Consider the following 57,478-nt stretch of genomic DNA (forward strand, 5'->3'; position numbering starts at 1 on the left):
TTGGGGAAGAACGGCCGCAGCCGCTCCATCTGATCGTCCGTCAGCCAAAAAAGGTCGCTCATCACCAGTCTCCTCGTGGAGCCTGAATCAGATCGTGACGCTCACATCAATGGGTCCTGACCCTAGCGTGCGAATCCACGCGCACCTGCAATGCGGTTTGGGGGAGGTGTGGACTGCTACGTAAATATGCTACGTAGGGCACCGACTCGATCATCAAAAAAGGGCAGAAAACTGCGCTTTTTTGGATATGGTCGGGGAGACAGGATTCGAACCTGCGACATCCTGCTCCCAAAGCAGGCGCGCTACCAGACTGCGCCACTCCCCGACAGGGGTTGGCCCTTAGGGGAAGCGGGGGTGGCGGTGCAAGGGGTATTTCTGGGCCTGTTGCGGGCGAGGGTTACAGGTTGGCCTGTTCCTCCTTGGGCAGGTCGGCATCGGGCGGATAATAAAGGCCTGCGCATTCCTCGCGCAGGCAGCCGCCCTCGATCACGATGTCGTTGCGATAGGCATCGGCGATGAAGCCCAGCGTGTCGACATGCCGTGCCTCGAAATACATCGGGTGGACGTCATCGCGCCCTGCGCCATAGACGACCCGCCCGACCTTGGACCAGATCGACGCCATGGTGCACATGCCGCAGGGTTGTAGCGTCGAGTAGAGCGTCGCACCGCGCAGTTCCAGTTCGCCCTCCCCTTCGCAGGCGCGGCGGATCGCCATCATCTCGGCATGGGCGGTGGCGTCGGGCAGTTCCTCGGTCTGGTTGCGCTCGGCGGAAAGGACTCGCCCGTCCAGCACGATCACCGAGCCGAGCGGCGAGGTCGAGGGGTCGGAACCCTTCGACCGCGCCACCTCGATCGCCATGCGCATCCATTTTTCGTCGTCCTGGGTCATGGCGGGCTTAACGCCTCCACCCCGCTTTCGGGCTCAAGCGTTTGGAATTCGGCCTATCGCTGCCCCGCCTTCGTACCGTAATAAGTGCTCAGCACCCCGAAGGCCTCCTTGCGCTGCCCGGTTTCGGAGATCAGGCCCTTGCGGTTCCAGCCCTGCTGGAAATCGGGGTTCTGGCGGCGGGGCGAGCGGAAGTCCTTCAGGATCCAGGGCGACATGCCGCGCAAGGTCGGCACATGGTCGGCCATGCCCAACGTGGCGCGGTAGTAATCGGCTTGAAAGTCTTCGGAAAACTTCTGCTTGTTCGCCGGATCGTGGAAGCCCGCCCGCGCATCGGCACCGAATTCGGAGAAGATCAGCGGCTTGTCGGCGGGCACGCGCCATTCGCTGCGCGCCAGATCGGTCAGGCGATCCTGGGTGTACCAGCCATTATAGGTGTTGATCGCCATGACATCGAGCGCATCGGCCAGCGGATCGGCGAGCGTCATCACGGGATGATCGCCCCCCTCCCCCCGCTCGACCAGCAGCGCGGCGCTGACCAGCCGCGTGTCGTCCAGACGACGGACATCGCCGACCAGCGTGCGGAGGAAGACGTTGCGCGCGTCGGTCACGGGCGTCTCGTTGGCGACGCTCCAGATCGCGATCGAGGCGCGGTTGCGATCGCGCAGGATATTGTCGGCCAGCATCGTCCGCGCACGGTTCAGCGTGTCCGGGTTGGACCAGGCGACGCGCCAATAGACCGGCACCTCGCTCCAGACGATCAGGCCCAGTTCGTCGGCCAGCCGCACCGTCACGTCCGAATGCGGGTAATGGGCCAGCCGGACGAAATTGCCGTGCAGCCCGTCCTTGATCTCACTGAGCAGCGCGCGCGAAGCGGCCGGAGTCATGGCGCGGGTGGGATCGACGCCCAGTTCCTCCTCGTGCATCGAAATGCCGCGCAGGAAGATGGGCTTGCCGTTGAGCAGGATATCGGCTCCGCGCCGCTCGATGGTGCGGAAACCGATCCGGTCGCGCCACTGATCCTCGCCCGCCGTAACCGCCACGTCATAGAGCCGGGGCCGCTCGGGCGACCAGCGGACCAGCGCACGGGGAGCGGCCATGGTCGCGCGCCAGTCGCCATTGGCGTCGGTCGTGCCCGCGCGGTCCAGCCCCAGCTCGGCGATGCGCAGCCGCACCGGCCGGTTCGCCGCCTGCGGCCCGTCGAGATGCACGTCCACCGCCATGCGACCATCGCGGGTCAGGCGGACCCAGGCGTCGTCGACATAGGTGTCGGGTGTCTGGATCAGCCGGACCGGACGGGTGATGCCGCCATAATTCTCCCAGTCGGTGACGGGCGGCGGCACCGTCGCCTCGGTCGCCTGGCTGTCGACGCCGACCGTGACCTGGTTCAGGCCGTCGCGCATCAGCCCGGTGATGTCGAAGGCAAAGGGGGTGAAGCCGCCCTCATGCTTTCCGACCGGCTTGCCGTTCAGATAGACGATGGTGGCATAATTGGCCGCGCCGAAGCGGAGGAAATAGCGCCCCTTGCGGACGGCAGGTGCGGCGAAGGTCCGCTGATACCACATCAGCCCGTCATAATGGCGAAGCTCTGGCGCCTGGGTCAGCCAGGACGACGGCAGCGAGGTCAGCGGCGAATGGGGGAGATCGAACTCGTAGAGGACCCGGCTGTCCTTCGCCATTTCGGCGCGAACGTCGACATCCTTCCAGCGCTGCTGCCCACTATCGGGCATGCCGCCGTGGAAGCCCGAAATCCCCGAACGGAACGGATCGATCGAATAATGCCAGGGGCCGGACAGGTCGGTCCCGTCGCGCAGATCGGCCGACGCGAGAACGGGGCCGAGCCGGGGCGCGGCATCCTGTGCGAAGAGCGACGTACCCGTGGCCAGCATCATGCCCGCCACGGCATATTTCCAAATGGTCCTGCCCATCACGTCGCTCTCCCGTCATTCGGCCGATCCTGACCGCCGGCCTTCATCGTCAGTCTAGACCGCACCCCCGCTCATCGCCAGCCGGGGGCGGAGCGATATTCGAAGCTCATGCCGACCGCGCGGCCGGGCTGGAACCCCTTCCACACGGTCGAGGCGGGCGGGCCCGGACTGTACTGCGCCACCCGACCGACCGGCGCGCCCGGCCAGCGGCCCGTATCCGACTGCACCGTCAGGCCGTTGAGATAGGCGTCTCTGCCCGTCTCGCCCTTCACATAGCGGTCCAGAAAGGCGGTGATGAAATGAGTCTGGATGGGAAGCAGCCGGTCCTTGCGCCACACCGCATCCTCGAACCAGTCCATGTCCCAGAAGCGCTGCCGCATCGCGGGAGGCGCGGGGGTCAGCGCGATGCTGTGCCCGGCCTGGGCGAAGGTCAGCAGGTAGCGCGGCGCGGGCGCGGGTGCGTTGAACAGCGCACGCACCGCCTCATGCCCGACGACCCGGTCATGATCGCCGACGACGATCAGCGTCGGCACGGACACCGCGCCCACCCCCTGCCCCGTCCAGATCGGCACCGCGCCGAAGCGGGCGGCGGGGGCGAGCGCGACGATGGCCTTGAGGTTTTTCGCTCGCAGTTCGCTAGCCCGATCGGCGGCAAAGGGCGTGAGGATATCCCGGCTGAGCTTGCCCATAGCCGGGTTCAGCGGCGCGCCACCGACCGTCAGCACGCCGTAACCGCCCATCGAATAGCCGATCAGCGCGGTCCGTGTCGGATCGGCGGCGGCGAATATACCCTTATGCTGGTCGGCGCGGGCTTGCGCTTCGGCGGTGACGAAGGCGATGTCGAGCGGTCGCCGGGCGATCGGCCCGGCGCGGGCGGCATCGGTGCGGATGCCGATCGGCGGATCGCGAAAGGCCGGGGCAACCACGACATAGCCCTTGCTCGCCAGGTTTTCGCCCAGCCAGGACAGGACTTCGGGTGTGTTACCATAACCATGCGCCAGGATCACCAGCGGGAAACGACCCGCCGCGACCGGACGGTCGGGCGAGGCCAGTCCGGGCAGGTCGAAGGCCACGTCCCGGCCATCCTCGCCGGACAAGGCCGTCTTGTAGGTGATCCCCCGCCCCGCCGAGGCCGCCGGATACCAAATCAGCAGCGGCAGCTCGCGATCGACGATGGCGGGCCGGTCCCTGCCCTGAAGCGGATCGGCCTGCCCCGGCTGGACGAACCGGCTGCGCTGTACGCCGACCGGATAGCGTCCCAGCCGGGCAAGTTCGGGGGCATCGACCGGCGGCCGGGCCGGGGCATCGCCCTGCCCCGCCCCCGGCCGCTGCGCCGTGGCGGCGACGGCGAGCGCCGCCGCCGCCAGCCCCAGCCCCAGGCCGACCCGGCGCATCAGAAGTTCAAGCCGAGGCGCATGCCCGCATAGCGGCGGAAGTCACGCGGCAGCACCGCCTGGGTCGCGATATTGTTGCCGAAATTGCCCGCCGTGTTCACCAGCGACCCATAATATTGCTTGTCGAACAGGTTGTTGACGAAGGCGACCAGTTCCCAGCGGCGATCCTCCTCGCGCACGCCCAGACCGACATTGACGATGCTGAAGGCGGGCTGGAAGGTCTGCGGATCGCGTGCCTGGAAATACAGGCTGCTCTGATATTGCCAGTTCACCTGCGCCACACCGCGCGTCGTCGCGGTCAGGCGCGGCGAGTAATCGAGATTGGCGTTGAACTTCCACTTGGGCGCCTGGATCGCGGTGGTGTCGGTCAGGTTCTGGCTGGCGGGCGAGCCGGTGCAGCCCTGGGCCGCCGTCTGCAACGGGTAGCATTGCGCGCGGGCGAACTCGGTATATTTCGCGTCGAGATAGGTGACGGCGCCGCCGAGGTTGAAGCTGTCGCTGAACCGCATCGATCCTTCGAACTCGACGCCCTTGGTGTTGAGCTTGCCGACATTGGTCAGGCGATAGTTGGACGTGCCGTCGGCCAGCGTCTCGATCGTCTGGGCCTGAAGGTCGCGGTAATTGGTGTCGAACAGCGTGACGTTGGCGGTCAGGCGACGGTCGAGGAACTGGCTGCGGATGCCCAGTTCCTTGTCGCGCGACCGTTCGGGTCGGATCGGCCCGGCCAGCGCGCGGTTGCGGTTGAAGCCGGTCGTCAGGTCGTAGGTCTGGCCCTTATAGCCCGTGGCATAGGTCACGAAGCCGTTGATCGTCGGGCTGAAATCATAGCGCAGCGTGCCGCGATAGGTGCCCGCCGTGTCGCTGGCATGGCCCGCAAAGGCGGTGCCCGCCAGATTGTCGCGGAAGGTATAGCTGACCCGCTCGTTCTGAACGCGCCCGCCGCCGGTGAAGGTCAGGTCGGGCACGATCGTCCAGTCGACCTGTGCGAAGGCCGCGACCTGACGCGACTGCGAGGTGGCGTACCAATTGGCGAGCGAGAAATACGGCCCGCGCTGGAACGGGCGGTTGAACTTCACATTCGCGCCGTACAGCCCGACCGTATAGCGGAACGGCTTGTCGGCATCGGATTGCAGCCGGACCTCCTCGGTCACCTGCTCGGAATTGAAGACGCCGATCTGGGTGTTGTTGCCCAGATTGCCGGGTGCCGACGTGTCGTCATGGTCGAGATAGTCGTTCAGGTGGAAACGGTCATAGGAGCTGATCGTGACGAGGTTCAGCGATCCGATGCCGAACTCCCCACGGATATAGCCGCCGCCGCCCTCGTACCGGGTGCGCGAGTCGTAATTGTTGCTGATCGTCTGGTTGTCCGGCCCGACGACCACGCCGGGCAGCACGACCGACGGGGTCAGCCCGGCCGTGCCGCGCAGCCGGGCATTTGGCCCGAACGCCAGGAAGGGGCGGCCGACCGTGGTGTTGCCGTTGACGTAATTGCCCGAGATGACGAGCGCGGCCGTATCGGTCGGCTCCCAGCGCAGCTTGCCACGCAGGTTCAGCGTCTCGCGGCCATTGACCCGCTTGCCGTTGAACAGGTTGCGGATATTGCCGTCCCAATTGTTATAGGCGGCCGACATGACATAGCCGAGCTGCTCGTTGATCGGGCCGGACACGCTGAAATTGACGCCCTGCTCGCGATCGGTCGTCGCCACCGCATTGGCGCGGATACGCAGTTCCGAGGTCGGGTTGCGGGTGATCAGGTTGACCAGGCCGGCCGAGGCCGACTTGCCGTACAGCGTGCTCTGGGGGCCGCGCAGCACCTCGATCCGCTCGACATCGGGCAGGTCGGTGAAGGCGCGCGCCTGGAAGGCCAGCGGCACTTCGTCGACCAGCACCGCGACGCTCGACTCCACGCCGATGCCGAAGGCGAAGGTGCCGACGCCGCGCAGCGAGATGTTGGAATTCTGCGGCTGTTCGGCCGGGCGGACAACCAGCGAGGACGAGACTTTGCCGATATCGGTGAAGTTGCGGACACCCGCCGCCGCCAGTTGGGCCGGGGCGACGACCGACACGGCGAGCGGCACGCGCTGGACATTCTCGGCGCGCTTGTTGGCGGTGACGATGATGTCGCCTGCGCTGACCGGTTCGGGTGCGACGTTGGAGGTGGGGCCGCCGGGCTGTCCCTGCGCCTCCTGGGTCAGTTGCGCTTCGTCGGTTGGCGACGGTGCGGCCTGCTGGGCCGAAACCTGACTTGCCGCGGAAAGCGATACGATCATCGCCGTCAGGGCCACGGTGGAACGCAGCATCTTCATCCTTCCCTCCCATTGCCGCCGGTCTTGGCCGGTCTTGCCTTGTCAACCAAACATACCGAATGGCCTTACCAATGCAATGCTGTTGTTAGACCTGCGTTGGATTTGTCGGCACGGGAGCGCAAGCGATGGGAAGAATTGCAAACGTGTACGACATTTGCGCACCACTGGCCAGCGCCAGATACGCAAAAGCGTCCGGCCCTGGCCGGACGCCTCTCGAACAGATTGAGATAGTTTTCTTCCCTCTCCCCTCAAAGAGGGGCGAGGGAGTGGAAGGCGCAATGCCCATGGATCCGCATCAAATGGTCAGGTGAAGGCCGCGCCGTCCGTCCTGTTCGACCGGCATAGCATCCGCGCCCTCGACGATCAGGATCCGACCGTCGCCCGGCGGCAGCAGCAGGGTCGTGCCGCCCTCCCCTTCCCCGTCGCGCGACAGGGTGACGACGACCCGCTCCGCATCGGCCTGGCCGGTCAGATGCCAGCGCGTGACCGGGCCATGGCCGTCGCCGCTATCGTCCATGCCGGTCCAGCGGATGGCCCCGGTCGAGGGCGGGAAGAGCCACAGCCCACGACGATAGGGCTCGGGCCGCCAGCCGCCCTGGGCGAGATCGACCAGCATCGCCGACCCGCCCCGCGCGAACAGCGGCGGCGGGCCATCGAGCGGTGCCGCGACATCGGCCGTCGCGCCACCGGCAAAACGCTCGCCGGTCCAGACATGGACCCATTCCGCCCCGCTCGGCAGTTGGACGAAGCGGCGCTCCGCCCCTTCGTCCATCACCGGCGCGGCAAGGACGTCGGATCCCAGCATATGCTCGTCGCGTTCGCCCCAGCTTGCCGGGTCCTTCGGGAAATCCGCCCAGAGCGGTCGGACCATAGGCTCGTAATCGGCGTGATAGCGATGCAGCAGGTCGTAGAAGAACGGGATCAGCGTCTGCCTCAGCGCCATCAGTCGGTGCATCGCAGGCAGCACCTCCGGGTACATCCACGGCTCGTTGACCGTGCGGTCGTCGTTCCAGCTATGGATGCTGAAGCGGGGCATCAGCACCCCCGCCTGTACCCAGCGGATCAGCAGCTCGGGCGACGGCGCAGGGCCGGAAAAGCCGCCCACGTCATGCCCGCTGTTTGACACGCCCGACAGCGCGAGGCCGATCGACTGGCGCGCATTGTAGCGGATCGTCTTCCACGCGGTCCGGTTATCCCCCGACCAAGTCTGCGCATAGCGATGCAGCCCCGCCATGCCCGAGCGGGTGACGACATAGGGCCGAGTATCGGGCCGTGCGGCGACCTGCGCCTGACGCGAGGCGCGGGTCATCAGGATCGGCTGGACCGGGCGCATCTCCGATGCCGGGCGGGGCTGGCCGAAGCCGTCGACCATCGCGCGGGCGTCCCACAGCTCATATTCGTTATTGTCGTTCCACGTCGCCTCCATGCCATGATCGAGCAGCGCCGACGTCACCTGATCGCGCCACCACGCCGCCGCCTGAGGCTTGGTCATGTCGATATAGCTGCCGACTTCATCCCAGAATTGCGCTTCCACCGGCTGACCGTCCGCGTCCGCGACGAAGAGGCCGGCGGCCGCCACCTCGTCATAACGCGGGTGGCTGCGCAGCAGGGCGGGCTTGATATTGGGGACCAGCCGGACACCCGCCTCGGCATAGGAGGCGATGAAGGCGGCGGGATCGGGAAACTTGTCGCGGTTCCAGTGAAAGACATACCGCTTGTCGCCGATCGAGGTGTAGCCCGACGACAGGTGGAAGGAGGTGCAGCCCAGATCGTGCCGCTCGCACAGCGCCAGAAAACCCGCCATCTGCGCCGCCGCATCGGGCGCATCGGTATAGGTCATGGTCGAGCCGGAATAACCCAATGACCAGCGCGGCATCAGCGCCGGACGGCCGGTCAGCCAGGTAAAGCGCCGCGTCACCGCCAGCGGGTCCGGCCCGGCGATAATCCAGCGATCGACGTCGCCTGCGTCCGTCACAACATGACGGTACAGGCCGTGATAATTGTCGAGTTCCTGCCCCAGGTCGAAGGTGACATCGGCGACGGTGTCGTAAAATTCGCCGTGGCACCGCCCCTCGGCATCGGCGATCAGCAGATAGGGAATCGACTTGTAGAGCGGGTCGCTCGTCTCGGCATCGAAGCCCATCGGGTCGACATTGGTCAGGCGAAAGCGCCGTCCGGCCCGGTCGGTGTCGCCGGTGCGGTCGCCCAGTCCAAAAAAGCGCTCGCCCGGCGTCCGCGCGGCATAATGATGCGCGCGGCCGTCCCACCAGCCAAAGTCATAGGCCTGGGTCGGCCGGTCCTGCGTAATGACGTGCCAGCCCTCGCCCGCCCGCTGCTCCCAGCGCCCGTGCAGACCTTCGAGCGTCAGGGTGACGCGAAGCCGCTCGGTCGCGACGATCAGGGTGCCGTCCGCTTCCTCGCATGTGAAGTCGGGGCAGGCGAAGCCGGACACGTCCATCCGGTCGCGTCCCGGCTCGGCGATATCCTCGGCCCCCGGCGCGATGGCCCAGCTCGGCGGGCTGGTCACGCGTCCCTCCGCCAGCAGCAGGAGGCGCATCATCTCCTCCTCCAGCACGAAGAGATGCGCGACCGCGCCGGTATCGGCGGTCAGTGTCAGAAATCCGCGCGAACGTCCGGTGACGGCAAAGCGGGGCGGCTGGGAAAGGGTGGCGCGCCTCATTGGCCGGGCTCCTGGGTCACGGGGTTGGTGGCGAACGGCGTCAGCCGCCGGATGAAGATGATGAGCACCGCCGCCCCGATCAGGTCGAACACCGCGAGCACGGCAAAGAGCGGGGCATAGCCGACCGTATCGGCCAGTTGCCCGATCAGCAGCGAGAAGAGCAGCCCGCCGATCCAGCCCGCCTGGCCGATAAAGCCATTGGCGGTGCCGACTTCTGCGGGCGCGAACACGTCGGCGGACAGGGTGTTGATCAGGCCGGAGATCATCTGATGCGCAAAGCCGCCGATGCAGAACAGGGCGATCGCGGTATAGGGGCTGGCGGCCAGCCCGATGCACCCGGGCGCCATCATCAACACCGCGCCCAGCGCCACGCCCGCCACGCGCGACGGGATCAGCGTGACGCCGCGCTTCATCAACCAGGGCGACAGATAGCCGCCCAGGATGCCGCCGACATCCGCCGCCAGGAAGGGCAGCCAGGCGAACAGCGCGATCTGCTTCAGGTCCATGCCGCGCTCGCTGGCGAGGTAGAGCGGAATCCAGAAGCTGAAGGTCTGCCAGGCCGGTTCGGCCAGGAAGCGCGGCACCGCAATCACCCAGAAGCGAGACGTGCGCAGGATATCCTTCGCCTTGGCGCGCTGGACCGGCCCCTTGGGCTTTTCGACCGCGATCATCGCCTTTTCCTCCGGCGTGATCGCGGGATGATCGTCGGGCGAGCGATAGAAGACGTACCAGGCGGCGGCCCAGAAGATGCCGACGCCGCCGGTGACGAGGAACGCGGTGCGCCAGTCGGCCCAGAGCGCCACCGCCACCACCACCGGCGGCGCGATCAGCGCGCCGAGCGAGGTGCCGGCGTTGAACCAGCCGACCGCCACCGAGCGTTCTCGCGCCGGGAACCACTCGGCCACCGCCTTGATGCCCGAAGGAATGGCGGCGGACTCGAACAGGCCCAATATGCCGCGATAGATGGCCAGGCTGACCCAGCCAATCGCCAGGGCATGCATCATGTTCGCCGCCGACCAGGCCAGGCCGAACAGTGCGAACCCGGCGCGCAGGCCGAAGCGGTCGATGAACGCCCCCGCCACCGGCTGCATGATCGTATAGGCGAGCTGGAACGCGCCGACGACATAGCTGTACTGCTGCGTCGACATGTGCAGCGCGGACTTCAGCTCGGGCGCGAGCACACCCAGGCTGTTGCGCGCCAGATAATTGGCGATCGTCCCCGCGCAGATCAGCGCAACGATCCACCAGCGCAGATTGCGTACCCGCAAGCCCGTCACTCCCCTAGCCTCTCCGTACGCATCGCGGCGCCGGTGTCTGGGGCAAGCTTAACCGCTGGAAAGCGGCCTGTCCATATTGGTCTGGCCAATCATTCCAGCGATCCGATCAATCATCGCCAAGCCGCTCGACATAATGGAAATATCGGAAGTCGGCGGGGTGGCCCGAACCGCTCATGTCCTGACACGCCATGCCGACAAAGGCGCCGGTAAAATTGGGCAGACCCGCCAGCGTCGCCTCGTCGGAGAGGATGGAGGCGTCGAAATCCTGGGGCAGCCAGGTCCATTCCGCCGCCCCCGCCGCCCGGAAGGCGAAGCGCAACGCCTCATGATCGACCACCGCCCGCAATTCGAGCGGGCCTGCGGGAGCCGGGACGGCGGGCCCCATCAGGCTTTGCCCCTCGCCGTTCGGCAGGACCGACAAGACCTGGACGAGCTTCTCGCCCGCATCCCCTGCCGTGATCTGGAGGAAATGATATTTGGTGCTGTTGTAATAGGCGACGATCCCGGCCGCCTGCTGGAAATGCTCCGGCTCGTAATCGACGAGCGTTCGCACGTCATAGCGGAAGGCGGTCTGGCGGCGGGCGACCAGCGCCTGTTCGAAATGACTGCCGATCGTCTCGCGCCCGAACAGCCGTAAATGGCCCGGACGTTCGGTCAGGCTGAAGATATATTCCGGTTTGGGCGTCCGCAGCCATTGGAAGGCAGCGGGCAGCGCGGGTCCGTCGAACCCGTCCCGTGCCTCGACCGGTGCAGGGTTCGTGGCCACCGGCGTCGGTTCGGCACAGCGCAGCCAGCCGTCCGCGCCCCACTCCATACGCTGTATCGCCGTCTCGCGTCCCAGCACGCAGCGATTGCTGGCGGGCAACGGGCGGCCGCAAAGATAGGCCATCCACGTCTCACCCTCCGGCGTCTCGACCAGATCGCCATGGCCGGTGCGTTGCAGCGGTGCGTCGGGCGTGTCGCGCGCGGTCAGGACCGGGCCGTCGGGATGCACCTCATAGGGCCCGAACAGATCGCGCGAACGCGCCATCGTCACGGCATGGCCGCGCTCGGTCCCGCCCTCGGCCACCAACAGGTGATACCAGCCGTCGCGCTTGTAGAGATGCGGCCCCTCGGTAAAGCCCAGCGGCGTGCCGTCGAAGATGCGGCGACGCTCGCCGAGCAGGCGACCGGTGTCCATGTCCATCTGCTGGATCACGATCCCGGCGAAGCGCTTACGGTCGGGCCGATGGTCCCACAGCATGTTGAGCAACCAGCTCCGCCCGTCCTCGTCATGGAACAGCGCGGGGTCGAAGCCGCTGCTGTTGAGATAGACGGCATCCGTCCACGCGCCGTCGATCCGGTCGCACGACACCCAGTAATTGTGGAAGTCGCGAAGCGACGCGCCCTTGGCGCCGTCGACAGTGGTGCGGCCATAGCGCTTCACATCGGTGAAGATCAGGTGGAAGCGCCCATTGGCGTAAGTGAGATCGGGTGCCCAGACCCCACAGGAATCCGGATTGCCCCGCATGTCGAGCTGGCTCGCCCGGTTCAGCGGCCGGGCGACCAGCGTCCAGTTCACCAGGTCGCGGCTATGGTGGATCTGGACGCCCGGATACCATTCGAAGGTCGAGGTCGCGATATAGTAATCCTCGCCAACGCGCACGATCGAGGGATCGGGGTTGAAGCCCGGCAGGATGGGATTGTTCGGGGTCATGCGGGTTTGCGCACCAAGGTCCAGAGGAGAGCCGCGCCCGCCAGATCGAGCAGGCCGAGCAGGATGAAGAAGGGCTGATAGCCGACCTGATCGACCAGCGAGCCGAGGGTCAGGGTGAAGATCAGGACGCCCAGATTGGCCGCCGTCCCCGACACGCCGGTCGCGGTCGCCACCTGATCCTGCGGGAACAGGTCGGAGCATAGTGTGATGACGGTGACGGACAGCGTCTGGTGCGCGAAACCGCCCAGGCACAGCAGCGCGACGGCCGCGACGGGGCTGTTGACGCTGCCGACGAACATCATGCCCGTCATCAGCACCGCGCCCAGCGTAAAGGCACCTCGCCGCGCGTCGATCAGGTTGACCCCGCGCCGTTGCAGAAAGGCGACGACGGCCGGACCGAACAGGCACCCCAGATCCGCCGCCAGGAAGGGCAGCCAGGCGAACAGCGCGATCTGGGTCAGGTCGAAATGCCGCGCCTGGACGAGGTAGAGCGGCATCCATAGCGACAACATGCCCCAGACCGGATCGGCCAGGAACCGCGCCGCCGCGATCGCCCAGAGGTTGCGACGGCGCAACAGCTCGCCCAGCGGCGGACGGCGGCGCTGCTTGACGAGCGCGGCTTCCTGTCCCTCGACGATCAACGTCCGCTCGCGCGCGGACAGCGCCCGGTGGCGCGCGGGCGGCGCGTACCAGAACAGCCAGGCCAGTACCCAGACCAGCCCCAGCCCGCCTGCCACGAAGAACGCCGCACGCCAGCTATGGTGGAAGACCGCCCAGGCGACGAGCGGCGGCGCGAAGACCGCACCGAATGACGCCCCGATCTGGTAAATGCCGCCCGCCACCCCGCGTTCGCGCGCCGGAAACCATTCGGCGACGACCTTCATGCCCGCGGGCTGGGCCGATCCCTCGACCAGGCCCAGCGCGCCGCGAAGCCCCGCAAAGCCCAGCCAGCCATTGGCGAAGCCATGGCCGATGGTGATGCACGACCAGACCGCGACGAACAGGGTGAAGCCGATCTTCAGCCCGATCAGGTCGAGCAGATAGCCCGCCACCGGTTGGAACATGATACCGAACTGAAAGGCGCCGGTGATCCAGCTATATTGCTCCGAACTGATATGCTGCTCGGCCATGATCGCGGGCGCGGCGACGCCCAGGATGCTGCGCGTCAGATAGTTGATGACCATCGCGCCCACGAACAGCGCGATGATCGTCCAGCGAATATAGGGAAAACCCTTCACATGCGGTCCTTCGGCCTGTTCGGCATATGTCGTTCCCATTGACCTGATGCGGCCTGCCGGGGCACGGCAGTGGCTGAGCATCGGCATAGCGTGAAGCCCGATGACGGGACAGGATGACCTTGACCAAGACCCGAAAGCGCCCGCGCGGCGTGACCATCATCGACGTGGCCAAGGAGGCTGGCGTCTCGCCCATGACCGTCTCGCGCGTCATCAATGGCGATGCGGGCGTGCGCGACGAGGTGCGCGTCCATGTCCGCGAGGTCATCAAGCGGCTGAACTACACGCCCAATCTGATGGCGCGCAGCCTGGTCACGTCGAGCGAGATCCGCATCGGCGTCATCTATTCCAACCCCAGCGCGGCGTTCATGAGCGAGCTGCTGGTCGGGGTGTTCGAGGAAGCCTCGACCCGCGCGGCGCAATTGTTCCTGCTGAAGGGCGAACAGGGCCGCCCGCCCGCGCGCGAGGCGATCGAGGGGCTGATCGAGCAGCGGATCGCGGGCGTCATCCTGGCGCCGCCGCTGGGCGAATCCGACTTCGTGCGCGACATCATCCGCGAGGCGGGGTTGCCCATGGCGGTCATCGGCGGCGTCGCGCCCGATGCCGTGTCCGTGTGGATCGACAATGCCCGCGCCGCCTATGACATGACCCGCCACCTGATCGGCCTGGGCCATCGCCGCATCGGCTTCGTCCATGGCAATCCCGGCCAGTCGGCCAGTATCGAGCGCCTGGCGGGCTTTCGCCGCGCCGTCGAGGAGGAAGGCGATCTGGAAACGCGGGTCGTCCAGGGCGACTATAGCTACGCCTCGGGCCTGACGGCGGGCGAGGCGCTGCTCGGCGGGGAAAGTCCGCCGACCGCGATCTTCGCCAGCAACGACGACATGGCCGCCGCGATCGTCTCGGTCGCGCATCGGCGGCATCTGGACGTGCCGGGCGACCTGACCGTGGTGGGTTTCGACGACAGCACCGCCGCAACGACGCTCTGGCCGCCGCTGACGACGATCCACCAGCCGGTCCGCGCGCTGGCGACCGAAGCGCTGCAAAGACTGATCAAGGAAATTCGCGGCGGGGTTCCGGCACCGAACGGCCAGCCGCGCATTACGGTGCTGGAGCATCAACTGATCGAACGCGACTCCACCGCGCCCCCGCGTTCGTAAAACTGCCGCTCCACCCCTCCCCTTCAGCGGAGGGGCCGGGGGTGGGGCGTATCCCCAGGCGCGGCGTTCGTGGCGAGGCCCCACCCCAACCCCTCCCCTAAAGGAGAGGGGCTCGCATCGATCCAAGGCATCACCCGACCATTCCGAACGCGTGGCGACTGGGCCCCAGCCTTCACCGGGGTGGAGCAAGAGAGGTACGTTCACCCCCCTACCGCGCCGACGCTGTCACACCGGCGTCGGTCTGCACCACCGGCTTCATCGTCCCGTCGGGATTGTAGTAAAGCCGCTCGACCGTCACCGCGCGGCGTCCGATCGCACCGCTCTGGTCGCCGATGGCGAGGGTCGCATTGTGCAGGAACAGATAGGACTTGCCCTTGAACTCGGCGATGCCCGGATGGATGGTGAAGCTGTACTTGCCCGAGCCCGTCAGCAGCCCGCGATAGGTCCACGGCCCTTTCAGCGACGGCGCGGTGGCGTAGGAGATATGCTCGTCCCGCTGCGTCGTCCGATCGAGCGAGGCATAGGTCAGGTAATAGAGCTTGCCCCGCTTGTGCAGCCAGGGGCCCTCCTCGAAATGCGGCGGGGTGATCTCGGTGATCGGGCCGTCGATCTCGATCATGTTGGGCTTCAGCCTGGCGATATAGCATTGCCGGTTGCCCCAGGCGATCCAGGTGGTGCCGTCGTCGTCGGTCAGCACGGTCGGGTCGATATCCTCCCAGCTGTGCGTGCCCTTCGGCGTCATCTCATTGGTGATCAGCGCCGAACCCTTGGCGTCGACGAACGGACCGGTCGGCGTGTCGGCCACGGCGACGGCGATCGCCTTGCCCGGGTGGCTGTTGTCATGCTCGACGGCGGCGTAGAACCAGTATTTGCCGTTCTTGCGGACCACCTGGCTGGCCCAGGCGTCCTTATTGGCCCATTTGAAATCCTTCACGTTCATGATGGGCCCGTGCGGCGTCCAGCTCTTCATGTCGGTGGTGGAGTAGACCAGCCATTCCCTCATGTTGAACATCTCGTCGCGCTGCGCTTCGTCATGCCCGACATAGAGGTACAGCCGATCCCCCACGACCAGCGGCGCGGGGTCCGCCGTGAATCTGTCGCGGATGATCGGGTTGCTCCCCGGCCGGTCGGCCGCCAGCGCAGCCCCCGACGCGGCCAGCAGCAGGAGGGACGCAATCGTCCGCGACATCGTCATCGTCTGGGTTCCCGTCAGAAGTTGAAGCGCACGCCCGCGCGGTACACCCGCCCGAGAACGTCGTAGAGCGCCGGGTTGACGAAATAGGGCGAGCGGGCGGGATCGCGATTGAACACATTGTCGACCTTGAAATAGGCCGTCACCGCCTTGGTCACGTTATAGGTGCCGCCCACGTCGAAATAGAATGCGCCGGGGATGAAGTTGTTGTCGATCGTCGGCCGGTTCGCGGTCGAGGCGGGGCAGCCGGTGGTACATTCGATATATTGATTGCCGAGCTTGCCGTCGCTGAACCAGCGCTCCTGCAGCAGCAGCGACCAGTCATCGGTGGCATAGGTCTGCACCGCCAGCCACTTCCACTTCGGCGTGTTGCCGATGTTCACGCCCGCCGTGTCGTTCGGGATCGTGTTCGGCAGGCCGGTGTCGGTGATGAAGCGGCGGATATTGGTCGCCAGCGCGCGCAGCGTCAGGCTACCCGGCAGGCCCAGCGGATTGCGCCAGCGATAGCTCGCCTCGATATCGAAGCCGTCGGTCAGGATCGACGCCAGGTTGAACGACTGGACGTTGATGAAGTTCGGGCCGTTGGGGTTGTTCAGGTTGAACACGCCGCAGGTCTCCGGCGCGATGTTCAGATAGCACAGGTTGACGATGTCCTGTGCGCCAAGGCTGGAGATGACGTCGGTGATCTTGATCTTATAATAGTCGACCGACAGGCTGAGGCCCGGGATCGCCTGCGAGTTGGAGAAGGCGATGCCCAGCGTGGTGTTGCGCGCGATTTCGGGCGTCAGATTGACGTTGCCGATGGTGTTCTGGAGCGCCAGCACATTGACGTTGCGGAACGGATCGAAAAAGCCCGGCAGCGTCGTGGTGACGGGCGCGGCGAACAGCTCCGACAGGTTGGGTGCGCGGACATCGCGCGAGGTCACGCCACGGATGCGCAGGCCGTCGACCGGCAGGTCCCAGGTGCCGCCGATCTTCCACGCCCAGACCGTGCCCGAGGTGCTGTAATCGGTGACGCGCACCGCGCCGTTGATGTTGGCGCGGCCACCGGCATCCGAATTGATGATCGGCAGGTCGGCTTCGACGAACGCTTCCTTGACGCTATAGGCGCCGCTGCCGTTCTTGTAATTGCCCGCATACCAGTTGTTGCCGTCCGCCAGCAGCGCCGGGTCGGCGGGGTAGTTGGCATTGGCGGGCGTGTTGGCAAAGCCCGCGCCGTACGGATCGGCGCGCACGCGGTAGAATTCGTGGCGGAACTCGCCGCCGAACGCGATCGACACCGGCCCGGCCCAGGACGAGAAGGGCGAGCCCGAGAAGTTCAGGCTGATGACGTCCTGCGTCTGGCGAGTCCGCTGATACGGGCCATATTGCGGCATGATATAGCTGATCGCCGCCGCCGATGGGTTGCCGCCGAAGATGTTGAGCGGCTGGCACCCGTTTGCCCGTGCGGTCGCATCGGCGCAGACGATCGCGCCGTTCAGCGTGGTTGCATTGATCGCCTGGTTGAAGCGGCGGGACAGCATGATGTTGCTGACATCGACATCGGTATAGTTGGTGCCGTGCTCGAAATACATGTCGTAGGACCAGTCGGACCCGGCGACGCTCTCACGCCCCTTGGCGCCTGCGACGAAGCGGAACTGACGACGATCGGTATAGACCTGGGTGTTGCCCAGCGCCGCGTTGCTGGTGCCGTACTGGAAATTGGTGATGCCCGCCGTGGCGCACTGCGCCTTGACCAGCGCGGGGACGTAAGGATTGGCGCACTGGATGGTCAGGTTCGGGCGGTTCTGTCCACCGACCGGCTGGTTGTTGGTCTTCACCTGGCCGATGTTGATCGTGCCGTAAATCTCGCCATTGGGGGCGAAGTCATAGCCGATGCGGCCATAGCTGTTGACGCGCTGGATCTTCGACTGGAGCGAGCGTCCGGCATCGACATTGCCCGACAGGTCGCCGCCCTGGCAGAAGCCGGGCAGACAGCCCCGGACATTGCCCGCCGCGTCGCGCGCGGGCACGCCGTTCGAGCCGTACTGGAACTGGAACGGGTTGCCCGACTGGTCGAAGGCGATGCCCTGAAGCGGCCCGGCGGTGATCAGGCCGTATTTGGTGTAGTTGTAGGACTGGGCATAGTCGCGGAACAGATATTGCGGCGACCCGTCGTTCAGGACGTTGCGGTTGATCAGCGTCGACTGACGGAACCAGTCGCGGCCATTCGCTAGGTTGATGCCGAAGTCGCCGCCGCCGACGCCGTCCTCATGGGCATATTCGGTGCTGGCGATCACGTGCACCGTGTCGTTGAGCAAGCTGGTGCCGCCCGCCAACTGGATCAGCACCTGCTGATCGTCGCCATAGGTGGTGACGCCGCCCTGGATATTGCCCTTGATCCCCTTGAACCGGGTATCGGTGATGAAGTTGACGACACCACCGACCGCGTCCGAGCCATAGGAGGCGGAGGCACCGCCATTGACCACATCGACGCGCTTGATCAGCAACTGCGGGAACAGGCTGATATCGGGAACACCGGTCACGTTCGCGCCTACGACGCGCTGGCCGTCGAGCAGGGTCAGCGTGCGGATCGCGCCGACGCCACGCAGCGAGAAGGAACTGAGCCCCTGCTGGCCGCTCGACGTGCTGAAGGTGTTCGTCGCGGTGCCGGTCGACCCCTGGAGCGAGGGAAGTTGGGCGACCGTGGTGAAGACGTTGGGCTGGGCGTTGGCGGCGATCTGCTCCTCGCCGATCACCGTGGTCGGGGTCGGTGCGGTAAAGCCGCCGGTGGTGATACGCGATCCGGTCACGATGATGTCGCGGGTCGCACCTTCATCGACCTGTTCGGGCGGAGGCGCGGGGGTCTGCACGGTTGCCGGATCGGCGGAAGTATCCTGCGCGGCCTGGTTCGGCGGAACCTGCGCCCAGGCAGGTGCGGCCATCATTCCGCCCGCCAAAACCATCAGGCTGGCCGCGCCCAAGGCGTGACGGCGCAGCCGCCGGGTATGCGTTCCCGTCTTCATCATGATCCTCATCCCTTTTGATTCTGTTTTATCTGGTAACGTTACCAGCACTCATTTCCTGTTTTGGCGCTCGTGTCAATGTTGCAAAATGATACGTGCGTTAGGCAGGGGCGCATGAAGCCGCAGGCGGAGAAGCTTTCCCGCCCGGACAATATTAGAAAGTGGCAACGCGCGAACCGCTGGGAAACTCCTCCCCTGCAAGGGGAGGTGGCAGGGCGAAGCCCTGACGGAGGGGTGTCAGCCTCTCGATAGCGGGACACCCCTCCACCATGCTGCGCATGGTCCCCCTCCCCTCACAGGGGAGGAAAAGAAGGGGTTCAATCCTTCGGACAGTCCGCGCAGCGACCGCGCACTTCGATCACCGGACGCTCAGGGCGGAACCCTGCGCCGACGGCGGCATCGCGGACCGCGCCGGTCAGGCGGTCGTCGTCTATATGCGTGATCTGCCCGCATTTGTCGCAGACCAGGAAGATGCAGTCGTGCAGGCAGTCGGGATGCGCGTTGGCCACATAGGCGTTGGCACTCTCCACCCGCCGGGCCAGGTTCGCGCCGACGAACAGGTCGAGGATGCGATAGACGCTGTTCGCCGCCACGCGCCGCCCCTGCGACTGCGACATCACATCGGCGATGTCATAGGCCGAGGCGGGCTTGTCGAACCCGGCCAGCGCCTCGAACACGCTGGCGCGCATCGCCGTCCACTGCTCCCCGGCGCGCTCCAGGGTAGCCTTGGCCGCGACGGAGAGATCGGCCCCCTGGGGCTCCTGATGGGTGTGAGCATGCGCCATGGAGGGGATTTAGGCGGTGCCGCCCCGGCGGGCAAGGTCCGGGCGGCGGGGCATTCGGTCCACTATCGCGGGCGCGCGCGAAACCCTATCATGGCGTCATGCTGCAACCGAGCCCCGCCTTCATGATTACCGCCCGCCCCCGCAGCCTGGCCCGCTGGCTGTTTGCGGTCGCCGGGCTGATCGTCGCCATGGTCGTGGTCGGCGGCATCACGCGCCTGACCAATAGCGGCCTGTCGATCACCGAGTGGAAACCGATCACCGGGATCGTGCCGCCCCTGACCGACGCGCAGTGGCAGGCCGAATTCGCCAATTACAAGCGCATTCCCGAATATTGGACCTTCAACCGCGACATGACGCTGGCGGGGTTCAAGGCGATCTTCTTCTGGGAGTATCTCCACCGGGTGCTGGGCCGGGTGATCGGCATGGCCTTTGCCCTGCCCCTGATCTGGTTCTGGGCGCGCAAGGCCATCCCGGCGGGCTACAAGCCGCGGCTCGTCGCACTGTTGGCGCTGGGTGGATTGCAGGGGGCGATCGGCTGGTGGATGGTCGCCTCGGGCCTCGTCGAGCGGACCGATGTCAGCCATATCCGGCTGACCGTCCACCTGCTGACCGCCCTGTTCATCCTGGCGGGGATCGTATGGACGGCGCTCGACCTGATGGCGCTGCATCGCAACCGGCTGGCGGCGCCTGCCCGGCTTACACTGCTGGGCGCAGGCGCGGTGCTGACACTGTTCGTCCAGCTGATGTTCGGGGCGCTGACCGCCGGGCTGGATGCAGGTTATGCCTTTTCCAGCTGGCCGCTGATGGGCGACGCGTGGTTCCCGGCGGGTACGCCGATGATGTCGCCCGCCATCGCCAACGTCTTCGACAATCCGGTCGTGGTGCAGTTCATTCATCGCTGGTTCGCCTTCGCCGCGGCGGGACTGCTCGTCTGGATGGCGGTACGGGCGATCCGGCATGGCGAGCTTCGCGCCGGATGGCTGGTGATCGTGCTGGTCGTCGTCCAGATCGGCCTCGGCATCGCGACCCTGCTGTCGGGCGTGCAGATCGACATCGCCGTCGCGCATCAGGCCAATGCCGCGCTCCTGCTGATCGCCGCGACCGCCGCCGCGCATCGCCTGGGCAGCCCCGGCCAAACCCATAAGGTATCATAATACCCGTCAGCAAAGCCCCACTTTGCTTGACATTTTGGGGCCTCTCCAGCATTGGACCCTCGTTCGCGCCGCCCGGGTTCACGGGCGGCGTGTTGCATTTCAAACCGAAAGGTCTCACGCCCATGAAGGCGCTCATGAAGACCACCAAGGCGGCCAAGCCGCACGAGGTGGAGAAGAAGTGGCATATCGTCGACGCCGACGGTCTGGTTGTCGGCCGTGCCGCCACCATCATCGCGAACATCCTGCGCGGCAAGCACAAGACGTCGTTCACCCCGCACGTCGATTGCGGTGACAATGTCATCGTCATCAACGCGGACAAGGTGCGCTTCACCGGCAACAAGCTGGGTCAGAAGGTGTACTACAAGCACACCGGTTATGCCGGTGGTATCAAGGGCATCACCGCCGCCAAGGTCCTGGAAGGCCGCTTCCCCGAGCGCGTCCTGGAAAAGGCCGTCGAGCGCATGATCCCGCGTGGCCCGCTGGGCCGTCAGCAGATGCGCAACCTGCGCATCTTCGCCGGCACCGAGCATCCGCACGCCGCTCAGAACCCCGAAGTCCTCGACATCGCGTCGATGAACCGCAAGAACAAGGTGGGCGCATAATGTCCGATAACCGCCAGTCGCTCGCCGATCTCGGCGCCACCCTGAACCAGCAGGCCGCTGCCGCTCCGGCGCAGACCGCCGCTGCCGGCGAAGCGCCTGCCGCTCCCGCCGAGCGCGTCAGCACCACCCCGCTGCGTCAGCAGGAACTGGACAAGTTCGGCCGCGCCTATGCGACCGGCCGTCGTAAGGACGCCGTCGCTCGCGTCTGGCTGAAGCCGGGTTCGGGCAAGATCACGATCAACGGTCGTGACCAGGAAGTGTATTTCGCACGTCCGACGCTGCGTCTCGTCATCAACCAGGTGTTTGGCATCACCGAGCGCGAAGGTCAGTATGACGTGATCTGCACCGTCAAGGGCGGCGGTCTGTCGGGCCAAGCCGGTGCGGTCAAGCACGGCATCAGCCAGGCGCTGACCAAGTTCGAGCCGGTTCTGCGCGCTCCGGTCAAGGCCGCTGGCTTCCTGACCCGCGACAGCCGTACCGTCGAGCGTAAGAAGTATGGCCGCGCCAAGGCGCGTCGCAGCTTCCAGTTCTCGAAGCGCTAAAATGCGGGCCGCCTTGGATGGCCGAAGCCATCCAAGGACAGGCCACGGCGGGCGGCAGGAACGGCAAAGCCGTTCATGTCCGACGGCGTGGCAGCACGAAGCACGAAGGAGCGGTCCGGCAACGGGCCGCTCTTTTCGTTTGGGGCGGACTTCATGCGCCCGACAGGACGAACGCACCCATGACGAACCCCTTGTGGATCCCCGCCACCATCGCCGCTGCAACCTTTCAGGTCGGTCGCAATGCCCTGCAACGCGGGGTCATGGCGTCCTCTGGTCCTTGGGGCGCGACGCTGGTGCGGTTCCTGTTCGGCCTGCCCTTCTCGATCCTGTTCGTCACGCTCGCCCATTTCGTCATGCCGGGGGCCGATCTTCACTGGAGCGGGGCCTTCTGGCTGTCGGCCATCGTGGGTGCCGCGTCGCAGGTTCTGGCGACGGCCGCCCTGCTCGACGCGATGCAGCGGTCCGGCTTTGCGGTCGGCACCGCGCTTCAACAAAGCTCGCTGCCGCTGGCCGCGCTGCTCGGCCTGATCGTCTATCATGACCGGATCAGCGGCGTGGCCTGGATCGGCGTCGCCATCACCACCGCCGGACTCGTCGCCCTGTCCTGGCCGCCGCCCGAGCAACGCCGCGCCTCGCTGATCGGGGCAGCGATGGGACTGGCCTCGGGGCTGTTCTTCGGCTTTTCGCTCAATGCGTTTCGCCACGCCGCGCTGGCGCTCGACCCCGTCCACCCGGTCTTCGCCGCGCTGGTCTGCGTCGCGGTCGTTCAGGCGATGCAGACGGTCGCGCTGGGCCTGATCCTCGCCTGGCGCGATCCGGCGACGCTGGTCGAGGTGGCGCGCCGCTGGCGGCCTTCGCTGGGCGCGGGGCTGTGCGGCGCCTGTGCTTCGGCGGGATGGTTCGTAGCACTCGCTTTGTCCCCCGCCGCGCCGGTTCGCGCGCTGGGCATCATCGAGGCGCCCATCGCCGCGATGGCCGGGCACCGGCTGTTCCGCGAGCGACTGGGCGCGCGGCAAATTCTGTCGGGAGTCGCGATCATCGGCGGGGTCTTGCTGACGACGCTGTTCTGACCCGTGCGTTCCGGCAGCGATGTCATGGCGGCTTCATAAAACAGCCATTTGCGCCACCGCATGTTGGTTCGATCAGGCTCGTGGAGGAAGGGACATGCAGGTTCGTCTCGCAACCCGTCATTGGCTGCTGGTCTTGGCGAGCTTCGCGCTACCGGCCGCAGCCTCTCCGCCGTCCCCCGTCGGCCTTTCCGGTTTCGCCCCCGGCTGGCGGCTTGTGGCGACCCAGGGCGCGGATGAAGAAGACCCCGGCGGCAATACCGCACCGGGCAAGCTCCACCTCTGCATCACGCGCGACGGCGGCAAGACCTGTCGCCCTGCGCTCGACGACCTGCTGACCAGACCCGGCCAGCCGAGCGCGTTCGACGAGGCGCATTATCTGGAAGCGGCCCGGATCGTCCGCCGTCGTGCCGACCGGGCCTTGCTCTGGGTGCAGGTGGCCAGTGTCCATGGCGGCAATGGCGACCAATGGGTCGGCCGCATGGCACTGTCCTATGACCGGGCGACGGACCGCTTCGTGCCGGTGTTCGCCAGCAGACGGGGCGCAACAACAATCAGGAGGTGCGGTTCATCGTGCAAGGCCCGCTGCGCGGCGCGATCGTCTCTGCCGTGCCGACCTCCGACGCGCCGTTTGGTTACTGGATCACCGTGAACCGCATGAATGCGGGCGGTCGCTATGCCCAAGTCCTGCACTATCGCAGCGGGACGCGTTATGGCGACGGCAATCAGTTGGCGGCCATCGACTCGGAGATGCCCGAGACCCTGCGCCGGTTGAAGCTGTGGCAGCCGGGCCAACCGCTTCCCCTGCCCGATCGCGCCTGCCCCAAACCCCGGCTGATCGCGCAAGTCCTGTGGTGCATCGATCCGCCCGCTTCGGCACCGCGCTAGAGCCGGACGATGGCGGTGGCGATCCGTTCGGCTTCCTCCGGGTCATGCGTGACCATCAGGATCGGGATGCCGCTCTGGTCGCGCACAGCCTCCAGCGCGTTGAGGATATCCCCCCGCCGCGCCCGGTCGAGCGACGATAGCGGCTCGTCGAGCAGCAGCACGCGCGGATTGCTGAGCAGGGCCCGCCCGATCGCCACGCGTCGCGCTTCGCCGCCGGACAGGCTGCGCGGCCAGCGGTCGAGCAGATGGCCGATGCCCAGCATCGCGATGACGCCGTCCCAGTCGCTGCCGCCCCGGCCCATGCCATAGCGGAGATTGGCCGCGACCCGCCGATGCGGGAACAGGCGCGGTTCCTGAAAGACATAGCCGATACGCCGATGCTCGGGGCGGATATCGATCCGGGTAGCGGCATCGAACAGCGTCTCACCCGCGACCCGGACATGGCCCGTATCCGGCCGGACGAGCCCGGCCACCATTTGCAGGATCGTGGTCTTGCCGACGCCCGACGGCCCGAACAGCACGGTCGCGCCCGGCCCGGTGGCGAAGCAGGCCGCGATCTGCCCTTCGCCACGCCGCACCGTGACGTCGACATCAAAGGACATGCAGCCCCCGCCCCATCCGCCGCGCCAGCCATTCGGAGGCGACCAGCGCAACCAGCGACAGCACGACCGACACGCTGGCCAGTCGCCATACCATCTCCTCGCCGCCCGGCCGCTGAAGGGCGGAATAGATAGCGAGCGGCAGGGTCGCCGTCTCGCCGGGCACGTTGGAGACGAAGGTGATCGTCGCCCCGAACTCCCCGATCGAGCGCGCAAAGCCCAGCACCAGCCCCGCCAGGACACCGGGTGCACAGAGCGGCAGGGTAATGGTCGCGAAGACCCGCATCCGCCCCGCCCCCAATGTCCGGGCGGCTTGCTCCAGCCGGGGGTCGACCGCCTCGATCGACAGGCGAATGGTGCGCACGACCAGCGGCAGCGCCATGACCGCCGCCGCGATCGCCGCGCCGGTCCAGCGGAACAGCACGCTCACCCCGAACCACTCCGCGAGCCAGCGCCCGACCGGCCCCTCCGGCCCGAAGGCGAGCAGCAGCACCCAGCCGGTGACGACTGGCGGCACGACCAGCGGTAGATGGACGATGCCGTCGAGCAGCACCCGCCCCGGAAACCGCCACCGCGCCAGGGCCCAGGCCAGGACGAACGCGATCGGCAGCGTCACGAGCATCGCCGTGCCGCCGACCAGCAGCGACAGGCGAACGATCCCCCATTCCTCGGCCGACAGCATCAGGCCGTCATCGCGTGGTGAAACCGTAGCGGCGGAAGATCGCCTTGCCTTCGCCCGACAGCAGGAAGCGGCGAAAGCCCTCGCCCTCTGGGTTGGTCGAGGCTTTCAGCCGGGCGAGCGGATAGGTGATCGGCGGGTGGCTTGCCGCAGGAAACATGCCCGCCACGCGGACGCGCGACGAGGCCTTGGCGTCGGTGGCGTAGACGATGCCATAGGGGGCCGCGCCCCGTTCGACGAGGGCGAGTGCCGCGCGGACATTCTCGGCGCGCACGACATGCGGTGCGACCATGGTCCAAGCGCCCAGCTTTTCGAGCGCCGCCTTGCCATATTTGCCCGCGGGCACGCTGTCGGTGTCCGCCATGGCCAGCGGCCCGGCGGAAAGGGTCCTGCCGAGCGTGCGCGTCGTCACCTGTCCGCCCTTGCCCGCCGGCGCGATCAGGACCAGTCGATTGCCCAGAAAAGCGCTGCGGGTCTTGTCGGCGAGCAGGCCGCCCTTTTGCAGGACGTCCATCCATTCCTCATCGGCCGAGGCGAACAGATCGGCCTTGCCCCCCGCCTGCACCTGCCGCGCCAGTGCCGAGGAAGCGGCGAACGAGATGACCGGGCGGGGATGGCCCTTCTTCGCCCAAGCATCGGCGGCGGCGGTCATCGATTCCTGAAGGCTGGCGGCGGCGAGAACCAAGGGCGCGCGGTTCTGGGCGAGAACCGGCGCCGACACGCACAAGGCGCCGACCAACGCGGCAAATCGCAATCCCATCATCGGCGTCCCCCTTTTCGCCTAGATGGCGTCGATGGGCTGTAACGCACAAAGAACGATTTTATTCCTTCGTCCTCGGCGCAATTCCTCCCCAAGCTTAGCTTGGGGAGGTGGCAGGGCGAAGCCCTGACGGAGGGGCCTTGGCGTTCGCGCCGCTGCCCCTCCACCACCGCTTCGCGGCGGTCCCCCTCCCCAAGCTCAGCTTGGGGAGGAATGAAGGTTTACGCCTCGTCGCCCATGCGGAGCGCGGCGATGAAGGCTTCCTGCGGGATGCTGACCGAGCCATATTCGCGCATCTTCGCCTTACCCTTTTTCTGCTTTTCCAGCAGCTTGCGCTTACGCGTTGCGTCGCCGCCATAACACTTCGCGGTCACGTCCTTGCGCATCGCGCTGATCGTCTCGCGCGCGATCACCTTGCCGCCGATCGCCGCCTGGATCGGGATCTTGAACAGGTGGCGCGGGATCAGTTCCTTCAGCCGCTCGCACATGCCGCGCCCGCGCGTCTCGGCGGTGCCGCGGTGGACGATCATCGACAGCGCGTCGACCGGCTCTTCATTGACCAGGATCGACATCTTCACGAGGTCGCCCTCGCGATAGCCGATCTGGTGATAGTCGAAGCTGGCATAGCCCTTGGACAGCGACTTCAACCGGTCGTAGAAATCGAACACCACCTCGTTGAGCGGCAGTTCATAGGTCGCCTGCGCGCGGCCGCCGACATAGGTCAGGTTCTTCTGGATACCGCGCCGGTCCTGGCACAGTTTCAGGATCGAACCGAGATATTCGTCAGGGACATAGATGGTCGCCTCGATCCACGGCTCGCTGATCGACGCGATCTTGTTCGGATCGGGCATGTCGGCCGGGTTGTGCAGGTCGATCTGGCCGCCGTCATGGCTCAACTCGATCTGATAGACCACCGAGGGCGCGGTGGTGATCAGGTCGAGGTCGTACTCGCGGGTCAGACGCTCCTGGATGATCTCCAGATGCAGCAGACCCAGGAAGCCGCAACGGAAACCAAAGCCGAGCGCGGCCGAGGTTTCCATCTCGAAGCTGAACGAGGCGTCGTTCAAGCGCAGCTTGCTGATCGACTCGCGCAGCTTTTCGAAGTCGTTGGCGTCGACCGGGAACAGGCCGCAGAACACCACCGGCTGGACTTCCTTGAAGCCAGGCAGCGCCTGCTCGGTCGGCTTCTTGGCGTCGGTCAGCGTGTCGCCGACGCGCGCCTGCGCCACGTCCTTGATCTGCGCGGTGATGAAACCGATCTCGCCCACGCCCAGCTCGGTCAGCTGCTCGATCTTGGGCCGGAAACAGCCGACGCGGTCGATGAGATGGGTGGTGCCCGCCTGCATGAACTTGATCTGCTGCCCCTTTTTCAGGGTGCCTTCCATCACGCGAACGAGGATGACGACGCCCAGATAGGGGTCGTACCAGCTGTCGACCAGCATCGCCTTCAGCGGCGCGGTCGCGTCGCCATTGGGCGCGGGGATGTTCTTGACGATCGCTTCTAGGATATCGCCGATGCCGATGCCCGACTTGGCGCTGGCCAGCACCGCGCCCGAAGCGTCGATGCCGATCACGTCCTCGATCTCGGCGCGAACCTTTTCGGGTTCGGCGGCGGGCAGGTCGATCTTGTTGATGACGGGCACGATCTCATGGTCATGCTCAATCGACTGATAGACATTGGCCAGCGTCTGCGCCTCGACACCCTGCGCGGCGTCGACGACCAGCAACGCGCCTTCGCAGGCCGCCAGCGACCGGCTGACCTCATAGGCGAAGTCGACATGGCCCGGCGTGTCCATCAGGTTCAGCGTATAGGTCTCGCCGTCCTGCGCCTTGTACGCCAGGCGCACGGTCTGCGCCTTGATGGTGATGCCGCGTTCCTTCTCGATCTCCATGTTATCGAGAACCTGTTCGCTCATCTCGCGGTCGGTCAGGCCGCCGGTGAACTGGATCAGGCGATCGGCGAGCGTCGACTTGCCATGGTCGATATGCGCGATGATGGAGAAGTTGCGGATCTTGTCGAGCGGCGTGGACACGGGGGGAATGGTTTCCTGAAAAGCTATTCGATCACGCCACTAGCAAAGATGCGGGCGGATGCCAAAGTGCTCTAGCGCGGCGATGCAATTTGCATAGCGGCTTTCGCCCTGCCCCTCGATCAAGGCGTAGCGAACACCGCGCCGGTCCAGTTCGGCCCGCGACCATTCGAAGAAGCGCTGCCGCTCCGCCAGCGTGCCGAACAGCCGGGTGCCGTCCTCTATCCAGGGCAGATCGGGCGCGAAGAGCAGATAGATGTCGGATAGCCGGTTCCACCGGGCGAACCACGGATCGCGCGTTCCGAACAGCATGTCGGCCCAGACGGCGGTCATCAGCGGATCGGTATCGGTCACGACCGGCCAGGGCCCGTCCGCCATCGCGCGGGCCAGCATCGCGTCATGCCCCTGCCCGATCGCCACCAGATCGGCCATGGTGAAGTTCGTACCATGCGCCTCGGCATAGTCGCGGCCATATTCGGGCAGATACCGGCCGCCCAGAGCCTGGGCTAGGCGTGGCCCGACGGTCGACTTGCCGGTGCTCTCCGGCCCGTGAAGACAGATGCTGGTCACGCCCGCTGCCGCCATTCGCGATAGCCCCACAGGCTCAACCCCAGGAAGATGACGTAGAGGATCGCGGTCAATGTCAGCCCCTTTACCGCGTAAAGCGCGATGGACGAGAGATCGACGACGATCCACAGCAGCCAATTCTCCAGCCTCCGCCGCGCCAGCAAGATCTGCGCCGCGACGCTGGTGACGGCATTGGCCGCATCCCAGAACGGCATCGCCGCATCGGTCCAGTGCGCCATCACGGTGCCCCAGCCGAGCGAGGCGACCGCGATACCCGCGAGCCACCCGCCACGCTCAGGCGCGGACAGCCTGTCGACCGTCACCTCACCCGCCTGCGCGACACTGCGCCGCCAGACGATCCAGCCATAGAGGTTGAGCGCGAAGAAGAAGAGCTGCAGCGCGGCGTCGCTGTACAATCGCTCGCGCCAGAACAGCAGCGCATAGAGCGAAACCATCACCAGCGCGACGGGATAGTTCCACAGGCTGCGCCGCACGACCAGCGTGACGTTCGCGACACCGAGGATGAAGGCGATGGATTCGAGCCAGGTCATGCCACCCGGTCGAGCCGGGGCGCCCTGTCAGGGGCGGTTCGCTATCGATGGACTGGACCGCGTCAGGCGGTGAAATGGTCGGGGAGAGAGGATTCGAACCTCCGGCCCCTGCCTCCCGAAGGCAGTGCTCTACCAGGCTGAGCTACTCCCCGACTAGAGAGTACGGACCGCTTTCGAAGCCTTTCGGGAAGGCCGATCCGTGCTGGAGGCGCGCCAATAGCCAGCGGCTCGGATGGGTGCAAGAGGTTTTTTATCCGTCGCCTGATTTATTACAGATTCCGCCCCAGCCGGCCCGCCAGATCGACGATATATTGCCATGCCACGCGCCCCGAACGGCTGCCACGGCGGGTGGCCCAGTTGACCGCCTCATGCCCGTCGAACGGCAGGTCATGCCGTGCCGCATAGGCGCGCACGATCGCCAGATACCCATCCTGATCGAGGGCGTGGAAACCCAGGCTCAGCCCAAAACGGTCGGCGAGCGCCAGTTGATCGTCGACCACGTCGCGCGGGTTGATCGCGCTGTCCTGCTCGCTCAGGTCGCGGGGCAACAGATGGCGGCGATTGGCGGTGACGAGCAGTCGGACATGCGCGGGCCGCGCCTCCGCCCCGCCATCGAGCAGCGAACGCAGCTTGCGCGCCTCGCCCGCTTCGTCGAAGCCCAGATCGTCGATGAAGACGGCAAAGGCGCGGTCGACACCCTCCAGCATCGCGAACAAATCTGGCAGGCTATCGAGCGTATCGACCGACACCAGGGCAAGCCGCCCCGGACGATCCGCCTGGACGGCGGCGACGCCCGCCTTGACCAGCGCCGACTTGCCGGTGCCGCGCGCGCCCCAAAGCAGCACGTCCTGCGCCGCATGCCCGTCGGCCAGACGGAGCAGATTGGCGAGCAGGGCCTCGCGCTGCTGGTGCAACCCCTGCAACAGATCGAGCGGCACCGGCGCGAAACCGCGCGCGGCCTGCAGCGCCCTGCCGCGCCAGATATAAGCGGGGTGCGCCAGCGGATCGGCGGACGGTGCGGGCGGCGGGGCCAGACGCTCAAGAGCAGCGGCGATACGTTCCAGGACGGGACTGGCTAAGAAGGGGCTGGCGAGATCGGTCATGGCGCCGCTGGTACGGCACCCCTCCCCTCCTGCCAAGCGCGCGGCGTCAGAGCTGGGCGCGGTGCGCCAGGATTCTGGGGTTGCCCGGTGCAAGGGCCAGCGCCTTGTCGAACAGCTGCCGCGCACCCTCGGGCTCGCCCGCCACGGCCAGCGCGCGGCCATAGGCATCGGCCACCCCCGCATTCATCGGCGCCAGCCGATAGGCCGCCACGGCGTAACGCCGCGCGACCACCCCATCCCCCGCCTCGGCATAGGCAATGGCGAGATCGTGGAGCAGCGCCACGTCCCGCACACCAAGCTGGGTGCGTAGCCCCTCCAGCGTCTCGATCGCATCATCCCATCGCCCGGCGGCCATCTGCCACTGGGCGAGCAGGCGGCGTGCGGGCACGCCCTGCGGGTTCTGCGAAAGATACAGGCCCAAGCTGACCGCCGCGTCACGGGCGCGCCCCGTTTGCTGATAGCCGTCGACCAGCCGCAACATGGTCGGCTCGTCGAAGGTCAGGTCCGCCGCCCTGGCATAAGGGCCCAGCGCGGCGGCATGTTGGCCGGCGGTGGCCAGGGCGTCGCCATAAGCCAGCTGCGCGGCCGGAGCACCGGGGCTCGCGCGGACCAGAGACTGGGCGACCCGGATCGCCCCCGCGCGATCGCCCTGACTTGCCAGCCCCCGGATCAGGCCCAGCGCATAGGTCGGATCGGTCGGGGACTCGGCCGCCGCCATCTTCAATTCGCCGACCGCGCGATCGGGCCGGAAGATCGCGGCGTCGCCCCGCTGCCCGGACGCGGCTCGGTCGCACAGCACCGATGCGTTCTCAGGGTCGGCCATCATGCCGAGCCGCAGCGCATATCCATCCGCATCGGCCCGCGTCAGGATCGGGCGCAGCGTCGCCAGTGCGGCGGGTCGGTCCCCCGCGCCAAGTTGCGCCGCCGCCAGCAGTTCGCGTGCCGCCACGTTCATGGGCTGCATCGTCACCAGCCGCGCCCAGGCGCGGGCGGCTCGCTGCGGCCGTCCCTGCGCATAGGCGATGGCGCCCTCCAGCATCGCCGTGCCGGGCCGCATCCGCAGCGCGCCGCCCGTGAGCTGGAGCAGTTGTTGCGCCAGCGCATAACGCCCCGCCCGCGCCGCGATGACCGCCTGGAGATAGAAGGCGTCGGGATTGCCAGGCTGCGACACCAGCGCCGATCGGGTCGCCGCCAGTGCGTCGCTCGCCCGCCCCAGATCGCCGAGCGTCGCCGCATATTGGATCAGGGCCCGTAAGTGATAGGCATCGCGTGCCAACGCCGCCCGGAACCAGGGTAGCCCCGCCGCCAGGCCGTAGCGAGCGCGCAGCACCTCGCCCCGCAGGGTCAGTGCATCGGGATCGGCCGGAGCCAGCGCCGCCGCTCGCGCCGCCGCCTGGGACGCTCCGTCCATATCGCCCGCGCCAAAGCGGCTGCGCCCCAGATCGGTCCAGATGCGCGCATCATCGGGATAGAGGGTGACTAGGCCTTGCAACGCCTGTCGCAGGGGAACGCCGCCATCCTCCTGCGCCGCCACCTGTGCTGCGATTCGCGCCATCGCCGCGTCTCGCTCGGCAGGCATATGGTCGACCGCATCCTGCGCACCCGCCAGATCGCCTTGGAGAAACCGCGCCTCGGCCCGCGCCGCCAGCGTCTGGGCCAGCGGCACGCCGTCCTTCAGCGCGCGGTCGAGTGCGGCCTCCGCCGTCACACCCTCGCCCAGCAACAGGCTTGTCCGCGCCAGCATCATCTGCGCCGCCTGCGATCGGGGAGCCGCTTCGGCCGCCTGCCGGGCCTGGTCATGCGCCGCGTGGTAATTGCCCGCTTCCAGCGCGGCCGTGGCACGCCGCAGCGCCTGCGCCGGATCGACCGGCGGCTTGCCGGTATAGACGAGCACCAGCAACCCGGCCACGGCCAGACCGATGACACTCAGCACGGCCAGGATACGGAGACGCCGCTGGATCGAACGCCGCCACCAGATACGCCGCTTGCGTCGCATCATCGGATAGGGGTGCGATCGCCGCCGGTCACGCCCCCTCGGTATCGCCCTCCTGTCCTCGCTCACGATCAGCGCGCACCCGAGGGCCAGAGGATCACCCGCAACGTCTGAAGCAGGATCAGCGCATCGAGAAAGGGCGAATAATTCTTGGCATAATACAGGTCATATTCCAGCTTGTGCCGCGCATCGTCGATCGAGGCGCCATAGGGATAGTTCAGCTGTGCCCAGCCGGTGATACCCGGCTTCACCATATGACGCTCGGCATAGAAAGGGATTTGCTGTTCGAGCTGCTCGACGAATTGCGGGCGCTCCGGGCGCGGACCTACGAAGCTCATCTCGCCCATCAGTACCGACCAGATCTGCGGCAGCTCATCGATCCGTACCTTGCGGATGAAACGTCCGACACGGGTGATACGCGGATCGTCCTTCTCTGCCCAGACTGCCTGCCCGGCCAGTTCGGCATCCTGCCGCATCGAACGCAGCTTCGGAATGTCGAAGGGCTGGTTGAACAGGCCGACGCGCCGCTGTCGATAGAAAGCGGGCCCGCGCGATTCCAGCCGGATCAGCATGGCCGTGACCAGGATCACCGGCACCGCGAAGACGAGCAGAATCAGGCTGACCGAAATGTCGAAGGCGCGCTTGGCCATGGCCGACCACATGCGGCCCGACGCAAAGCCATCGGAGAAGATCAGCCAGCTGTGGCTGACCGAGGCCAGGTCGATACGGCCCGTCTGCTGCTCCAGAAAAGTCGAAATTTCGGATACATGGACCCCGGTGGTACGAACGCGCAGCAAGTCCTGATAGGGCAGCGCGCCGCGTCGTTCCTGAAGCGCCAGCACCACCTCGCCCGCCTCGCGTTCGAGCACGAAGGCCGACAGGCTCGGGATGGCGGAACGCGGCACGGCGCGCGGGACCGCATCCTCGTCCGGGCGCATCGCGATCGCACCGGCGATCACGAAATTCGATCCCGGCTGTTCCGCCAGCGCGGCGATCTGCGCCGCCCGCGCGCCTGCACCGATCAGGACCACCCGCCGCTTGAACCGGTCGCCGCCCAGATATCGCCCCAATATACCACGGACCACGACCAGCAGCACGGACGCGAAGACCATCGAAAAGAACAGGCTGGACCGCCAATAGCTGACGCTGGGAAAGAAGAAGAAGATCAGTGACAGGAAGATCACGCCCAACGAGATCGCCACCATCAACCGCGCCGCCGCGAACCGCAGCGATAGGAAGGACGCCGCCGTATAAGCCCCCACGGCGAGCAGCGAAATCTGAAGCGGGATCGCGAAGCTGAGCACCTGGGGCAGCCGCTCGATCAAACTGCCGACCGGATAGTCGATCTGATGCGCGCGCAGCACCCAGCCCAGCTCGGCCGCGACCATCAGCAGCAGGAAGTCGACCAGGCCGAGCAGCAGCGCCGCATGGGGGACATAATGTTTGAACAGGCGGATCATCTACCGGACCGACTTCCCCAACGCACCCTAAGCCCCGCTATTGGAGCGACTTTTCATATTTTTGCAGACAATGACAAACGAACCGTGAAGATATGCGTTGTGTCACCGTCATAAGCTACCCGGCCACCATGTCATTCCCGGTTGGTCCGGACAATCAGAAGGGGCATTCATGCATAATCCGATCGTGCCGGTCATCCTTTCCGGTGGCTCCGGCACACGCCTGTGGCCAATGTCGAAACCGGAAATGCCCAAGCAACTGCTGCCGCTGACGTCCGACGAGACGATGCTGCAACTGACGGCCCAGCGCACTAACTCGAACGACTTTGCGGCACCTATCGTCGTCGCCGGAAAGCAGCACGCCGATATGGTCGAAGCGCAGCTGACCGAAGCGGGCACGCCGCCCCAAGCGTTGATCCTGGAACCGGTGGCGCGCAACACCGCTCCCGCTATCGCGCTGGCTGCCCTGGCCGCCAAGCCCGAGGACGTGCTGCTGGTCATGCCGTCGGATCATGTCATCGCCGATCTCGACGCCTTCCACGCCGCCATCCGCTCCGCGTTGCCGATGGTGTCGCAGGGCTGGCTCGCCACCTTCGGCATCGCCGCCGACAAGCCTGAAACCGGCTATGGCTGGATCCAGGTGGGTCGCGAGATCGCACCGGGCGTGCATCAGGTCGCCCGCTTCGTCGAAAAGCCCCGGCTGGAGCGTGCGGAGGCCATGCTGGCGCGCGGCGACTATGCCTGGAACGGCGGCATCTTCCTGTTCCGCGCCGACCGGTTTTTAGAGGAACTGGGGCAGCACGCCCCCGAAATGCTGGTCGCCGCCGAAAAGGCGATGCGCGCCGCCAGCCATGAGGGTAAGCGCATCTGCCCGAACGAAACCGAATTCGCCGCCTGTCCGTCGGACTCTATCGACTATGCCGTGATGGAACGCGCCGACCGTGTGGCGGTCGTGCCCGTCGCCATGGGCTGGAACGATGTCGGCAGCTGGGACGCGCTGCACGCGGTCAGCGAGCTGGACGGGTTCGGCAACGCCCACCGCGGCGAAGTGCTGGCGATCGATACCAAGAACTGCCTGATCCGCACCGATCGCGTCCGGGTGGCGGCGGTCGATGTGCAGGATCTGATCGTCGTGGCGAGCGGGGACGATATCCTGATCCTGCCGCGCGGCCGCAGCCAGGACGTCAAGAAGCTGATCGAAGCGATGAAGCGCTGATCGCGGCGACCGGGCTGCCCCTCACCGGCAGCCCGGTCATCCGGTGACGGCGAGGATCTCGTCGATGGTCGTCGCGGTCACGCCATGTCTGGCCAGCCGCTCGAAGACCCTATCCCACCACCGATCGAACATCGCCCGATCGCGGGAATCGCGGACATAGGGCGTATGCCCCGGCTCGAGCGTCGGCGAGTGGAAGGAAAAGGTCAGCAGCCGCACATCATCGTCCAGCGCCTGGTCGATCCCCGCCAGCGCATCGGTTATGCTCACCCCCTCGGGTGTCAGGGGAATCCGGTTCAGCAGTCCGGCTCGTGCGAGGATACCGTGCCCGCGCGGCCAGCAGCCCGCCCTGCGGTACAGCGCTGCCCCGCCCCGCCGGAGCCATCCGGTATAGACGCTGGTCAAGGGCAGTTCGACCATCCCCTCGCGGCGGAAACCATGCGCGTCGATGGCGCTGAAATCCATGCCGCCGCCTGGCCCGTAATCATGGCGGGCCCGCATCGAGCTGTCGATCCGATAGCCCCGCGATGCCAGCAACGAAAGCGAGGCCGGACCCAAGCCGTAACGACCCGACCGGAAAAAACGCGGCCGCGTACCGAAGGCCTCGGCTAGCGTGTCCGTCAACGTGTCGAGCTTGGCGGCCTCCCATTCGATCGGCAGATTGCCCGCATGGCTGGTGAAGGGATCGACGACCTCATGATAGGGCGGCGTCACCCAGCCATGCAGCTGCGCCCCGATCTCGGACCGGCCATCGCCCAGACATTCCGACAATATGTCCACGGCGACGGGGTCCACCACGACCGGATAGTCCACCATGCAGGCCAGACCGACACCGGCCTCGGCAAAGCGGCGATGGGCCGGACCAAAAGCCCGCATCGCCTTGGTCGAGCGATGGCGCCGGTCGAGCGGCGCGGTCCAGTCGAACTCCTCCTCGACATCGACCGTTACCAGGAACCGCCGCCCAAAGGCTTCAGGCCAGACGATCCGCTCGGCGGCGGAGGCGGCCTCGTGGCGCCGTGGGCGAGCGGCGCTGGGCACGATCAGGCGCTCGACGCCTGCCCTGCGCGCCGATCCTCACCGATGGGCAGGGCCAGTACGACCCGGTGCAGACCGATGGTCAGGCCGCCGCCCATCTCGGCGCCCAACTTGTCGATCAGGCGCAGCGAGAAGCCCGTGCCCAGCAGCGGCGCGCCGTCACGCTGTTCCTCATCCCCCGCCTCGCTGAGCAGCGCGGCATCCGCCTCGACCGTCAGCGCAAGCGGGCGATCGATCCGCAGCGCCGCCATGCCCTGATCGATCGACAGGCTGGCCGAAAGACGCTCGCCGACGACGCAATTGGACAGGAGCACCGAAAACAGACGGGTCAGCAGCCGCTCGCACGCCCGGTCGTCGGCGAGGGCCGAGAGGTTCGCGGAAGACGGATCGAAACGGATTTCGGCACGGCGCAGTTCGGCCAGCGGCCCCAATTCGCCCAGCACCCGCTGGATCAGCGGTGCGAGCGGAACGATGGTCGGCCGCAGCTCCAGCACATGCCCCTCGATCCGTGCGGCGGTGTCGAGATCCTCGACCGAGGCGAGCAGGTCGGCGGCCATCGCGCGGATGGCGCTGGCCCGGTCGCGATAGACGGGCGCCACCGGCCCCAGCAATTCGCTTTCGATCAGCTCGGCAAAGCCCGCGACCGCGTTGGCGGGCGTGCGGAGTTCATGGACCAGCTGGCGCAGCGAATCGGACGAAGACGTTTCGGGCGCCGCCTCGACCACATTGGCCATCTCGTCGCGGCGCGGACGACGGCCGCTACCGCGATAGCCCGCATAGCGGCCCGACGCGGGATCGAAAAAGGGCATGGCCGACACCCGCCACGATCCCGCCGCCGCCGAACTGCCGCCGATCTCCAGCCGCGCGTCCCGGAAACCGGAGCGACGACGAAAGGCCCCCATCGCCACGCCGTCGAACTGCGCCAGCCCCTGCATCGCGGTCTCGGCGATACTCACGCCGACCAGCGGGCCGCGCGTGACGCCCTCGACGCCCAGGATCAGGCCGTTGGCGTCGGTCTCGAAATCGAAATGGGCGGGCCCGGCATCATTCTGCGTTGCGCCCGTCACTTCCTCGCGCCGCTGGTTGAAGGCGTCGATACGCGCGACGAGATCGGCGATCTCATAGCGGGGCGGCGCGGCGGGAGGCGGAGCGTGGCGCATCGCCTCGGCCATGAAGGGCAGGCTGCGCGCGACCTGGCCCAGCGCGACGAAAGGCGTCGCCGCCTGGGTCGGCAGCGGTTCGAGCAGGATCGATACCGGCGCGGCTTCGGGTTCTTTCACGGGCTTCGGAACCGTCACCGGCTCTTCCCGCACGGGCGCGGCACGGACCGGTTCCACCAGGGGTTCGGGCACGGCTTCCAGCGGCACGGCGGCGGCTTGCGGCGCTGGCTCGGCCGCACTGGCGATATGCGGCAGGACGAAATCGACCGGACCGAAACTCTCCAGCCCGCGAATCACCGTATCGGACAGATCGCGACGGTGCCGCAGGACCGAACGGGTTCGCGGGTTCAGCGCGGGGAGGATGGCCAACCAATCCTCATCCGCCAGTTGCACGCTGCGCAACACGGTCGCGGCGACCGGCAACGTATCCTGGGCGAAGAAGGACACCAGCGCGATGGGCGGGCGGCTGGTGCTCAACATGCGCGCGCTGGCGATGCGAACGCCTTCGGCCACCTTGCCACGCAATTCGGCGAGCCGCTCCAGCATCGGCGGATCGGCGGGCACGCGCCCACGGCTCATCAGGTCGATCAGCTGCCGCCAGGCAGTCTGCGCGCCGAAAGGCGTCGCAGTGTCGGCCGATAAAATCGTTGCCAGACTATCGTCGAACCGCACTGAGCTCCCTTCACGCGTGGCCGGTCGGCCTTCCTGCCGCTTCTGTAACGTCCTTATCCTTCCAACTGGTAACCTGCAAATATCCTTATCGGTGCCGTTGCAATGCCCGAGAATTACGGTAGTGCGTAATTTTCTTATAGTACGCCGTCAAAGAGCATAGGGATTCGGCAGTTTATGTGGAGTATCGTGTAATGGCGCTCGATCGCATCGATCGGCAGATCCTGGCGCTGTTGCAGGCCGATGGCCGTATGACCAATGTGGAGCTGGCCGAACGCGTCGGATTGACCGCCCCGCCCTGTCTGCGTCGCGTCCGCGCGCTGGAGGAAGCGGGGGCCATTCGCGGCTATCACGCCGACCTCGACGCCGCACGCCTGGGCTTCCCGATCACCGTCTTCGCGATGGTGTCGCTGCGCAGCCAGGCCGAGCATGATCTGGCCGCCTTCGAGGCGCATGTCGCGGGCATCCCCGAGGTGCGCGAATGCCATATGCTGAACGGCGAGATCGACTTCATCCTGAAGATCGTCGCGTCGGACCTGAAGAGCTTCCAGGAAATCCTGACCGGCCATCTGACGCCCGCGCCGAATGTGGCCAGCGTCAAGACGTCGCTGACCATCCGGACGGCCAAGCAGGTTTCGGGGATACCGATCGAAGCCGATTGATCCGGTTTCGGAGGCGATAAAAAAGGCCGGTTCTCCGTGGGGGGACCGGCCTTTTTAGTTGGGGGACGTCGCGTTGCCCCGCGCTCCGCCAAGAACGGAAAAGGCCCGCGCCCTTTCGAGCGCGGGCCCCATTCCTTACGCCTGGGTCGAGAGCCAGGTGCTCCAGAAGCTCGCCAGATCGGCACGCGGAGCACCCTTGACGGTATCGAAGGCAGCCTTCGCGCCCGCCTTGTCGCCGCTGGCGGCCAGCGCGATGCCGAGGCGGGTATTCACCTCATTGGCGTCGACACCACCCTTTTGCAGCGCCAAGCGATACAGCTCGGCCGCCTTGGCGTTGTTGCCCTGGCCGTAATAGGCCTCGGCGGTCAGCGCGGCGAGCTTGCCGTCGGCGGCCGACTTGGCGCGCGCCTCGGTCGGGGCGAGCGAGCCTTCCTGGCGGTTCTTGGTCTCGGCGGCGGTCAGCATCGCCTTGGCCGTGGCATTGCCAGCCGGGATCTTGCCGGTCGCCATGCCTTCCTTCAGCACGGTCGCGGCTTCGGCAGGCAGGCCCTTGTCCGTCGCGTACTGCGCATATTCCATATAGTCGTTCTGGTCGGCCAGCGACTTGGACGCGCGCATCAGGCGGAACAGGTCGAGCTTCTGGTTCTTGTCCAGCGTCGCCAGCGAACCCTGCTGCAGACCATAGATGACCAGAGCGTTGCGCCAGTTCTGCGGGGTCGGATAGGCCGCGATCCACTTGCGCATCCAGCCAAGCGTCTCGGGAACCATCTTGGCCTTGTTGGCGCGACCGATGGCGAACTTGTAATAGTCCTCCGGCGCCTTCTGGCCCGAGGCGTTCATCTGGTCGATCACCGACGACAGCTCGGCATTGCCGCCCGCCACGTCGCCCATCTCGATCTTCGACTTGACGATCAGCATCGGCAGGTTGGGATCGTTATAGCCCAGCTGCTTGGCCTGCTGGAAATATTGCAGCGCGATCGGATACTGCTTGCCGTTGAAGGCCAGCGCACCGCGACGATAGACATAGCGCGGCTTGTCGGCCGCCGGGGTCGACGGGCTGTTGATCAGCGCGTCGAGCGGCTTCGCCAGCACCGCCTCGTCGACCGGGGCGTTCGGATTGGCCTGCTGGGCCGCGAACAGCTTGCCCGATTCGAGCTCGTAGCGCATCGCCGCGGCGATATACTTGTCGTCTTCGGTCTTGGCGGCAGCCTCGACCGCGGCAACCAGCGGATCGGCGGCGGCATAATTCTTCTGCTGCAGCACCGGCTGCGCGGCCTGGGCCGCCTTCAGCGCCTCGGGGCTCAGCTTCAGGCCACCGGCCGCTTCTTCCTTCTTCTTCTGCGCAGACAGCGGCGCGGTCAGCACGACGCTGCCCATGCCCGTCGCGAGCGCGGCCGCCAGCGCGAGCTTCGGTAGGATTTTCATGCGAATTCTCTCCAAGAATACAGCCGGTCGGTCCGGGATCGTCGATGGCAGGCTTGATAGGGACAGCGCGCGTCCCGTTCAAGCAAAGCGATTGATGGATGTCCCCTCTATCCAACAACCGCTGAACGCGGATTGAACGCGAACGCTCCCGGCGCTAGCCCGCGCGGCATGATCGCCGTCATCTCCCCCGCCAAGACGCTCGACTATCAGAGCCCCCTGCCCGACCTTGCGCCGACCGCGCCCCATTTCGCCGACGAGGCGCAGACCCTGGCCGAGGCGGCCTCCGGACTGGGCGAGGAGAAGCTCGCCTCGCTGATGCGAATCTCGCCCGCGCTGGCGCAGTTGAATGCCGAACGCTTCCGCGATTTCGCCACTGCGCCGGAGCGGCCCGCCATGTTCGCCTTTGCCGGTGATGTGTACACCGGGCTGGAGGCCAAGTCGCTCGACGTGCCCGCTGTCCTCTTCGCGCAGGACCATCTGCGGATGCTGTCGGGCCTGTATGGCCTGCTCCGCCCGCTGGACGCCATGCGCCCCTATCGGTTGGAAATGGGCACGCGCTGGGCGCCCCATAAAGCTGGATCGGGCGGTGGCAAGCTGACCGACTGGTGGGGAGACCGCATCGCCGAGCGACTGACCCAAGAGGTCGAGGCGGAGGGTTCCGGCACCATCCTGAACCTCGCCAGCCAGGAATATTGGCACGCGGTTGAGGGCAAGCTGCCCGCCGCCATCCGGGTCATCGCGGTCGATTTCCGCGAGGGCGACCGTTTCATAAGTTTCCATGCGAAGAAGGCGCGCGGCGCCATGGCCCGCTGGATGATCGAACATCACGTCACCGATACCGATGCGATGCGCGGTTTCGATAGCGACGGTTATGCGTTCGATGCCGAGGCGAGCACGCCGACCCTTTGGAGATTCGTGCGATGAGCGAGTGGAAGCAGGCGATCGTCATCGGTGCCTCGGGCGGGATCGGCCAGGCGATGGCCGATGCGTTGGAGGAAGAGGGTGTCCGCGTCACCCGCCTTGCCCGCTCGATGCCGGGTGACGGCCACATCGATATCGAGGACGAAGCCAGCATCGCCGCCGCCGCCGAACGCATCGCCAAGGGCCCCGCCCCCGATCTGGTGATCGTCGCCACCGGCCTGCTGCATGACGGAGAACGGGGGCCGGAAAAGGCGCTCGACCAGCTTTCGCCCGAATGGCTGGCACGCAATTTCGCGGTAAACGCGATCGGCCCGGCGCTGGTCGCCAAGCGTCTGCTGCCGTTGATGCCGCGCACGGGCAAGACGCTGTTCGCGGTTCTCTCCGCGCGGGTCGGGTCGATCTCCGACAATCGCATGGGAGGCTGGTATGGCTATCGCGCGTCCAAGGCCGCGCTCAATCAGTTCGTCCGGACGCTGGCGATCGAGCACAAGCGTCGCAACGATCGCTCGATCATCGTCGCGCTGCACCCCGGCACGGTCGACACCGCGCTGTCCAGGCCGTTCCAGGGCAATGTCCGCCCCGGTGGCTTGTTCGCACCCGACCGAGCGGCGGTCCAACTGCTCGACGTAATCGACGGGCTGAAGGCCCCCGACAGCGGCAAGCTGTTCGACTGGGAAGGCAAAGAGGTCCAGCCTTAACCATTCCTCCTCTGCAAGGGGAGGAATAGCCTATGCCCCTGATTATCATTCAGATTACAGCATTGTAACATTTGCGACATCCAGCCGAAACCACTGAAATTCCATAAGACCCTTGCTGGCCGCCGTTTACTCCCGTCGGCGGCCAGCGCCTCCAAAGTCCCGCGAACCTGCTGCCGAGGGGGGAGCATATTCCGTCGGGCCTGCCCCCGCCGCCTCGTTCCGCGCAGTCACCGTTCCTCCCAAACGGCTGCTCGCGAATGGTCGCGCGGGGGTGGTCAGGCGGCTCACGCTCGGCTAGTACCTTCGGTTCCCATCTGACCATCAAGCCGGAAAGCAACAGACTTTGGCCGACGAGACGACCCTCGCGGAACCTTCCGATATTTCGACGATCTCCATCGTCGACGAGATGAAGTCGAGCTATCTCGACTATGCGATGAGCGTGATCGTGGCGCGTGCGCTGCCCGATGTCCGTGACGGCCTGAAGCCCGTCCATCGCCGCATCCTCTATTCGGCCGCCGAAAGCGGCTTCGTCGCGGGCAAGCCCTATCGCAAGTCGGCGCGCATCGTCGGCGACGTGATGGGTAAATACCACCCGCACGGCGACAGCGCGATCTATGACGCGCTGGCCCGCATGGCGCAGGACTGGTCGATGCGCGTGCCGCTGATCGACGGTCAGGGCAATTTTGGCTCGATGGACCCCGATCCGCCCGCCGCGATGCGTTATACCGAAGCGCGTCTGGCGAAGGTCGCCAATTCGCTGCTCGACGATCTCGATAAGGACACGGTCGATTTCCAGCCCAATTACGACGGCTCGGAACGCGAACCCTCGGTCCTGCCCGCCCAGTACCCGAACCTGCTGGTCAACGGCGCGGGCGGTATCGCGGTCGGCATGGCGACCAACATCCCGCCGCACAATCTGGGTGAGGTGGTCAATGCCTGTCTCGCCTATATGGAAAACGGCGCGATCACGGTCGAGGAACTGAACGAGATCGTCCCCGCACCCGACTTCCCCACCGGCGCGCTGATCCTGGGCCGCTCGGGCGCGCGCTCGGCGTACCAGACGGGGCGCGGTTCGATCATCGTGCGCTCGCGCCACGAGATCGAGGAGATGCGCGGCGACCGCCGGGCCATCGTCCTCACCGAAATCCCCTATCAGCAAGGCAAGAACGCGCTGGTCGAAAAGATCGCCGAGGCCGCCAAGGAAAAGCGGATCGAGGGGATCAGCGACATTCGCGACGAATCGAACCGCGAAGGCGTTCGCATCGTCATCGACCTGAAGCGTGACGCGACCCCCGAGGTCGTGCTCAACCAGCTGTGGCGGCACACCCCCGCCCAGACCAGCTTCCCGGCCAACATGCTCGCCATTCGCGGCGGTCGGCCCGAGCTGCTGAACCTGCGCGACATCATCCAGGCGTTCGTCCAGTTCCGCGAGCAGGTCATCACCCGCCGCTCGAAGTTCGAACTGGCCAAGGCGCGCGAGCGGGCGCACATCTTGCTGGGCCTCGTTATCGCGGTGACGAACCTGGACGAGGTGGTGCGGATCATCCGTGGCTCGGCCTCGCCAGTCGCCGCGCGCGAGGCTTTGCTCGCCCGCGAATGGCCGATCGCCGAGATCGCGCAATATATCCGCCTGGTCGAAGCAGTCGAGCATGAGGGCTTCGGCGACACCTATCGCCTGTCGGAGACCCAGGTTCGCGCCATCCTCGACCTGCGCCTGCATCGCCTGACGGCGCTCGGCCGCGACGAGATCGGCGACGAGCTGAAGGGTCTGGCGGACTCGATCACCGAATTGCTCGAAATCCTCGCCAACCGCGTGAAGCTCTACGAGGTCATGCGCGGCGAGCTGGTGGCGATCCGCGACCAGTTCGCGACTCCGCGCCGCTCGGAAATCGCGGCCGCCGCCGATGGCATCGACGACGAGGATCTGATCGAGCGCGAGGACATGGTCGTCACCGTGACCATGCAGGGCTATATCAAGCGCACCCCGCTCGATGCCTTCCGTGCGCAGAACCGGGGCGGCAAGGGCCGCTCGGGCATGGCGACCAAGGACGAGGACGTCGTCACCGAGCTGTTCGTGACCAGCACGCACACGCCGGTCCTGTTCTTCTCGAACCATGGTAAGGTCTATCGCTATAAGGTCTGGCGCCTGCCCGAGGGCGGACCCGCCACGCGCGGACGGCCGATGGTCAATTTGTTGCCGCTGGCCCCGGGCGAGGTCGTCTCGACCGTGCTGCCGCTGCCCGAGGACGAGGCGGAGTGGGGCAAGCTCCACGTCATGTTCGCCACCGCCAAGGGCGCGGTGCGCCGCAACTCGATGGATGCGTTCACCAACGTGCCCTCGAACGGCAAGATCGCGATGCGCTTCGAAGAGGGCAGCGAGGACCGGCTGATCGGCGTCGCGCTGCTCGGTGCTGAAGACGATGTGCTGCTCGCCACCCGTTGCGGTCGTGCGATCCGCTTCGCCGCCGACGATGTCCGCGAGTTCCAGAGCCGCACCTCGACCGGCGTTCGTGGCATCGCGCTGAAGGGTGAGGACGAGGTTATCTCGCTCTCGGTTCTGCACCGCGTCGGCACCACCCAGGAGGAGCGCGAGGCTTATCTGCGCTTCGCCCCCTGGAAGGGTGAGAAGGAAGGCGAGCCCGAATTGTCGGTCGAACGCTTCGAGGAGCTGCGCAATTGCGAGCAGTTCATCCTGACCGTCTGCGCCAATGGCTATGGCAAGCTGTCCTCGGCCTATGAATATCGCCGCACGGGTCGCGGTGGTCAGGGCATCACCAATATCGACAATATCGCCCGCAATGGCGATGTCGTCGCCAGCTTCCCGGCGGCCAAGGGGCATCAGCTGATGCTCGTGACCGACCAGGCCAAGCTGATCCGCATGTCGCTGGCGAGCTTGCGCGTCATCGGGCGCGGCTCGGCGGGTCTGCGGCTCTTCAACGTCGCACCGGGCGAGCATGTCGTCTCGGCCGCGCGCATCGAGGAGACCGAGGAGGATGCCGAGATGAACCTGGCCGACGGCACCCCCGAGATCGCGCCCGAGCCGGATGCGGTCGTCGGCGAGAACCTGGCCGCCGGACCGGAGGACGGCGAATGACCCTTCCCGCCACCGCCTATAAGGTGCTGACCGCCGATCAGATGGCGGTGTTGGAGCAGGAGGCCGTCTTTGCGGGCGCCCCGGTGGATCTGGCCGATGGCTATATCCACCTCTCGACCGCCGCCCAGCTGACCGAGACGGTGGACAAGCACTTTGCCGGACAGAGTGACCTGCACATCGCGGCCGTCGATCTGGAGGCGATGGGCGAGGCGGTGAAATGGGAGGAGAGCCGTGGTGGCCAACTCTTCCCGCATCTTTATGCCGATTTGCCGCTGACGGCGGTGATCGCTTATGGCCCGATGAAGCGGGACGAGGACGGCACGGTCCGTCTGCCGGTGGCGGGCTAATCCCCCCACCGGCATCGGCCGATTCCGTTTCGTCATCGAAACGTCACAAAATCATCACATCGCGTTTACGGTCCTGTCGTACGGCGGATCGTGATGAAGCCGCCCGCCTTCTCCTCCTGGTCCGCAACTATGGAAAACCCGGTCATCGCGGCGGATGCATCGCTGATCGACGCCATCGCGCTGTTTCGGCAGAGCCCGGACATGCGGCTGCTGCCGGTCCTGGATGCCGAACGACGGCCGGTCGGGGCGATCGTCGAACGCGATGTGAAGGGGTTGCTTTACAACCCGTTCGGCCATGCGCTGCTTCACAACCCCGATTTCGGCGCCAGCCTGACCGCCTATGTCCGCTCGCATCCCAGTTGTGAGGAGGACGCGCCGCTGGCCGAAAAGCTGGCGCTTCATGCCGATTGGGGCGCTCCCGACGCGCTGATCCTGACCCGCAAGGGCGTGTTCACCGGCCTGCTCGACGCCGCCCGGATCGCCCGACTGGCGGCCGACGCACAGATGGCCCTGGCGCAGGAGCGCATGGTGCGCGCGCGGCGTATCGACGAGGCGGCGAGATCCTTCACCGCCGACATCGCCGCCCTGTCCGCGGAGCTGCTGCGTGCCACCGCCGATATGGGCGGCATGGCCAGCACCCTCGCCCGTTATGCCGGGGAGACGCAGGGCAGCGCGGATCGCATGACCGAGGCGATGGCCGATACCGGCCACGCGCTCAGCGATATCGCCGCGCGCGGCCATGGTCTGGCCGACGCCTTTGCTGCCATCACCCGCGACATGGACCAGTCGCGCACCATTCGCGAGGTCGTCCGCCACCGGATCGCCGCCACCGACCTGCGGGCGGATGCGCTGACCGCAAGCGCGACGACGATCGACACCCTCCTGACACTGATCGAAACCGTCGCGGCGCGCACCAATCTGCTCGCACTGAACGCCGCGATCGAGGCGGCGCGCGCAGGCGATGCCGGGCGGGGCTTCGCCGTCGTCGCGCATGAGGTAAAGGCGCTGGCCGGGCAGACCCGCGAAGCCGCACGCGACGCCGCGCGCAATATCGGCGAGGTCACCGCCAATCTCCACGCGCTGGTCGCCGAACAGGCGCAGCTCAACCGCGCGGTCGACACGATCGGCGCCATCTCGCAATCGATCGACGAGGCGGTGGCGGCACAGGGCTTCGCCACGACCGGCATCGCCGCCAGCGTCGACCAGTCGGTCGCCTCCGCGCACCGCGTCGGCCAGCAGGTCCATCAGTTGCAGCAGGATGCCAACCGGATCGACCAGGACGCCGGATCGTTGCTGACCCTGGCCCAGGCGCTGGAAAGAAATATCGGGATGCTGCGCGACCGCACCGACGCCTTCGTCGCGTCCGTTCTCTGACGGATCAGACGTAGAGATCGACGACGGTCATCCCCTGCCCCACCGCCTCCAGCAACAGCGTCCGGTGGCAGTGGCAGGGGTCCCGCTCGAAGCATAGCAGCGCGCTGGGCTTCTCACCCGCCAGATCGAGCATCCGCGCGGCGGCCGCCTGTGCCTCGGGCAGGGCCAGCTGGTCGTCATAGACCTCGCGCAGGGTGCCGACATCGCCCTTCTTGGCCGCATCGCGGCCGCGCTTGGGGGTGCCCAGATCCTTCAGATGGACATAATCGACCCCGACCTCCTTCAACGCGGCGGCCAGCGGCGACTTGGAAAAGCCCGGACGCCGGGACAGCGGCAACGCGCGAACGTCGATCAGCCGTTCGACCCCGGCCGATTTCAGCGTCGCGAGGAAGCCGTCGACGGTCGCGCCCTCGTAACCGATGGTGAAGATGGTGGTCATGTCACCGACTTGGGGAGCCGGGTCCCACACGCCAAGTCCTTCCAACCGGCGCCGTCCGGGTTTAAGGCGGCCGGATGACCTATGACATTCATGTGATCGGCGGCGGGCTGGCCGGCTCGGAAGCCGCGTGGCAGCTCGCCGAGGCGGGCCTGAAGGTGCGCCTGTCCGAAATGCGCGGGGGCGCGGACACCACCCCTGCCCATCATGGCGGCGACCTGGCGGAGCTGGTCTGCTCCAACTCCTTCCGGTCCGACGATGCGACCTCCAACGCGGTCGGGCTGCTGCATCAGGAAATGCGCGCGCTCGGCTCGATCATCATGGCCAAGGGCGACACCCATGCGGTGCCCGCCGGGTCCGCACTGGCGGTCGACCGTGACGGTTTCTCGGGCGGCGTCACGGCGGCGCTGGCGGCGCATCCCAACATCACCATCGTCCGCGAACGGATCGACACGCTGCCCGACGGCCCTGCGATCGTCGCTACCGGCCCGCTGACCGCGCCGTCGCTGGCGGGCGGCATCGGCGAGGCGACCGGCGCGGAGGCGCTGGCCTTTTTCGATGCGATCGCGCCCATCGTCCACCGCGAGTCGATCGACATGGACGTCGCCTGGTTCCAGAGCCGCTGGAACAAGGGCACGGGCAAAGACTATATTAACTGCCCGATGGACAAGGAGCAATATTACGCCTTCCATCAGGCATTGCTCGACGGTGAAAAGACCGAGTTTCGCGAGTGGGAAAAGGACACGCCCTATTTCGACGGCTGCATGCCGGTCGAGGTGATGGCCGAGCGCGGGGTCGAGACGCTGCGCTTCGGGCCGATGAAGGGCGTCGGCCTCGACGACCCGCGCACCGGGCGTTGGCCCTATGCCGTCGTCCAGCTGCGCCAGGACAATGCGGCGGGCACGCTGTGGAACATCGTCGGTTTTCAGACCAAGCTGAAATATGCCGAGCAGATCCGCATCTTCCGCACCATTCCGGGCCTGGAAAAGGCCGAGTTCGCTCGGCTGGGCGGGCTGCACCGCAACACCTTCATCCGCTCGCCCGAACTGCTCGATGCGACGCTGCGGCTGAAGTCACGGCCGAACCTGCGCTTCGCGGGCCAAATCACGGGGTGCGAGGGCTATATCGAGAGCGCGGCGATCGGCCTGCTCGCCGGACGTTTCGCTGCCGCCGAACTGACCGGCAAGACCATTGCACCGCCCCCGGTCGAGACCGCCTTGGGTGCACTGCTCGGCCATATCACCGGGCTGGCGGAGGCCGAGACCTATCAGCCGATGAACGTCAATTTCGGCCTGTTCCCGCCCATTCCCGGCCGGACGAAAAAGGCCGACCGCAAGCGGATGTACACCGACCGCGCGCGCGAGGCGCTGCCCGGCTGGCTCAATTCTCTTCCGCCTGGCCCGCCTCCGGTGCCTCAGCCGGTGCCGTTCGCGCCGGAGGACAGTCCCGCCGGGCAGCCGGTCGACGCTTGACGGCGGTGGTGGCGAACTCGGCCGCGTTCATCGTGCCAGATTTGTCGCGGTCGGCGGTGGCGAACTTGGTCGTGGCCTTGACCGCCCATTCGTCGAAGGACAGCTTGCCGTCGCCGTCGCGGTCCAGCTTGGCATAGGCCTTGCGACGCGCGGCGAGATATTCCTCGCGTGTGATCGTGCCGTCGCGGTCCTTGTCGTAGCGGTCGAAGCGCTTCTGTTCACGCGTGCGGGCGGAGGCTTCGGGTAAAGGCGCGTCGTCGGCGGCGGTTTGCGGGGAAGCCGCCGTTGCGGCACTTGCGGCGGGGAGCGGGGACGGTGTGTCGGGTCGGCTGCCCCATAGGAACAGCCCTGCGCCCACCAGCACGAGCGTGCCCAACCCACCGGCCAGATAGCGCCACATCGGTTCCGTCTCCCCCCGTTCGACGGGCTTATGGTTAACCGGGGTTAGGCCTGGGCGACAAGGCGATTCCCTTGGCCTTCGACTTCGCTCAGGCTGAACGGGGTTGCTGGCCCTGCCGCACCTCGGGCGTACCCCGGCGAAGGCCGGGGCCCAGTTTCTCTGCCTTATCGACAGCGCAGGCATTTGCTTCTTCGCCTATCCATGCCGCGCTACGAGCCGCATAGTAACTGGACCCCGGCCTCCGCCGGGGTACGGCTCCGTCGCGAGAATAGGGGCGTCAGCGCCCCGTCAGACCGTGCCACGCCAATCGCGCGGCGCGCATCGGGTGGCCCGGCAAGCGATCCGGGTGGCGTAGGCTTTCGCGGGCCAGGATGGCCAATCCACTCAAACCCCGAACCGGCTTGGGTGATTTCGACGCCAGTATGGCGTCCAAATCCAACAAAGCCGCAGCCCCGATTCGCGTGCGGGTCGCTTCATCGGAGACATGCTGCGCCAGATCGGCCTTCGCCCATCCCTCCCCCAGCGGCGCCGTCCCCGATTGCCCCAGCAACCGGCCGACGCTCGCAAACAACACGCCTCCACGCGCCTCGGCATGGCGCGCGATGCGCTCGTCATCCAGCGCCTCGCCATCATCGAGCAGTGCCTCCCACCCCTCGATCATCGGCGCGAGGTCGGCACCTCGGACGCCGCCGGGCAGGACCGAGTCCGCCAGCCGCTGCAACACCGGATGCGCGGGCGCGGGCTCGCGGTCGAGCTTTTCCAGCGCTTCATACCACCAGGTCAGCCGCATCTGGCCGATCATCGGCTCGGTCGTGCTTTGCAGGATCGAGGCAAGCTGGTGGTCGAGATCCAGCAGCGCCGCAAACCCCTCGCGTGCCGACGCGGGTGCATAACCCACCGCCAGCGCCTGTTCGCGCATCACCGCTTCGATGGCGGGCGGGGGCGTAGCGGATGCGGGAGCGTCGGTCATCCCCTGCCCTTCGCACAGGTCGTGCGCATGAAAAAGGCCTCCCGGTTTCCCGGAAGGCCCTCTTCAAATTGCAAGGATACCCCACGGCTTAGCCGCGATAGGTCACCTTCTTGACCGCCGCGACGACCTTGTTCGCGTCGACCAGCGCCAGCTTTTCGAGGTTGGCGGCATAAGGCAGCGGCACGTCCTCGTTGGTCACGCGCAGCACCGGCGCGTCGAGGTCGTCGAAGCCTTCTTCCATCACGACGGCGGTGATTTCCGAAGCGATCGAGCAGGTCGGCCAGCCTTCCTCGACCACGACCAGACGGTTGGTCTTGGCGAGCGACTTCAGCACCGTCTTGGTGTCGAGCGGACGCAGCGTGCGCAGGTCGATGACCTCCGCGTCGATGCCCTCGGCTGCCAGCTTCTCGGCGGCTTCGAGCGCGACGCCCACGCCGATCGAGTAGGAGACGAGCGTCACGTCCTTGCCCTCTCGCATGATCCGCGCCTTGCCGATCGGTAGGACGAAATCGTCGAGCTTGGGCACGTCGAACGAACGACCGTACATCAGCTCGTTCTCGAGGAACACGACCGGATCTTCCGAACGGATCGCCGCCTTCAGCAGGCCCTTGGCATCGGCCGCGTCATAGGGCGCGATCACGATCAGGCCGGGGACCGAGGCATACCACGGGCCGTAATTCTGCGAGTGCTGCGCACCGACGCGGCTGGCGGCACCGTTGGGACCACGGAACACGATCGGGCAGCGCATCTGGCCGCCGGACATATAGTTGGTCTTGGCGGCCGAGTTGATGATGTGGTCGATCGCCTGCATGGCGAAGTTGAACGTCATGAACTCGATGACCGGGCGCAGGCCGCCCATGGCGGCACCCGTGCCGACACCGGCAAAGCCATATTCGGTGATCGGCGTGTCGATGACGCGACGGTCGCCGAACTCGTCCAGCAGCCCCTGCGTGACCTTGTACGCGCCCTGATACTGGGCGACTTCCTCGCCCATCACGAAGACGCGGTCGTCGGCGCGCATTTCCTCGGCCATCGCGTCACGCAGCGCTTCGCGGACGGTGAGCTTCACCATCTCGGTGCCTTCCGGGATTTCCGGCGAGGCGGGCGCTTCCTGCTCGGCCGCGGCGACCAGCTTCTGCGTGCCGCTTTCCTGCTCGGCGGCGGCGGCACCTTCTGGCATCGGCGGCGCGTTGTGGTCGGTCGCCTCGTTCTTCGGCGCGGCATTGGCGGCATCGCCCGAACGCGAACCCGAAGCGGCAGCGGATGCGACGTCCTCGCCCTCTTCGGCCAGCAGCGCGATGGCGGTGCCGACCTTCACATTGTCGGTGCCCTCGGCCACCAGGATCTTGGCGATCACGCCTTCATCCACGGCTTCGAATTCCATCGTCGCCTTGTCGGTCTCGATCTCGGCCATGATGTCGCCGGACTTGACCGTATCGCCTTCCTTCACGAGCCACTTGGCGAGCGTGCCCTCTTCCATGGTCGGGGAAAGGGCCGGCATCTTGATCTCGATCGCCATCTTAGTAACGCTCCACCAGCACTTCAGTGTAGAGTTCAGCCACGTCGGGCTCGGGGGTCTGCTCGGCGAAGTCCGCCGCTTCGTTGACCTGCTTGCGGATGTCCTGCTCCAGGACCTTCAGATCGGCCTCGGTGACGCCCTGCTCTTCGAGCAGACGCTTCACGTGATCGATCGGATCGGACTTGTCGCGCACGCCCTGCACTTCCTCGCGGCTGCGATACTTGGCGGGGTCGGACATGGAGTGACCGCGATAGCGATAGGTCTTCATCTCGAGGATGACCGGGCCCTTGCCCGCGCGGACCCAGGCCAGCGCCTCTTCGGCCGCACCGCGGCAGGCCAGCACGTCCATGCCGTCGACCTGGATGCCGGGGATGCGGAAGCTTTCGCCACGGCGATACAGCTGGTCCTCGGACGAGGCGCGGTTGACCGCGGTGCCCATGGCGTACTGGTTGTTCTCGATCACGAAGATGATCGGGAGCTTCCACAGCTCGGCCATGTTGAAGCTCTCGTACACCTGGCCCTGATTGGCCGCGCCGTCGCCGAAATAGGCGAGGCAGACGCCGCCGTCATTGCTGTACTTGTGCCCGAACGCCAGGCCGGTGCCCAGCGACACCTGCGCGCCCACGATGCCGTGGCCGCCGTAGAACTTATGCTCGGTCGAGAACATGTGCATCGACCCGCCCTTGCCCTTGGAGATGCCGGCGGCACGCCCCGTAAGCTCGGCCATGATGACCTTGGGATCGATGCCATAGGCGAGCATGTGGCCATGGTCGCGATAGCCGGTGATGACCGAATCCTTGTCGCCGTCGAGCGCCGACTGGAGACCCACCGCCACGGCTTCCTGGCCGATATACAGGTGGCAGAAACCGCCGATCAGGCCCAGGCCATAAAGCTGACCCGCCTTTTCTTCGAAGCGGCGGATCAGGAGCATCTGCTTGTAGAAATCCAGCAACTGTTCCTTGGTAGCCTGGAACGGTTGCGGTTCGGCGGGACGCTCCCGATTGGGAATGGGGGGCTCGCTGGTACGGCTTGGAGCTTTTGCCACAGTCGGGAACACCTTTGTTTCCGTTAGGGAAGGATGGACGCCTATTGGCGTGCTTTGTCATGAAACTCAATTCCCCCTCTTAATTCCCATCAGGACAGCGGGAATTTAGCGGGGAATAGCTTTGCCTTGGTTGCCTTGTCGGCGAACCGCAGCCTACAACGCTGGCCGATTATGGATAGACCCGTTCACCCGTTCCGCATCGCCAATTTCCGCAGCTACTGGCTTTCGCGGTTCAGCGGTACCATCGCCGTTTCCGCCATGTCGATCGTCATCGGGTGGCAGGTATACAATCTGGCGCGCGAGACGATGGACGTGCGCCAAGCCGCCTTCATGCTGGGCATGATCGGCTTTGCGCAGTTCGTGCCGCTGTTTCTGTTAACCCCGATCACCGGGCTGGTCGCCGACAGCGTCGACCGGCGCTGGATCGTGCGGGCGACGACGACGCTTCTGGTTCTCACCGCCGCGACGCTCTGGTTGCTCACCTGGTCGGGGCATCTGACGCTGGGCGCACTGTTCACCGCCGCCGTCGCCTTCGGCATCGCGCGTGCCTTTTCGGGACCGGCCTATTCCTCGCTCGCCCCCAATCTGGTGCCGCGCGAAAGCCTGCCGACCGCCATCGCGGTCAGCTCGATCGCGTGGCAGGTCGGCACGATTGCGGGGCCGAGTGTCGGTGGCCTGCTTTACGCGGTGCATCCCGAATTCGCCTACGGCGTCGCGACCCTGTTGTTCGCCGTCGCCCTGTTCTGCATCTTCCTGATCGGCCCGGTGCCGCAGCCCCCGGCGCAGACCGACCGCCGCCCGCTGACCCGAATCGTCGAGGGGTTCAGCTATGTCCGCCGCAACCGGTTGGTGCAGGCGGCGATCACGCTCGATCTGTTCGCGGTGCTGCTGGCGGGCGCGACCTCGCTGTTGCCGGTCTATGCGCGCGACATATTGCATGTCGGGTCGCAGGGCCTGGGCGTGCTGGCGGCGGGGATGGGAATCGGGGCGGCCACCACCGCGATCTGGTTCTCGTTCAAGCCGATGACGCAGAATGTCGGGGTGAAGATGCTGATCGCGGTCGTCGTATTCGGCCTGTCGATCCTGACCTTCGGTATCGCCAGCCATATCACCGGCGCGCTGGGTCTGGACACGGGGACGTTGGCGGTGAACGGCTTCAACATCTTCATCCATCCCGCCTTCCTGCTCAGCCTGATCGCGCTGATCTGCGCGGGTGGCGCCGACATGGTGTCGGTCTATGTCCGCCAGTCGCTGATCCAGCTTCACACGCCCGACGAAATGCGCGGACGGGTGAGCGCGGTGTCGCAGCTGACCATCTCGGCCTCCAACGAACTGGGCGAGTTCGAGAGCGGGGTCATGGCCTCGATCCTCGGCCCGGTCGGCGCGGTGGTGTTCGGCGGGCTGGGCGCGATCGGCGTCACCCTGCTCTGGTCGCGACTGTTCCCGGAACTCCGACGCGCGCGAACCTTTGATCCGCCTGAAATCCTTGCAACCGAACCTAGCCACGGAGAAGCCAAGCCATGAAGGCCAACACCATCCTGGAAACGATCGGCAATACGCCGCACATCAAGCTCCAGCGGCTGTTCCCCGGATCGGAGGTCTGGATCAAGTCGGAACGCTCCAATCCCGGCGGGTCAATCAAGGACCGTATCGCCCTGGCGATGATCGAGGCGGCCGAGGCCAAGGGCGAGTTGAAGCCCGGCGGCACCATCGTCGAGCCGACCAGCGGCAACACCGGCGTCGGCCTGGCGATGGTCGCGGCAGTCAAGGGTTACAAGCTGATCCTGGTCATGCCCGAATCCATGTCGATCGAGCGCCGCCGCCTGATGCTGGCCTATGGTGCGACCTTCGACCTGACGCCGCGTGAAAAGGGCATGAAGGGCGCGATCGAACGCGCGCTGGAGATCGTACGCGAGACCCCCGGCGCCTGGATGCCGCAGCAGTTCGAGAACCCGGCGAATATCGACGTGCATGTGCGCACCACGGCGCAGGAAATCCTGAACGACTTCCGTGATTCGCCGATCGACGTCATTATCACCGGCGTCGGCACCGGCGGCCATATCACCGGCGTCGCCGAGACGCTGAAGAAGGAATGGCCGGGCCTCAAGGTCTATGCGGTCGAACCCGCCGCCTCGCCGGTCATCCAGGGCGGCCAGCCGGGTCCGCACCCGATCCAGGGCATCGGCGCAGGCTTCATCCCCGCCAATCTCCACACCCAGGCGATCGACGGCGTGATCGAGGTCGATGCCAATGTCGCCAAGGACATGGCGCGCCGCTCGGCCACCGAAGAGGGGCTGCTGGTCGGCATCTCGTCGGGCGCGACGCTGGCCGCGATCCTGCAGAAGCTGCCCGACCTGCCCGACGGCACGCGCGTGTTGGGCTTCAACTATGACACGGGCGAGCGTTATCTGTCGGTGCCGGACTTCCTGCCCGAACAGTGAGCGATGTGTCCCGGCCGCGCGGCGGCCTCCGCGCGGCCCTGTTCGCCCCCCTGATCGTGATCGCCGGTACGGCCAGCGTCGTACCGGCTTTGCTCGTGGCGAATGCGCCCGACATGCCCCGGACCCAGCACAGGTCGGCCCAGCGGGCTCGCCCCGCGCCGCGCGTCGTCCCTCCCGCCGAGCTGCCCCCGGTCGAGCCGGTCGCGTTCGTCGACATGAGCCCGGACGAGGCGCGCGCCTATAATGCGGGCGTACCGTTCTCGACCGATCGCAACCCGGCCGCCCGGCCCTTCCTCTATCGCGGATCGGCGGAGGACAAGGCGCGAGCGCTCGACTGTCTGGCGGCGGGTGTGCTGTACGAAGCGGGCGACGACGCCAAGGGCGAACAGGCGGTGGCGCAGGTCGTGCTCAACCGGCTTCGCCATCCCGCCTTCCCCAAGACGGTGTGCGGCGTGGTGTTCGAGGGTCAGGAGCGCAGCACCGGCTGCCAGTTCACCTTTACCTGCGACGGGGCGTTGACCAAGTGGCAGCCGCCCGAAGCCGCCTGGACCCGCGCGCGCCAGGTCGCGGCGATGGCGCTGAACGGCAAGGTCTTCCCGGCGGTCGGCCATTCGACCCATTATCATACCGATTGGGTCGTGCCCTATTGGCAGGCGAGCCTGGACAAGGTGGCGCGGGTCGGCAGCCATTTGTTCTTCCGCTGGTCCGGCTGGTGGGGCACGCCGCCCGCCTTCAACCGGCATATGCTGGCGGGGGAGCCGGTCATCACCCAGCTGGCCCCCTTCTCGCCCGCGCACCGGGCGGGGACCGATGCCAGCGACGATGCCGGAGCTGCGCTGGCCGAAGGGGCCGCCGCGACAGGAACCATGGCACCGCTGGCCAGCGAGCCCGACACCTTCCTGATCACCCTGCCCGCCGGACTCTCGCCGGACGGCTTCCCGGCGCTGGCGACGACCCTGTGCGGGCCGCGCAAGCATTGCACGGTCATGGCGTGGCGCGATGCCGCCGCGACCGCCTTCTCGGTGCCGCTCAATCAGGTCCAGATGGAGACGATGGCGTTCAGCTATTTCCGCGATGCGGGCATCGGGCTGGAGCGGACCTTGTGGAATTGCGGCGTCTATCCGGCGTTCAAGGGCCCGCGCTGCATGAAGCGCATGTCGATGACCATCGTCCCGTTGGCCGCTCCCACGCCGCAGCCCAGCCCGACGCCGACTCCCACCGGCGAGTTATCCGGCGTCCGCCGCGCCAGCACGCCACCGGCCGAGCCAAAAGCAAAGATTCCTCCCCTGTAAGGAGAGGTGGCAGACCGGAGGCCTGACGGAGGGGTGTTATGGCTGGAGCAGGTGGACCATCGCTACCGGCGACACCCCTCCTCCTTCCTTCGGATGGTCCCCCCTCCCCTTACAGGGGAGGAATATCGCCGATTAATCCCGGTGCGATTCGACCAGTGCGACGAATTCGGTCAGCTCGGCGATGGCTGCGTCGATATCCCGCTTCTGCGCCTGGAGCGCCTCGATCTTGGCGGTGCAGCGCTCCAGCGTCACCTCGCGCTGGAGGCGGCGGCCATCGCCCAGATCGTACAGGTCGATCATCTCGCGGATATCGGCCAGGCTGAACCCGACCCGCTTGCCACGCAGGATCCAGGCGAGCCGCGCGCGATCCCGTTGCGAATAGATACGCTGCGTGCCCCGCCGCTGCGGCGAGATCAGCCCCTCATCCTCGTAGAAGCGGAGCGCCCGCGCGGTGACGCCGAACTCGGCGCACAGCTCGGTGATCGAATAATCGTCGCGATCGGCGCTGGGCAGCGGTTCGGCGGAGGCGGCGACCTGGATCATGGCGCCTGAGGCTAAATGCCCTTTACGTGAACGTCAATCAGCACAAAGCGCGGTGCCGTTCGCACTGCGCAAGGCCTGCGCCTCGGCGACCGAAGCGCTGATCCGTTCGACATTCAGTGCCGAGAGTGTCGCCCGGCCCGTGCAGAACGCATTGCAAGTGGAGGGCAATGTCGCGGGGAACTGGATGGCGTCCCCGTCGAACCGCGCGGTGAAGCGACACGCACCCAGCGTCAGCTTCAACGCCGCACCCGATCGCTCCATGGTACCGATGGCAGTGCAGCCCTGCCCCTCGCCATAATCCAGCATCACGCCGACCCGGCGGGCGGGCCCCGTCCCGGCAGGCAGGATGCACATGCGATCCGTGTCCCGCGACCAGATGCCGTCCAGCGGCGCGGCGGCCGGATCGGCGACCAGCCCCACGGCGATGCTCGCCGCCTCCAGCCTTTCGCCCGCCTTGTCCTCCCCGCCCTGACCTGCCTGCCCACAGGCAGCCAGCAGCAACAGGGACGCCAGCGCGATCCCTCGAATCACGCGACCGGCGCCAGCCCGTCGCCCTCGATCCGACGATAGAAGCAACTGCGCGCGCCGGTGTGACAGGCCGGGCCGGCCGGGTCGCAGATCAGCCAGATCGCGTCCTGATCGCAGTCGATCCGCATTTCGACCACGCGCAGCACATTGTTCGAGCTTTCGCCCTTCTTCCAGAGCCGCCCCCGGCTGCGCGACCAGAAATGCGCGTCGCCCGTGGTCCGCGTGGCCTCCAGCGCCTCGGCATTCATATGCGCCACCATCAGCAACTCGCCGGATGCCCGATCGGTCGCGATCGCGGTCAGCAAGCCATGGGCGTCGAATTTGGGGTCGAGCGTCAGCCCGGTGTCGCGTTGGTCGGCCATGAAGCGGGGTTAGAACGGAACCACGGCCAAGTCACCCATTACGGATAGGCTCCCCCGCCCCTCCACCACCGCTTCGCGGCGGTCCCCCTCCCCAAGCAAGCTTGGGGAGGATTGAGAATAGGCGACCAATTCCTCCCCAAGCTTGCTTGGGGAGGGGGGCCATCCGAAGGATGGTGGAGGGGCCGACAACGCCAGCGAGCTTACCCGTGCCCGCGAATCGCCTCGATCAGTTCGCCCTTGCTCATCTTCGACCGCCCTTCGATGCCGATCTTGCGTGCCTCGGCCAGCAGATCGTTCTTGGTCCGATCCTCCAGATGGGTGGCTTTGTGATCCAGGCTG

50 protein-coding genes and 2 tRNA genes (1 of these 52 cut by a window edge) are annotated in these 57,478 nt (G+C 66.5%); 18 read left to right on the forward strand and 34 right to left on the reverse strand.

The window, feature by feature from the left end; all coding sequences use genetic code 11:
• Positions 1-248 precede the first annotated feature (248 nt).
• The 9 genes from GGQ89_RS15225 to GGQ89_RS15265 all read right to left on the reverse strand — a co-directional run bounded on the left by GGQ89_RS15225 (position 249) and on the right by GGQ89_RS15265 (position 13,405).
• Positions 249-325: transfer RNA gene (locus tag GGQ89_RS15225), tRNA-Pro, on the reverse strand.
• A 72-nt stretch (positions 326-397) separates the two neighbouring features.
• On the reverse strand, positions 398-889 hold the full coding sequence (locus GGQ89_RS15230) for a nucleoside deaminase (protein ID WP_076715784.1): 492 nt from the start codon (positions 887-889) through the stop codon (positions 398-400).
• A 53-nt stretch (positions 890-942) separates the two neighbouring features.
• Entirely contained in the window at positions 943-2,814 is a 1,872-nt protein-coding gene (locus GGQ89_RS15235) for a glycoside hydrolase family 2 protein (RefSeq protein WP_240456330.1), read from the reverse strand.
• A 71-nt stretch (positions 2,815-2,885) separates the two neighbouring features.
• Positions 2,886-4,208 carry an alpha/beta hydrolase family protein gene (locus GGQ89_RS15240; protein ID WP_184106287.1) on the reverse strand — a complete coding sequence of 441 codons (1,323 nt, stop codon included), beginning with the start codon at positions 4,206-4,208 and terminating at the stop codon, positions 2,886-2,888.
• Positions 4,208-6,508, reverse strand: coding sequence for a TonB-dependent receptor (locus tag GGQ89_RS15245; protein WP_240456329.1), 2,301 nt, complete (start codon positions 6,506-6,508; stop codon positions 4,208-4,210). The genes GGQ89_RS15240 and GGQ89_RS15245 overlap by 1 nt, the downstream gene beginning before the upstream one ends.
• A gap of 301 nt (positions 6,509-6,809) precedes the next feature.
• Complete coding sequence (locus GGQ89_RS15250; protein ID WP_184106288.1) at positions 6,810-9,194, reverse strand: glycoside hydrolase family 31 protein; 2,385 nt, start codon at positions 9,192-9,194, stop codon at positions 6,810-6,812.
• Positions 9,191-10,462, reverse strand: coding sequence for an MFS transporter (locus GGQ89_RS15255; RefSeq protein WP_184106289.1), 1,272 nt, complete (start codon positions 10,460-10,462; stop codon positions 9,191-9,193). Before GGQ89_RS15255 ends, GGQ89_RS15250 begins: the two co-directional genes overlap by 4 nt.
• A gap of 115 nt (positions 10,463-10,577) precedes the next feature.
• Positions 10,578-12,167 (reverse strand): glycoside hydrolase family 43 protein, encoded by a 1,590-nt coding sequence (locus tag GGQ89_RS15260; RefSeq protein ID WP_184106290.1) that lies wholly within the window; start codon positions 12,165-12,167, stop codon positions 10,578-10,580.
• Complete coding sequence (locus GGQ89_RS15265; RefSeq protein ID WP_338112281.1) at positions 12,164-13,405, reverse strand: MFS transporter; 1,242 nt, start codon at positions 13,403-13,405, stop codon at positions 12,164-12,166. Before GGQ89_RS15265 ends, GGQ89_RS15260 begins: the two co-directional genes overlap by 4 nt.
• A gap of 113 nt (positions 13,406-13,518) precedes the next feature.
• Between GGQ89_RS15265 and GGQ89_RS15270 the strand changes: the two genes are divergently transcribed.
• Complete coding sequence (locus GGQ89_RS15270; protein ID WP_184106292.1) at positions 13,519-14,559, forward strand: LacI family DNA-binding transcriptional regulator; 1,041 nt, start codon at positions 13,519-13,521, stop codon at positions 14,557-14,559.
• A 208-nt stretch (positions 14,560-14,767) separates the two neighbouring features.
• Here the strand turns inward: GGQ89_RS15270 and GGQ89_RS15275 are convergent, their stop codons facing one another.
• From GGQ89_RS15275 to GGQ89_RS15285, 3 genes are all read right to left on the reverse strand, one after another.
• Positions 14,768-15,754 (reverse strand): glycoside hydrolase family 43 protein, encoded by a 987-nt coding sequence (locus tag GGQ89_RS15275; protein ID WP_184106293.1) that lies wholly within the window; start codon positions 15,752-15,754, stop codon positions 14,768-14,770.
• Positions 15,755-15,768: 14 nt separating this feature from the next.
• Positions 15,769-18,759, reverse strand: coding sequence for a TonB-dependent receptor plug domain-containing protein (locus GGQ89_RS15280; RefSeq protein WP_184106294.1), 2,991 nt, complete (start codon positions 18,757-18,759; stop codon positions 15,769-15,771).
• A 314-nt stretch (positions 18,760-19,073) separates the two neighbouring features.
• Positions 19,074-19,541: a Fur family transcriptional regulator gene (locus GGQ89_RS15285; protein ID WP_056432966.1), complete on the reverse strand. Its 468-nt coding sequence runs from the start codon at positions 19,539-19,541 to the stop codon at positions 19,074-19,076.
• Positions 19,542-19,639: 98 nt separating this feature from the next.
• Between GGQ89_RS15285 and GGQ89_RS15290 the strand changes: the two genes are divergently transcribed.
• From GGQ89_RS15290 to GGQ89_RS15315, 6 genes are all read left to right on the forward strand, one after another.
• On the forward strand, positions 19,640-20,695 hold the full coding sequence (locus GGQ89_RS15290; RefSeq protein ID WP_240456328.1) for a COX15/CtaA family protein: 1,056 nt from the start codon (positions 19,640-19,642) through the stop codon (positions 20,693-20,695).
• 122 nt (positions 20,696-20,817) lie between these two features.
• The gene (gene rplM / locus GGQ89_RS15295; protein WP_042488064.1) at positions 20,818-21,297 is read left to right on the forward strand and encodes a 50S ribosomal protein L13; all 480 of its coding nucleotides are present in this window, start codon (positions 20,818-20,820) and stop codon (positions 21,295-21,297) included.
• Positions 21,297-21,839, forward strand: a complete 543-nt coding sequence (gene rpsI / locus GGQ89_RS15300) for a 30S ribosomal protein S9 (protein WP_061778995.1) — start codon at positions 21,297-21,299, stop codon at positions 21,837-21,839. The genes rplM and rpsI overlap by 1 nt, the downstream gene beginning before the upstream one ends.
• A gap of 179 nt (positions 21,840-22,018) precedes the next feature.
• Positions 22,019-22,909, forward strand: coding sequence for a DMT family transporter (locus GGQ89_RS15305; RefSeq protein WP_056432963.1), 891 nt, complete (start codon positions 22,019-22,021; stop codon positions 22,907-22,909).
• A 94-nt stretch (positions 22,910-23,003) separates the two neighbouring features.
• Positions 23,004-23,558: a hypothetical protein gene (locus GGQ89_RS15310; protein WP_184106295.1), complete on the forward strand. Its 555-nt coding sequence runs from the start codon at positions 23,004-23,006 to the stop codon at positions 23,556-23,558.
• Positions 23,555-23,794 (forward strand): hypothetical protein, encoded by a 240-nt coding sequence (locus GGQ89_RS15315; RefSeq protein WP_184106296.1) that lies wholly within the window; start codon positions 23,555-23,557, stop codon positions 23,792-23,794. Before GGQ89_RS15310 ends, GGQ89_RS15315 begins: the two co-directional genes overlap by 4 nt.
• On the opposite strand, the gene GGQ89_RS15320 is transcribed toward GGQ89_RS15315, so the two are convergent.
• The 10 genes from GGQ89_RS15320 to GGQ89_RS15365 form a co-directional block, all read right to left on the reverse strand.
• A complete protein-coding gene (locus tag GGQ89_RS15320) occupies positions 23,791-24,396 on the reverse strand; it encodes an ATP-binding cassette domain-containing protein (protein ID WP_184106297.1) in 606 nt (201 codons plus the stop codon). The two genes, GGQ89_RS15315 and GGQ89_RS15320, sit on opposite strands and share 4 nt — an antisense overlap.
• Positions 24,386-25,075 carry a molybdate ABC transporter permease subunit gene (gene modB / locus GGQ89_RS15325; protein WP_184106298.1) on the reverse strand — a complete coding sequence of 230 codons (690 nt, stop codon included), beginning with the start codon at positions 25,073-25,075 and terminating at the stop codon, positions 24,386-24,388. Before modB ends, GGQ89_RS15320 begins: the two co-directional genes overlap by 11 nt.
• Positions 25,076-25,082: 7 nt before the next feature.
• Entirely contained in the window at positions 25,083-25,835 is a 753-nt protein-coding gene (gene modA / locus GGQ89_RS15330; RefSeq protein WP_184106299.1) for a molybdate ABC transporter substrate-binding protein, read from the reverse strand.
• A 218-nt stretch (positions 25,836-26,053) separates the two neighbouring features.
• The gene (lepA, locus tag GGQ89_RS15335) at positions 26,054-27,865 is read right to left on the reverse strand and encodes a translation elongation factor 4 (RefSeq protein ID WP_184106300.1); all 1,812 of its coding nucleotides are present in this window, start codon (positions 27,863-27,865) and stop codon (positions 26,054-26,056) included.
• 39 nt (positions 27,866-27,904) lie between these two features.
• Entirely contained in the window at positions 27,905-28,432 is a 528-nt protein-coding gene (locus GGQ89_RS15340; protein ID WP_338112280.1) for an AAA family ATPase, read from the reverse strand.
• Positions 28,429-28,980 carry a nicotinamide riboside transporter PnuC gene (gene pnuC, locus GGQ89_RS15345; protein WP_184106302.1) on the reverse strand — a complete coding sequence of 184 codons (552 nt, stop codon included), beginning with the start codon at positions 28,978-28,980 and terminating at the stop codon, positions 28,429-28,431. Before pnuC ends, GGQ89_RS15340 begins: the two co-directional genes overlap by 4 nt.
• 75 nt (positions 28,981-29,055) lie before the next feature.
• Positions 29,056-29,132: transfer RNA gene (locus GGQ89_RS15350), tRNA-Pro, on the reverse strand.
• Between the two features lie 117 nt (positions 29,133-29,249).
• Entirely contained in the window at positions 29,250-30,083 is an 834-nt protein-coding gene (locus tag GGQ89_RS15355) for a DUF815 domain-containing protein (RefSeq protein ID WP_184106303.1), read from the reverse strand.
• A 46-nt stretch (positions 30,084-30,129) separates the two neighbouring features.
• Positions 30,130-32,082 (reverse strand): tetratricopeptide repeat protein, encoded by a 1,953-nt coding sequence (locus GGQ89_RS15360; protein WP_184106304.1) that lies wholly within the window; start codon positions 32,080-32,082, stop codon positions 30,130-30,132.
• 65 nt (positions 32,083-32,147) lie between these two features.
• On the reverse strand, positions 32,148-33,536 hold the full coding sequence (locus GGQ89_RS15365; protein WP_184106305.1) for a TIGR03013 family XrtA/PEP-CTERM system glycosyltransferase: 1,389 nt from the start codon (positions 33,534-33,536) through the stop codon (positions 32,148-32,150).
• Between the two features lie 169 nt (positions 33,537-33,705).
• Between GGQ89_RS15365 and GGQ89_RS15370 the strand changes: the two genes are divergently transcribed.
• Complete coding sequence (locus GGQ89_RS15370) at positions 33,706-34,749, forward strand: mannose-1-phosphate guanylyltransferase/mannose-6-phosphate isomerase (RefSeq protein ID WP_184106306.1); 1,044 nt, start codon at positions 33,706-33,708, stop codon at positions 34,747-34,749.
• A gap of 36 nt (positions 34,750-34,785) precedes the next feature.
• Here GGQ89_RS15370 and GGQ89_RS15375 read toward each other — a convergent pair whose 3' ends face one another.
• Positions 34,786-35,784: a polysaccharide deacetylase family protein gene (locus GGQ89_RS15375; RefSeq protein ID WP_184106307.1), complete on the reverse strand. Its 999-nt coding sequence runs from the start codon at positions 35,782-35,784 to the stop codon at positions 34,786-34,788.
• A 2-nt stretch (positions 35,785-35,786) separates the two neighbouring features.
• The gene (locus GGQ89_RS15380; RefSeq protein ID WP_338112279.1) at positions 35,787-37,613 is read right to left on the reverse strand and encodes a sensor histidine kinase; all 1,827 of its coding nucleotides are present in this window, start codon (positions 37,611-37,613) and stop codon (positions 35,787-35,789) included.
• Positions 37,614-37,804: 191 nt separating this feature from the next.
• Here GGQ89_RS15380 and GGQ89_RS15385 point away from each other — a divergent pair, with 191 nt between their 5' ends.
• On the forward strand, positions 37,805-38,272 hold the full coding sequence (locus GGQ89_RS15385) for an Lrp/AsnC family transcriptional regulator (RefSeq protein ID WP_042487895.1): 468 nt from the start codon (positions 37,805-37,807) through the stop codon (positions 38,270-38,272).
• Positions 38,273-38,407: 135 nt separating this feature from the next.
• On the opposite strand, the gene GGQ89_RS15390 is transcribed toward GGQ89_RS15385, so the two are convergent.
• The gene (locus GGQ89_RS15390; RefSeq protein WP_184106308.1) at positions 38,408-39,697 is read right to left on the reverse strand and encodes a hypothetical protein; all 1,290 of its coding nucleotides are present in this window, start codon (positions 39,695-39,697) and stop codon (positions 38,408-38,410) included.
• 168 nt (positions 39,698-39,865) lie between these two features.
• Between GGQ89_RS15390 and GGQ89_RS15395 the strand changes: the two genes are divergently transcribed.
• The 5 genes from GGQ89_RS15395 (at position 39,866) to GGQ89_RS15415 (ending at position 46,131) form a co-directional block, all read left to right on the forward strand.
• Positions 39,866-40,621 (forward strand): YaaA family protein, encoded by a 756-nt coding sequence (locus GGQ89_RS15395; RefSeq protein ID WP_184106309.1) that lies wholly within the window; start codon positions 39,866-39,868, stop codon positions 40,619-40,621.
• Positions 40,618-41,316, forward strand: coding sequence for an SDR family NAD(P)-dependent oxidoreductase (locus GGQ89_RS15400; protein WP_184106310.1), 699 nt, complete (start codon positions 40,618-40,620; stop codon positions 41,314-41,316). Before GGQ89_RS15395 ends, GGQ89_RS15400 begins: the two co-directional genes overlap by 4 nt.
• Positions 41,317-41,659: 343 nt before the next feature.
• Entirely contained in the window at positions 41,660-44,410 is a 2,751-nt protein-coding gene (gene gyrA, locus GGQ89_RS15405; protein ID WP_184106311.1) for a DNA gyrase subunit A, read from the forward strand.
• Positions 44,407-44,757 (forward strand): DUF952 domain-containing protein, encoded by a 351-nt coding sequence (locus tag GGQ89_RS15410; RefSeq protein ID WP_184106312.1) that lies wholly within the window; start codon positions 44,407-44,409, stop codon positions 44,755-44,757. The genes gyrA and GGQ89_RS15410 overlap by 4 nt, the downstream gene beginning before the upstream one ends.
• A 93-nt stretch (positions 44,758-44,850) precedes the next feature.
• Positions 44,851-46,131: a methyl-accepting chemotaxis protein gene (locus GGQ89_RS15415; RefSeq protein ID WP_206362704.1), complete on the forward strand. Its 1,281-nt coding sequence runs from the start codon at positions 44,851-44,853 to the stop codon at positions 46,129-46,131.
• A gap of 4 nt (positions 46,132-46,135) precedes the next feature.
• Here the strand turns inward: GGQ89_RS15415 and GGQ89_RS15420 are convergent, their stop codons facing one another.
• Positions 46,136-46,570, reverse strand: coding sequence for a DUF488 domain-containing protein (locus GGQ89_RS15420; RefSeq protein ID WP_184106314.1), 435 nt, complete (start codon positions 46,568-46,570; stop codon positions 46,136-46,138).
• A 74-nt stretch (positions 46,571-46,644) separates the two neighbouring features.
• Here GGQ89_RS15420 and trmFO point away from each other — a divergent pair, with 74 nt between their 5' ends.
• Positions 46,645-48,039 carry a methylenetetrahydrofolate--tRNA-(uracil(54)-C(5))-methyltransferase (FADH(2)-oxidizing) TrmFO gene (gene trmFO / locus GGQ89_RS15425; protein WP_184106315.1) on the forward strand — a complete coding sequence of 465 codons (1,395 nt, stop codon included), beginning with the start codon at positions 46,645-46,647 and terminating at the stop codon, positions 48,037-48,039.
• Here the strand turns inward: trmFO and GGQ89_RS15430 are convergent.
• From GGQ89_RS15430 to pdhA, 4 genes are all read right to left on the reverse strand, one after another.
• Positions 47,948-48,439, reverse strand: coding sequence for an EF-hand domain-containing protein (locus GGQ89_RS15430; RefSeq protein ID WP_184106316.1), 492 nt, complete (start codon positions 48,437-48,439; stop codon positions 47,948-47,950). The genes trmFO and GGQ89_RS15430 overlap by 92 nt on opposite strands.
• 277 nt (positions 48,440-48,716) lie before the next feature.
• Positions 48,717-49,409 carry a squalene/phytoene synthase family protein gene (locus GGQ89_RS15435; RefSeq protein WP_184106317.1) on the reverse strand — a complete coding sequence of 231 codons (693 nt, stop codon included), beginning with the start codon at positions 49,407-49,409 and terminating at the stop codon, positions 48,717-48,719.
• An 88-nt stretch (positions 49,410-49,497) separates the two neighbouring features.
• A complete protein-coding gene (locus GGQ89_RS15440) occupies positions 49,498-50,928 on the reverse strand; it encodes a pyruvate dehydrogenase complex E1 component subunit beta (RefSeq protein ID WP_184106318.1) in 1,431 nt (476 codons plus the stop codon).
• Position 50,929: 1 nt separating this feature from the next.
• Positions 50,930-51,973, reverse strand: coding sequence for a pyruvate dehydrogenase (acetyl-transferring) E1 component subunit alpha (gene pdhA / locus GGQ89_RS15445; RefSeq protein ID WP_056432896.1), 1,044 nt, complete (start codon positions 51,971-51,973; stop codon positions 50,930-50,932).
• A gap of 171 nt (positions 51,974-52,144) precedes the next feature.
• Here pdhA and GGQ89_RS15450 point away from each other — a divergent pair, with 171 nt between their 5' ends.
• From GGQ89_RS15450 to GGQ89_RS15460, 3 genes are read left to right on the forward strand one after another with little or no spacing between them, the layout of a single operon-like run.
• Entirely contained in the window at positions 52,145-53,497 is a 1,353-nt protein-coding gene (locus GGQ89_RS15450; protein ID WP_056432894.1) for an MFS transporter, read from the forward strand.
• Positions 53,494-54,414, forward strand: coding sequence for a cysteine synthase A (gene cysK / locus GGQ89_RS15455; protein ID WP_076715744.1), 921 nt, complete (start codon positions 53,494-53,496; stop codon positions 54,412-54,414). Before GGQ89_RS15450 ends, cysK begins: the two co-directional genes overlap by 4 nt.
• A complete protein-coding gene (locus GGQ89_RS15460) occupies positions 54,411-55,706 on the forward strand; it encodes a cell wall hydrolase (protein ID WP_184106319.1) in 1,296 nt (431 codons plus the stop codon). Before cysK ends, GGQ89_RS15460 begins: the two co-directional genes overlap by 4 nt.
• Positions 55,707-55,838: 132 nt before the next feature.
• Here the strand turns inward: GGQ89_RS15460 and GGQ89_RS15465 are convergent, their stop codons facing one another.
• The 4 genes from GGQ89_RS15465 to GGQ89_RS15480 all read right to left on the reverse strand — a co-directional run.
• Entirely contained in the window at positions 55,839-56,249 is a 411-nt protein-coding gene (locus tag GGQ89_RS15465; RefSeq protein WP_076715741.1) for a MerR family transcriptional regulator, read from the reverse strand.
• A gap of 33 nt (positions 56,250-56,282) precedes the next feature.
• A complete protein-coding gene (locus GGQ89_RS15470; RefSeq protein ID WP_338112278.1) occupies positions 56,283-56,780 on the reverse strand; it encodes a hypothetical protein in 498 nt (165 codons plus the stop codon).
• A complete protein-coding gene (gene hisI, locus GGQ89_RS15475; RefSeq protein WP_076715739.1) occupies positions 56,777-57,139 on the reverse strand; it encodes a phosphoribosyl-AMP cyclohydrolase in 363 nt (120 codons plus the stop codon). Before hisI ends, GGQ89_RS15470 begins: the two co-directional genes overlap by 4 nt.
• A 200-nt stretch (positions 57,140-57,339) precedes the next feature.
• Positions 57,340-57,478, reverse strand: partial view of a Rho termination factor N-terminal domain-containing protein gene (locus tag GGQ89_RS15480; RefSeq protein WP_184106320.1) — the 3' portion only. Its footprint extends 113 nt past the window's final position; only the last 139 of its 252 coding nucleotides appear in the window; its start codon lies off the right edge, out of view; its stop codon occupies positions 57,340-57,342.

It is taken from the genome of Sphingomonas yabuuchiae, from assembly GCF_014199595.1.
Lineage (GTDB): Bacteria > Pseudomonadota > Alphaproteobacteria > Sphingomonadales > Sphingomonadaceae > Sphingomonas > Sphingomonas yabuuchiae.

Excerpts from the sequence above, each read along its gene's own strand:
- GGQ89_RS15230 (WP_076715784.1), bottom strand. The coding sequence starts at position 889 with ATGACCCAGGACGACGAAAAATGGATGCGCATGGCGATCGAGGTGGCG.
- GGQ89_RS15235 (WP_240456330.1), bottom strand. The coding sequence starts at position 2,814 with ATGGGCAGGACCATTTGGAAATATGCCGTGGCGGGCATGATGCTGGCC.
- GGQ89_RS15240 (WP_184106287.1), bottom strand. The coding sequence starts at position 4,208 with ATGCGCCGGGTCGGCCTGGGGCTGGGGCTGGCGGCGGCGGCGCTCGCC.
- GGQ89_RS15245 (WP_240456329.1), bottom strand. The coding sequence starts at position 6,508 with ATGCTGCGTTCCACCGTGGCCCTGACGGCGATGATCGTATCGCTTTCC.
- GGQ89_RS15250 (WP_184106288.1), bottom strand. The coding sequence starts at position 9,194 with ATGAGGCGCGCCACCCTTTCCCAGCCGCCCCGCTTTGCCGTCACCGGA.
- GGQ89_RS15260 (WP_184106290.1), bottom strand. The coding sequence starts at position 12,167 with ATGACCCCGAACAATCCCATCCTGCCGGGCTTCAACCCCGATCCCTCG.
- GGQ89_RS15270 (WP_184106292.1), top strand. The coding sequence starts at position 13,519 with ATGACCTTGACCAAGACCCGAAAGCGCCCGCGCGGCGTGACCATCATC.
- GGQ89_RS15275 (WP_184106293.1), bottom strand. The coding sequence starts at position 15,754 with ATGACGATGTCGCGGACGATTGCGTCCCTCCTGCTGCTGGCCGCGTCG.
- GGQ89_RS15280 (WP_184106294.1), bottom strand. The coding sequence starts at position 18,759 with ATGATGAAGACGGGAACGCATACCCGGCGGCTGCGCCGTCACGCCTTG.
- GGQ89_RS15285 (WP_056432966.1), bottom strand. The coding sequence starts at position 19,541 with ATGGCGCATGCTCACACCCATCAGGAGCCCCAGGGGGCCGATCTCTCC.
- GGQ89_RS15290 (WP_240456328.1), top strand. The coding sequence starts at position 19,640 with ATGCTGCAACCGAGCCCCGCCTTCATGATTACCGCCCGCCCCCGCAGC.
- rplM (WP_042488064.1), top strand. The coding sequence starts at position 20,818 with ATGAAGGCGCTCATGAAGACCACCAAGGCGGCCAAGCCGCACGAGGTG.
- rpsI (WP_061778995.1), top strand. The coding sequence starts at position 21,297 with ATGTCCGATAACCGCCAGTCGCTCGCCGATCTCGGCGCCACCCTGAAC.
- GGQ89_RS15305 (WP_056432963.1), top strand. The coding sequence starts at position 22,019 with ATGACGAACCCCTTGTGGATCCCCGCCACCATCGCCGCTGCAACCTTT.
- GGQ89_RS15310 (WP_184106295.1), top strand. The coding sequence starts at position 23,004 with ATGCAGGTTCGTCTCGCAACCCGTCATTGGCTGCTGGTCTTGGCGAGC.
- GGQ89_RS15320 (WP_184106297.1), bottom strand. The coding sequence starts at position 24,396 with ATGTCCTTTGATGTCGACGTCACGGTGCGGCGTGGCGAAGGGCAGATC.
- modB (WP_184106298.1), bottom strand. The coding sequence starts at position 25,075 with ATGCTGTCGGCCGAGGAATGGGGGATCGTTCGCCTGTCGCTGCTGGTC.
- modA (WP_184106299.1), bottom strand. The coding sequence starts at position 25,835 with ATGATGGGATTGCGATTTGCCGCGTTGGTCGGCGCCTTGTGCGTGTCG.
- pnuC (WP_184106302.1), bottom strand. The coding sequence starts at position 28,980 with ATGACCTGGCTCGAATCCATCGCCTTCATCCTCGGTGTCGCGAACGTC.
- GGQ89_RS15355 (WP_184106303.1), bottom strand. The coding sequence starts at position 30,083 with ATGACCGATCTCGCCAGCCCCTTCTTAGCCAGTCCCGTCCTGGAACGT.
- GGQ89_RS15360 (WP_184106304.1), bottom strand. The coding sequence starts at position 32,082 with ATGATGCGACGCAAGCGGCGTATCTGGTGGCGGCGTTCGATCCAGCGG.
- GGQ89_RS15365 (WP_184106305.1), bottom strand. The coding sequence starts at position 33,536 with ATGATCCGCCTGTTCAAACATTATGTCCCCCATGCGGCGCTGCTGCTC.
- GGQ89_RS15370 (WP_184106306.1), top strand. The coding sequence starts at position 33,706 with ATGCATAATCCGATCGTGCCGGTCATCCTTTCCGGTGGCTCCGGCACA.
- GGQ89_RS15385 (WP_042487895.1), top strand. The coding sequence starts at position 37,805 with ATGGCGCTCGATCGCATCGATCGGCAGATCCTGGCGCTGTTGCAGGCC.
- GGQ89_RS15390 (WP_184106308.1), bottom strand. The coding sequence starts at position 39,697 with ATGAAAATCCTACCGAAGCTCGCGCTGGCGGCCGCGCTCGCGACGGGC.
- GGQ89_RS15395 (WP_184106309.1), top strand. The coding sequence starts at position 39,866 with ATGATCGCCGTCATCTCCCCCGCCAAGACGCTCGACTATCAGAGCCCC.
- GGQ89_RS15400 (WP_184106310.1), top strand. The coding sequence starts at position 40,618 with ATGAGCGAGTGGAAGCAGGCGATCGTCATCGGTGCCTCGGGCGGGATC.
- GGQ89_RS15410 (WP_184106312.1), top strand. The coding sequence starts at position 44,407 with ATGACCCTTCCCGCCACCGCCTATAAGGTGCTGACCGCCGATCAGATG.
- GGQ89_RS15415 (WP_206362704.1), top strand. The coding sequence starts at position 44,851 with ATGAAGCCGCCCGCCTTCTCCTCCTGGTCCGCAACTATGGAAAACCCG.
- GGQ89_RS15420 (WP_184106314.1), bottom strand. The coding sequence starts at position 46,570 with ATGACCACCATCTTCACCATCGGTTACGAGGGCGCGACCGTCGACGGC.
- trmFO (WP_184106315.1), top strand. The coding sequence starts at position 46,645 with ATGACCTATGACATTCATGTGATCGGCGGCGGGCTGGCCGGCTCGGAA.
- GGQ89_RS15430 (WP_184106316.1), bottom strand. The coding sequence starts at position 48,439 with ATGTGGCGCTATCTGGCCGGTGGGTTGGGCACGCTCGTGCTGGTGGGC.
- GGQ89_RS15435 (WP_184106317.1), bottom strand. The coding sequence starts at position 49,409 with ATGACCGACGCTCCCGCATCCGCTACGCCCCCGCCCGCCATCGAAGCG.
- GGQ89_RS15440 (WP_184106318.1), bottom strand. The coding sequence starts at position 50,928 with ATGGCGATCGAGATCAAGATGCCGGCCCTTTCCCCGACCATGGAAGAG.
- GGQ89_RS15450 (WP_056432894.1), top strand. The coding sequence starts at position 52,145 with ATGGATAGACCCGTTCACCCGTTCCGCATCGCCAATTTCCGCAGCTAC.
- cysK (WP_076715744.1), top strand. The coding sequence starts at position 53,494 with ATGAAGGCCAACACCATCCTGGAAACGATCGGCAATACGCCGCACATC.
- GGQ89_RS15465 (WP_076715741.1), bottom strand. The coding sequence starts at position 56,249 with ATGATCCAGGTCGCCGCCTCCGCCGAACCGCTGCCCAGCGCCGATCGC.
- hisI (WP_076715739.1), bottom strand. The coding sequence starts at position 57,139 with ATGGCCGACCAACGCGACACCGGGCTGACGCTCGACCCCAAATTCGAC.